The sequence below is a fragment of the Herbaspirillum sp. CF444 genome, from assembly GCF_000282135.1.
Classification (GTDB): Bacteria; Pseudomonadota; Gammaproteobacteria; order Burkholderiales; family Burkholderiaceae_D; genus Herbaspirillum.
This window is the reverse complement of the sequence record NZ_AKJW01000060.1, coordinates 1-44,161: the sequence shown is the minus strand read 5'-3', so window position 1 is coordinate 44,161 and position 44,161 is coordinate 1. Positions and strand designations below refer to the sequence as shown.

The 44,161-nt window shown below is 52.2% G+C and carries 27 protein-coding genes and 2 pseudogenes; 17 read left to right on the top strand and 12 right to left on the bottom strand.

What is annotated here, in order from left to right; translation table 11 throughout:
- Positions 1–174 precede the first annotated feature (174 nt).
- The 7 genes from PMI16_RS12885 to PMI16_RS12855 all read left to right on the top strand — a co-directional run bounded on the left by PMI16_RS12885 (position 175) and on the right by PMI16_RS12855 (position 8,558).
- Entirely contained in the window at positions 175–1,563 is a 1,389-nt protein-coding gene (locus tag PMI16_RS12885) for a phosphomannomutase/phosphoglucomutase (RefSeq protein WP_034380382.1), read from the top strand.
- A gap of 45 nt (positions 1,564–1,608) precedes the next feature.
- Positions 1,609–2,640, top strand: a complete 1,032-nt coding sequence (gene waaC / locus PMI16_RS12880) for a lipopolysaccharide heptosyltransferase I (RefSeq protein WP_007880140.1) — start codon at positions 1,609–1,611, stop codon at positions 2,638–2,640.
- Between the two features lie 21 nt (positions 2,641–2,661).
- On the top strand, positions 2,662–3,531 hold the full coding sequence (locus tag PMI16_RS12875; RefSeq protein ID WP_007880133.1) for a Kdo hydroxylase family protein: 870 nt from the start codon (positions 2,662–2,664) through the stop codon (positions 3,529–3,531).
- The gene (waaA, locus tag PMI16_RS12870) at positions 3,531–4,802 is read left to right on the top strand and encodes a lipid IV(A) 3-deoxy-D-manno-octulosonic acid transferase (RefSeq protein WP_007880132.1); all 1,272 of its coding nucleotides are present in this window, start codon (positions 3,531–3,533) and stop codon (positions 4,800–4,802) included. The genes PMI16_RS12875 and waaA overlap by 1 nt, the downstream gene beginning before the upstream one ends.
- Positions 4,803–4,887: 85 nt before the next feature.
- On the top strand, positions 4,888–5,922 hold the full coding sequence (locus PMI16_RS12865; RefSeq protein ID WP_007880131.1) for a phytanoyl-CoA dioxygenase family protein: 1,035 nt from the start codon (positions 4,888–4,890) through the stop codon (positions 5,920–5,922).
- A gap of 84 nt (positions 5,923–6,006) precedes the next feature.
- Entirely contained in the window at positions 6,007–7,485 is a 1,479-nt protein-coding gene (locus PMI16_RS12860) for an MBOAT family O-acyltransferase (RefSeq protein WP_034380361.1), read from the top strand.
- An 8-nt stretch (positions 7,486–7,493) separates the two neighbouring features.
- A complete protein-coding gene (locus PMI16_RS12855; RefSeq protein WP_007880127.1) occupies positions 7,494–8,558 on the top strand; it encodes a hypothetical protein in 1,065 nt (354 codons plus the stop codon).
- 108 nt (positions 8,559–8,666) lie between these two features.
- On the opposite strand, the gene PMI16_RS12850 is transcribed toward PMI16_RS12855, so the two are convergent.
- Entirely contained in the window at positions 8,667–9,488 is an 822-nt protein-coding gene (locus tag PMI16_RS12850; protein ID WP_007880125.1) for a 2OG-Fe(II) oxygenase, read from the bottom strand.
- A gap of 360 nt (positions 9,489–9,848) precedes the next feature.
- On the opposite strand from PMI16_RS12850, the gene PMI16_RS12845 reads away from it, so the two are divergent.
- Positions 9,849–11,063: an RHS repeat-associated core domain-containing protein gene (locus PMI16_RS12845; RefSeq protein ID WP_337469835.1), complete on the top strand. Its 1,215-nt coding sequence runs from the start codon at positions 9,849–9,851 to the stop codon at positions 11,061–11,063.
- 141 nt (positions 11,064–11,204) lie between these two features.
- On the opposite strand, the gene PMI16_RS25325 is transcribed toward PMI16_RS12845, so the two are convergent.
- The 6 genes and pseudogenes from PMI16_RS25325 to PMI16_RS26790 form a co-directional block, all read right to left on the bottom strand.
- Positions 11,205–12,125, bottom strand: coding sequence for a putative adhesin (locus PMI16_RS25325; RefSeq protein WP_443134890.1), 921 nt, complete (start codon positions 12,123–12,125; stop codon positions 11,205–11,207).
- A 12-nt stretch (positions 12,126–12,137) separates the two neighbouring features.
- Positions 12,138–12,332 (bottom strand): annotated as a pseudogene (locus PMI16_RS26795) (RHS repeat-associated core domain-containing protein); the annotation flags it as partial.
- A gap of 833 nt (positions 12,333–13,165) precedes the next feature.
- The gene (locus tag PMI16_RS12835) at positions 13,166–13,774 is read right to left on the bottom strand and encodes a trimeric intracellular cation channel family protein (RefSeq protein WP_034380380.1); all 609 of its coding nucleotides are present in this window, start codon (positions 13,772–13,774) and stop codon (positions 13,166–13,168) included.
- A gap of 458 nt (positions 13,775–14,232) precedes the next feature.
- Entirely contained in the window at positions 14,233–15,930 is a 1,698-nt protein-coding gene (locus tag PMI16_RS25320) for a peptidoglycan D,D-transpeptidase FtsI family protein (RefSeq protein WP_081493414.1), read from the bottom strand.
- A gap of 330 nt (positions 15,931–16,260) precedes the next feature.
- A complete protein-coding gene (locus tag PMI16_RS12825; RefSeq protein WP_051994647.1) occupies positions 16,261–18,525 on the bottom strand; it encodes a penicillin-binding protein 1A in 2,265 nt (754 codons plus the stop codon).
- Positions 18,526–18,633: 108 nt separating this feature from the next.
- The gene (locus tag PMI16_RS26790) at positions 18,634–19,104 is read right to left on the bottom strand and encodes a DUF3757 domain-containing protein (protein WP_081493413.1); all 471 of its coding nucleotides are present in this window, start codon (positions 19,102–19,104) and stop codon (positions 18,634–18,636) included.
- A gap of 225 nt (positions 19,105–19,329) precedes the next feature.
- On the opposite strand from PMI16_RS26790, the gene PMI16_RS12820 reads away from it, so the two are divergent.
- The 8 genes and pseudogenes from PMI16_RS12820 to PMI16_RS25310 form a co-directional block, all read left to right on the top strand.
- Positions 19,330–20,976, top strand: coding sequence for a hypothetical protein (locus PMI16_RS12820; protein ID WP_007880109.1), 1,647 nt, complete (start codon positions 19,330–19,332; stop codon positions 20,974–20,976).
- A gap of 135 nt (positions 20,977–21,111) precedes the next feature.
- Positions 21,112–23,217 (top strand): hypothetical protein, encoded by a 2,106-nt coding sequence (locus PMI16_RS12815; RefSeq protein WP_007880106.1) that lies wholly within the window; start codon positions 21,112–21,114, stop codon positions 23,215–23,217.
- A 14-nt stretch (positions 23,218–23,231) separates the two neighbouring features.
- Entirely contained in the window at positions 23,232–24,377 is a 1,146-nt protein-coding gene (locus PMI16_RS12810) for a hypothetical protein (protein ID WP_157212632.1), read from the top strand.
- Positions 24,378–24,489: 112 nt separating this feature from the next.
- Positions 24,490–26,670, top strand: a complete 2,181-nt coding sequence (locus PMI16_RS12805) for a hypothetical protein (protein ID WP_007880103.1) — start codon at positions 24,490–24,492, stop codon at positions 26,668–26,670.
- A gap of 971 nt (positions 26,671–27,641) precedes the next feature.
- Positions 27,642–30,197, top strand: a complete 2,556-nt coding sequence (locus PMI16_RS12790) for an autotransporter outer membrane beta-barrel domain-containing protein (RefSeq protein ID WP_081493412.1) — start codon at positions 27,642–27,644, stop codon at positions 30,195–30,197.
- A 768-nt stretch (positions 30,198–30,965) separates the two neighbouring features.
- Complete coding sequence (locus PMI16_RS25030) at positions 30,966–32,084, top strand: RHS repeat-associated core domain-containing protein (protein ID WP_007880100.1); 1,119 nt, start codon at positions 30,966–30,968, stop codon at positions 32,082–32,084.
- Between the two features lie 476 nt (positions 32,085–32,560).
- Complete coding sequence (locus tag PMI16_RS12780) at positions 32,561–34,402, top strand: S53 family peptidase (RefSeq protein ID WP_162131123.1); 1,842 nt, start codon at positions 32,561–32,563, stop codon at positions 34,400–34,402.
- 22 nt (positions 34,403–34,424) lie between these two features.
- Positions 34,425–34,655 (top strand): annotated as a pseudogene (locus PMI16_RS25310) (IS5/IS1182 family transposase); the annotation flags it as partial.
- Between the two features lie 156 nt (positions 34,656–34,811).
- Here PMI16_RS25310 and PMI16_RS12775 read toward each other — a convergent pair.
- The 5 genes from PMI16_RS12775 to pheA form a co-directional block, all read right to left on the bottom strand.
- A complete protein-coding gene (locus PMI16_RS12775; RefSeq protein ID WP_007880098.1) occupies positions 34,812–37,196 on the bottom strand; it encodes an ATP-binding protein in 2,385 nt (794 codons plus the stop codon).
- Positions 37,193–37,858, bottom strand: a complete 666-nt coding sequence (locus PMI16_RS12765; RefSeq protein WP_007880093.1) for a response regulator transcription factor — start codon at positions 37,856–37,858, stop codon at positions 37,193–37,195. Before PMI16_RS12765 ends, PMI16_RS12775 begins: the two co-directional genes overlap by 4 nt.
- Before the next feature lie 1,784 nt (positions 37,859–39,642).
- On the bottom strand, positions 39,643–40,683 hold the full coding sequence (locus tag PMI16_RS12760; protein ID WP_007880090.1) for an ABC transporter substrate-binding protein: 1,041 nt from the start codon (positions 40,681–40,683) through the stop codon (positions 39,643–39,645).
- On the bottom strand, positions 40,680–40,952 hold the full coding sequence (locus tag PMI16_RS12755) for a hypothetical protein (RefSeq protein ID WP_034380341.1): 273 nt from the start codon (positions 40,950–40,952) through the stop codon (positions 40,680–40,682). The genes PMI16_RS12760 and PMI16_RS12755 overlap by 4 nt, the downstream gene beginning before the upstream one ends.
- Before the next feature lie 4 nt (positions 40,953–40,956).
- Positions 40,957–42,024: a chorismate mutase gene (gene pheA, locus PMI16_RS12750; RefSeq protein ID WP_007880088.1), complete on the bottom strand. Its 1,068-nt coding sequence runs from the start codon at positions 42,022–42,024 to the stop codon at positions 40,957–40,959.
- Between the two features lie 1,079 nt (positions 42,025–43,103).
- On the opposite strand from pheA, the gene PMI16_RS12745 reads away from it, so the two are divergent.
- A partial coding sequence (locus PMI16_RS12745) for a hypothetical protein (protein ID WP_007880086.1) occupies positions 43,104–44,161 on the top strand: 1,058 nt, incomplete at its 3' end.

Here is a 44,161-nt window from a genome sequence, read left to right as displayed (position 1 = left end):
AGCGGCCTGTTTGGGCGAATTGTCGCGTTACGAATCGGGGTCAAGACGCCCAGTCTTGACCCCGATTCGCGCCTTGCACTTCATCCCAAACAGGGCAAGCTCGCACTCACGCCCATTTATGAAATGAGTTCTAGTTCCATCCTGCGTTTGCGTCAACAACAAGAGAATCAATTCATGACCGTCATTGCGTCTTCCATCGCATCTTCCATTTTCAAGGCTTACGACATCCGCGGCATCGTCGGCCAGACGCTCAATGCCGATGTCGCGCGTCAAATCGGCCGGGCCTTCGGCAGCGCTGCGCTGGCCAAGGGGCAGACAGCGGTCGTGATCGGCCGCGACGGTCGCTTGTCCGGCCCCGAATTGACGGCGGCACTGGCCGAAGGCCTGCAATCCGTTGGCATTGACGTGGTCGACCTGGGTGTGGTCGCAACGCCGATGGTGTATTTCGGCACGCATGTTCTGGGCACGCAATCCGGCGTCATGGTCACCGGCAGCCACAATCCGCCTGACTACAACGGTTTCAAGATGGTGCTGGACGGCGAAGCGATTTACGGTGATGCGATCCAGGCGCTGTACCAGGCTATTGTGAAAAATCAATTCATCAGCGGCGCCGGCAGCTATCGTACTCATGACATCCGCAAGGAATACATCGCCCGCATCGTCGGCGACATCAAGCTGGCGCGGCCGATGAAGATCGCGGTCGACTGCGGCAACGGCGTGGCCGGGGCCTTTGCCGGCGAGTTGTATCGCGCGCTCGGCTGCGAAGTGACTGAATTGTTTTGCGAAGTCGACGGCACGTTTCCCAATCATCATCCCGATCCGGCGCATCCGGAAAACCTGCAGGATCTGATCGCCAGCCTGCGACAGAGCGACGACGAAATCGGCCTGGCATTCGACGGCGACGGCGATCGCCTCGGCGTGGTCACCAAGGACGGCCAGATCATCTATCCGGACCGCCAGTTGATGCTGTTCGCCGCCGACGTGCTGACGCGCCATCCGGGGCGCGAAATCCTGTACGACGTCAAATGCACGCGTCATCTGGCGCCGTGGATCGGCGCACGCGGCGGTCTGCCGCTGATGTGGAAGACCGGTCACTCGCTGGTCAAGGCCAAGATGCGTGAAACCGGCGCCCCGCTGGGCGGCGAGATGAGCGGCCACGTGTTCTTCAAGGATCGCTGGTATGGTTTCGACGACGGCTTGTATGCCGGCGCCCGCCTGCTCGAACTGATGAGCCGCGAAGCCGATCCGTCGGCCGTGCTGAACGCCTTGCCGCAATCGACCAGCACGCCCGAGTTGCAACTGAAGCTGCAAGAGGGCGAGAACTTCGCGCTGATCGATCAATTGCAAAAGGATGCAAAGTTTCCGGGCGCCGAGCAGATCATCACCATCGACGGCCTGCGTATCGAATATGCCGACGGTTTCGGCCTGATGCGCTCTTCCAATACCACGCCGGTGGTGGTGTTGCGCTTCGAGGCGGAAACGCCGCAAGCGCTGGCGCGCATCCAGGAAGAATTCAGGCGCGTCATCCTGGCGGCCAGGCCGGCGGTAGCCTTGCCGTTTTGAAAGAGGTAAGATGCTGGCCCACAGACAAAGAATAGTGGGTTAGCCTTGAATATCCTGATCGTCCGCGTTTCATCCTTGGGTGACGTGGTGCACAACATGCCGATGGTCGCCGATATCCGGCGGCATTATCCGGATGCCAACATCGATTGGGTGGTGGAAGAGGCCTATACCAGCCTGGTGCGGCTCAATCCGCTGGTGCGCGACATCATCCCGATCGCGTTGCGACGCTGGCGCAAAAGCCTGGGCAACGCGGCCACGCGTGCTGAAATTGCGGTTTTTTACCGGCAACTGCGGCACGAAGCCTACGACGTCGTGTTCGACACCCAGGGCTTGCTGAAAACCAGCGTGGTCATGCGCCTGGCGCGCCTGGCGCCGGGCGGCAAACGGGTCGGACTGGCCAATGCCACCGAAGGATCGGGCTACGAACCGATCTCCAGAATATTCCATACGCAAAGCGTCGCCGTCGGCTTGCATACCCATGCGGTCATGCGCGCGCGCGACGTTGCCGCGGCGGCGCTGGCTTACCAGCCCGATACGGCGGCTGATTTCGGTTTGCAGGCACCGGTTTTTGCGGCGCCGCCGGCCTGGTTGCCGCCACAGCCTTACGCCGTGTTCTTTCACGGCACCGCGCGCGCCGCCAAGCAGTGGCCGGCCGAACATTGGGTCGCCGTCGCTCAGGCCTTGAGCGACAAGGGTTTGCCGGTGTTGTTGCCGTGGGGCAGCGCCAAAGAAAAAGCGGCTGCGGAAAGCCTGGCTGCGCGCATGCCGCGCGCCACCGTCTTGCCGGCGCTGCCGTTGATGGAGGCCGTGCTGCTGGTGCAGAATGCGGCGCTGGTGGTCGGGCTCGACACCGGCCTGACGCACATCGCCGCGGCCTACTGCCGCCCGACGGTGGAGATTTATTGCGATTCGCCGCGCTGGAAGACCGAGGGCAACTGGTCGCCGCGCGTGGCCAATGTGGGCGATACCGGCGCTGCTCCTGACGTAGCGCAAGTACTGGCTGCGATTGATGCGGTATTGTCTGTCCAGGCTGCGGCGCCGGATGATGGCAGCGTCAGTAGCGGCGTCGTCGCCTGAACAACGAGGCATAATATCGAGATGGAATCGCAAATCATAGAAATCGACATCGCCGACTGGCATGTCGCCGCGCCGAACCAGGACTGGATCGCCGGCCTGGAAGCAGGCAAGGTGCTGTATTTTCCGCACCTGCCGTTTGTCTTGTTGCCGGAAGAGCAAACGCTGCTCACGCCGACCATACGCGACCCCAAGGTGCGCAACATCAGCCTGGCCGCCAGCGGCCATCTGAAGGGCGCGCTCGGCGACACCGCCACGCAACTGGCGCTGGCGCTGATGATAGGGCGCTTTCGCGAGCAGGCGCAGTCCTTGGTCTATTCGCTGTTGCCAAAGTATCAAGGCGCCCTGCGGCTGGCGCCCACCAGCTATCGTCCGGCCAAGGTTGAAACACGGGCGCAATCCTGGCGCGCCGACGACCGTCGCCTGCATGTCGACGCTTTCCCCTCGCGCCCCAATTACGGAGAGCGCATCCTGCGCGTGTTCTGCAACGTCAATCCCGATGGAGTGCCGCGCGTCTGGCGCGTCGGCGAACCGTTCGAAACCGTGGCCAGGAAGTTCCTGCCGCGCGCCAAACCCTATGTACCCTGGCAAGCCAGCGTGATGAAGGCCTTGCACATCACCAAATCCTATCGCAGCGAATACGACCACCTGATGCTGCAACTGCATGACGGCATGAAAGGCGACATGGCTTATCAGGAAAGCGCCGGCCAGGTCACCATGCCGTTTGCCGCAGGTTCCGTGTGGGTGTGCTTCTCGGACCAGGCTTCGCACGCCGTCATGTCTGGCCAGTACATGCTGGAACAGACGCTGCATCTGCCGGCCGACAGACAATACGACCCCTCGGCAAGTCCGCTCGCGATCCTGAGCAAACTGACCGGACGCCGGCTGGTTTGATGCGACTGCTCTATTCCGCGTTGTGGTGGGTGGGTTTGCCCTTTGTGCTGTTGCGCCTGTGGCGTCGCGGCCGCAAGGAGCCGGGCTATCGCCGGCATATCGGCGAGCGTCTGGGCTTTTATGGCCAGTTCCGCGATCGCACTGTGCCGCCAATATTATGGGTCCACGCGGTGTCGGTCGGCGAGACGCGCGCTGCGCAACCTCTGATCGAAGCACTGCTGCACGCCTATCCTCGCCACACGGTCTTGCTGACGCACATGACCGCCACCGGCCGCGTCACCGGCCGGCAACTGTTCGCGCATCATGGCGAGCGCGTGGTGCAAAGTTTCTTTCCTTACGACACCGGCTGGATGTGCGCGCGTTTCTTGCGCCATTTCAAACCGCGGATCAGCATCCTGATGGAAACCGAAGTCTGGCCGAACATGGTGCGTCAGTGCCGTCTTCACCAGGTGCCGGTGGTACTGGCCAACGCCCGTTTGTCGGCGCGCTCGCTGCGACGCGGCCAACGCTTCGGCGCGATTTTGCTGGAAGCCGCAGCGAACATCGATTGCGTCGCTGCGCAGTCGGAAGCCGACGCCGAGCGCCTGCGCCTGTTCGGCGCGCGCAGTGTGCATGTGACCGGCAGCATCAAGTTCGACGTCGAGGCGCCGGCCGAGGCAGTCGCCCTGGGCGAACAATGGCGCGCCGGTTTTGGCGCGCGCCCGGTGTTGCTGTGCGCGAGCACGCGCGAGGGCGAAGAGGAATTGATCCTGGATGCGCTTGCGGCCATCGATCATCGCGCATTCCTGACGATCATCGTGCCGCGCCATCCGCAACGCTTCGACGCAGTCGAGTCGCTGATCCGCGCGCGCGGCTTTGCCGTGCAGCGGCGCTCGGCATTCGCGGCGACGCCGCCTGCCGGCGATGTGCAGATCGTATTGGGCGACTCCATGGGCGAGATGTTTGCTTACTACGCTGCATGCGACCTGGCGTTCATCGGCGGCAGCCTGCTGCCGCTGGGAGGACAGAATCTGATCGAAGCCTGCGCGCTCGGCAAACCGGTCCTGATCGGCATGCACACCTTCAACTTCCAGACCGTCAGCGAGGATGCGACGGCAAGCGGCGCTGCCATGCGTGTTCAATCGGCGGGAGAGATGCTCGCGTGTGCCGCAGCGCTGCTGCAAAACGAGGATGCACGCCGTGCGATGGGCACAAGCGCGATTGCTTTCGCCAGGAAATATCAAGGCGCGACGGTACGCACGATGGCATTGCTCGCGCCTTTGATTCGCTGAACGTTCCCCGGCGACAGCCGCTTTGTGCAAGACGGCATCGTCGGATGCTTATAATGATGAGAAATCAATGGAGGACAGGCATAGCATGCTCAAGAAAATCAAACGGACCATCCGTCAACTGAAAAATGCGTTGCTGCTGCTTGTGGCATTTTGCCGGTACGGCCTTTCCGGAAAAATGCCGGCGTGGACGGGAAATGTCCACATCGCTTCTTTTTGTGCGACCTCCGGACGGAGCAATGACTGGATGAGCCGAGTGTTGTCGCTGTTTTTCCCGCCCAGGAAAATCGAATTCGAATCGACGGTGCTGTCCCCGTTGCCGGAGGCGCAGCTGAAAGCGTTGACGGCGGAGCTGGACCAGAACGGTTACGTCATTTTGGATCAGCGTTTGCCCGCGGAACTGTGCGACCGGCTGATGCATTTTGCCTTGACGCAGGAAGCCGTTTTGCGTCAAACGGATGGTCAACGGCATGTGCATCAGACTGCACTCTATGACGCCGCGAATCCGCGTGCAGTCATCTATGATTTTGAAAAGGAAGCGATACTGGGCAACCCGGAAGTGCAGGCGCTGCTCATTGATCCGACGCTGATCTCCATTGCGCAATCCTATTTCCGCAGCCAGCCGATTGCCGACATGCTCTCGATGTGGTGGAGCACGGCTTATACGGACAAGCCCGACGGCGAGGCGGCGCAGATGTATCACTTCGATATGGATCGCATCAAGTGGCTGAAGGTGTTCATTTATCTGACCGATGTCGGCAAAAACAACGGGCCGCACTATTTTGTATCCGGCTCCCATCGCAGCGGCGGCATTCCGGATGCGCTGCTGGAGAGAGGCTACGTCCGTCTTCAGGATGAAGACATCGAGCGCAATTATCCGGCACGGAACATTCGTGAATTTACCGCGCCCCAGGGCACCATCCTGATAGAAGACACACGCGGCCTGCATAAAGGGCAGCATATCAGGGAGGGGCATCGCCTGATACTGCAATTCCAGTTCAGTAACAGTTGCTTTGGTGCGGAAACGTCCAAGCCGGTCATCAAGGCCGGAGCCGATACTGCATTGGCGCGCATGATTCGCCGCTATCCTCGCATGTTTTCCGGCTACAAACTGCATAGCTGATTCGGGCTGCCGCCCAACTCATTCATAACGATATCCGGTGCGGTCGTATCGCACTGCCGGAGCCCAGAGGGAAGCAATACCGCCGTGCTGTTCAATTCCTACGAATTCCTGTTTCTTTTTTTACCGATAACATTCATCGGTTTTTTTACCCTTGCAAAAATCGGTCGTGGGGTTGCCGCCGGATGGCTTGTCCTCGCGTCGCTGTTTTTTTACGGATGGTGGAACCCCAAATTCACTTTTCTTCTTCTGGCATCGATCAGTTTCAATTACGCCATGGGCTATGCAATTTCCCGCCAGCGCCAGCGCGGGAAAGTATTGCTGACCATTGCCGTTGCCGCCAATCTGCTGCTGCTGGGCGTCTTTAAATACAGCAACTTCTTCATTGCGACCGCCAACTCCCTGGCCGGAGAATCACTGGCGCTGACGGACATCGTTCTGCCGCTCGGGATTTCATTCTATACATTCACGCAGATTGCCTTCCTGGTCGATACTTCGCGCGGTATCGCACGCGAGTACAACTTCGTTCACTATCTCTTGTTTGTGACCTATTTCCCGCATCTGATCGCCGGGCCGGTTCTGCATCACAAGCAAATGATGCCGCAGTTCGCGTCACCGGCGATCTACAAAATCAATGCGCATGACGTCGCCGCCGGATTGACTATCTTCACGATCGGCCTGGCCAAGAAGGTGCTTCTTGCCGATAGCTTCTCTGCCTATGCCAGCCCCGTGTTTGCCGGTGCAGAGCATGGCGTGCATTTGCACTTCTTCGCTGCCTGGATTGGCGCGCTGGCCTATACCATACAGCTGTATTTCGACTTTTCCGGCTACTCCGACATGGCAATCGGTCTGTCGCTGTTGTTCGGCGTACGCTTGCCGATCAACTTCAATTCGCCTTACAAGGCCGACAGCATCATCGATTTTTGGCGCCGCTGGCATATGACGTTGTCGCAGTTTCTGAAGGACTATCTCTATATTCCTTTGGGCGGAAACCGGCACGGAAAACTCCGCATGTACGTCAATTTGATGGCGACCATGGTCCTCGGCGGATTGTGGCACGGCGCGAATTGGACATTCGTGCTCTGGGGCACGTTGCATGGATTTTATTTGCTGGTCAATCATGCCTGGCGTGCGCTCGCGAAAAAGATGGGCTTTGCCGCAGGCGATGGTCGCAGCATGATGGGCGGCATCGTCACATTTCTTGCCGTGGTCGTGGCCTGGGTCATATTCCGCTCAAGCAGCATTCATGCGGCTTTCAGCATGTTGGGCGACATGCTGCATTGGCCGGGGGGATATCATGTCGATCCGGCGGCAATCAAGCTGGCTGCCGTGCAGTCGCGAGAATTCTTTGCACCCTTCGACCTGGGCGTGAAGCGCTTTGCCATGCTGATGGCGTCCGCTGCATGCATATTGTGGCTACTGCCCAATACACAGGAATATATGAATGGCGGCCATCGTCTGCGCTGGACTCCCACCAGGATCAATGCGCTGCTGTGGGGTTTGGTGTTCGCACTCTGCGTAACAAAAATGGCCAGTGTTTCGGAATTTCTGTACTTCCAATTTTAAGGTGCGCCGTGTTCGTCTCGTATCTACGCATTTTCTTTCTCGTCGGGCTGTTGCCGGTGGCATTGCTGTCTGCCGCCAATTTTTTTCTGGATCCGTATGAGATATTTCAGACGCATTTGTTTCCCGACGTAGGCGCGACGCAAGAGCGTTATCTCAAGATCGAATTGCTGAAGAAAAACAAGACGTTCGACACCTTTCTGTTTGGCGGTTCGAGAATGGGGACCACCGTTCCGGCAGACATCGAAGCCGTCCTCCCCGGAACGCACATTTACAACTTCTATGTATCGTCGGGAAATCAGACGGACAATCTGGTGCATGGCCGGTGGCTGCTGAAGACGCAGCCTCAGTTAAAGACGTTCTACGTCCAGGTCGATTGGCCGGATAGTGTCGGCCTGACCAAAGCCAATTATCAATACTGGACCCATCCGGAAGTGTTGGGCGACAGCACCGCGGGATTCCTTGCGCAGTACCTGTTTCTCTTGCCGTATCAGGCGATGGAATTCAAGCTCGACAACAATGGCAAGAGAAAAGGGGAGTTGAAGATGCCGCTGTCGGGAGGAAACTACTACTATCCCAAGCGTGATCAGGAGCTGGCCACGAATTGTGCTGCCTACACGCAAAAAAACGCATCGTTTTTTGCGCCTGTCGTGGCAGAAGAACCGTCGGCAGAGAAAAGGCAAATGATTGATCAGAGCCTGGCGGATCTGGCGCTGCTTGTGCAAGATGCTGACCGGCGCGGCGTCCGGGTCAAGCTCTACGTCACCCCGTATCATCACAAGTTCCTGGATCGTCTTAGCGTGGACGACTATGGCTATTTTCTTCAGAGACTCGCGGCGATTGGTCCCTACTGGAATTTTGGCGTCTATTCAGACATCACGCGCAATAATTGCAATTACTACGAGACGTCGCACTACATCGGCAGTGTCGCCCCGCACCTGTATCGCATCATGTCAAAGCAACTGAGCGAGCCGGGCATTGCGCACTATGTGACGCGGGAAACCGTCGCGGACGAGCTTGCCTATGTCCGCGCCAATTTCCTGAAAAACAGAAATGCCGCATCGGTACAGCCTTGATGGCGCCATGTTCCGGTCGCGCCTGGGGATGGCGTAAACGATTGCGATCAGCGAAAGCCTGATCGCAATCGATCAGTGGCGATCGGCCGGCGTCACCATGAGGAAGATTCAGTCTTTTTTCTTGTTGACCAGATGCTTGCCGCGGCCGATCTTCAGCGTCTTCGACACGAAATTGCGCAAGCGGTTGTCAAATACGCCGATCAGTCGTTTCAGCTTTTCTTCCGGACGGCCGGAAAATGACGTGACGTGGAAATAGTCCGACTCGTCGGGCGAGATGGCAGAGAAATAATAATTGGACACGCAGCAGCGCGGGCGGTTGGCTTTGACCGGGCTGACCGAGTGCCAGCTGAGCTTGTTCGTTTCCATCACGACCAGACGATTGAAGTGCGATGTCAAGGTCTTGGGGACGGTTCTGTCTTCATTCCACAGCTCGAAATTCCCGCCATTTTCCAGCGCCCAGTCAGGCGACACGTAATAGAGCAGGTTCAGGCGGCGATATCGCTCCCGATTGGCGTCATGACTATTGTCAAGATGCGGATTCAGATAGTCGCCTTCGAACATCATCGATAAGCCGCCGGCGTACAACTTTGGATCGGGTTCGATTTTCGTCAGGCCGACGATGTCGGAGACCAGATCAACGATCTGCGAATCCTGAAAAGCGTAAGTAATGTCCGCCAGGATCTGTTCGTGCGTATCCAGATTGGCGGACGTTCTTTTCCTCTCGCGAAATGATTCGCGACTGAAGAAGCCGTCGCCATTTTTCGGGAAGGCCTGATAGATGCTGTTGCACAAATCCGGCGGCAACAGATTGTCGATGATGAAGTGTTTGGTCGTCGTGCCTTGAGGGTGCTGCCATTGCTGCTGAATACTGTCCCGATTCTCGTTGAGTTTATTGACAAGCAACGTGACGAAGGTGTTTTTATCCGACATGAATTCTCTTCTCAGTTCCTATTTCGATCTCGAATGGATACCTTTCATACAGAGCTGACTGTATAGGGCGTGAAAGATATGCGATATTCCGTAGGAGCCTGCCCCTAGTAAGAATGTAATCGGAATGACAGCCTTCTCAAATAAGACTTGGCGCAAATTTCAGGCCGGCTACGTGAGTGCGCAAATGAGCTGGACCCGACACTACCACTAGGACGAAACTAGCGTTTCATCCAATGTAGATGGGGAGGTTTGTCATGGATATCAACATTCTCGGAATTGATTTAAGTCGCGATGTCACTGGCGGAAATGAATTAACCTATCTACTATATAAAACGACAATGGGATGAAGCGAGCTCGGCATTGGACGCTAACGTTGGATTGCGACGCGCTGCAGCGACTCACCTATATGGCCGGGGAAATAGAAGTTCAACTTCAGAAAGCGAGAGTCAAGCAATGCTGAGCAGTCTGTTGGACTATAACGGCGAGCGGCTGGATCCGGTAAGCGGCGCCTATCACCTGGGCAATGGTTATCGGGCCTACAACCCGGTGTTGATGCGCTTCAACTGCCCGGACGATTGGAGTCCGTTCGGGGCGGGCGGTATTAATCCGTATACCTACTGTGCCGGCGACCCGGTTAATCACACGGATCCTTCCGGACATTTAAGCTGGCAAGCATGGCTGGGGATAGGCCTTGGCGCGTTCAGTCTGGCACTGTCCGTCTTCACGGCAGGGGCTTCGATCGCGGCTGCCGGCGGCGTGATGGTAGCCATCGATTCGGCTTCGATGACATCACTCGCCGTGGGCGGGGCGGGTATGGTGTCGGATGTTACGGCCATCGCCAGTGGGGCGGTAGAGGACTCCCCGCCTAGCGCTTTGGCAGCGTTGGGCTGGTTCTCGATGGCGACCGGGATGGTCGGACTCGCCCATGGGCTATTCCCGCTGGTAAAGAGGGGGTATGGCATGATGCACGGCACGTATGCAGAAACGAGTCGGGCGCTTAGTGATGGTTTCAGTTCTGAAGTGTCCTTCCGTGGCGAAGTATATGTACCTGCGCGCTTCGAACATTATGAGAGTGGTAATGACGCGGGCGGTCATCCCGGTGGATTCACTTATCTAGATGCGGCAGGTAGCAATAAAGAATATGTAAACGACCGGTCCGTTTTGAGTTCGCGCACTGTTAAGGTGACGGATACACCGTTTGAACCGGAGCTTTATCAGCATCTGGTCGGCAACCTTAATCCCCGCACCGCCCGTGTGGTCGAAACTACCTCGGCGGTGATGGTGCTGATGCGGGGGGCGAATGGCAACTTCTACCGCGTCCGAAGCGATTTTGTCTGGTATCAGGGCCCTCGAAATCAGATCACAGTGATGCCAAACGGAGAGGTAGATATGTCCGCAGGTCAACAGATGCGGCGAAACATGCTGCCGGGCATGAGTACGACGGGGGACATGGCCTATCAGATTCCACCCGCTAACATGACGCAGACGCGGGCTGGGACATTTTCGTCCTATTTTTTGGTGGGACGTGACGAATTAAGGCAACTGGGGCTGGCAATCCCACCCACGCAACCATGATAAGAAGGTCACTCCTCACGGTTTAAGTGAGTGTGTCGATAATAAGAAGAGGCCCGGCCGAACCGGGTCTCTTTTTTAATTAGGACCCGCTAGAAGTCCTATATTTGATGTCAAAGCTTTGATAGCGCATATTCTTTCCAGCTATGTCCCTTCATATCGACCACGGCAAAAATAACCATCTATGGATGAATAGTTGTATCCATGTGCCTGTAACTGACGCAATACTTCACTTAATCTGATGCTTTTTTTATTAAATCGATTTCTGATTGTTAAAACATCTCTGTTTTCATTTGCATACCTTGGATGTTCTCTTGCTTCGTTCAAATCACGCATAATACTGGCATACGTTTCAAAATATGGTTGGTCCTCATGTTGTCCGGCTCCCAAACCTTGCGGACCAACAATTCTGTGCTCAGTCATAAATAGCTGATGATTTCCCTGAGCTTTTGATAGCGTGTAGTCTTCTATAACGTCGCCTGAACTGTAAGTTTCTATAACTCTTTTATCCCCTTTTAAAACGGTTAATAATCGAGAAGAGCCGTAACTAGCATTGTCACCTGTGTATGAAAGAAGATTGTCCCCATGTCGGGAGTAAAAGTGTAAAGCTGTGGTTTGCAGTTCAAATTTATCGCGAGGAAGATAAGCTCCGTGAGCGCGTATAACTAGCCTTGTAGCATTGGAATCAGTATTTCTGAAGAGGTATAAATTCTTTCCGACGGCTATCCGTTGCGCTGAGGAAGCGGTTCCAGCTTCCATCATCAGCCCACCAAATGGCCGATTACTCATTCCCTTAAGCGCACTGAAGCCTCTGCCAGCAATTTCCCCGCCTACGACAGCCAGCACAGACCCAGTAACAAGTGCCGCCCAGCTTTCCCCGCTCATGTCACTTATACTCTGATGGTCAATGGCCATGGCTCCTGCTGTAATCGTGATATCCGTTACAACTGTAAGAGGGGTGAGCACAGCAATTGTTGCGGGTAGGGATAAGCCACCAGTAGCAACCCCGAGGGCGACCCCGACGATGGCGCCAGCAATCAGGCCAAAGAGGGCGCCATCGCTCATATGGCCGGATGGGTCAGCTCTGTTAACCGGGTCTCCTACACAATATACATAGGGATTAATCCCTCCGTTACCAAATGGACTCAGGTCGTCTGGGCAATGAAACCGCATCAATACCGGATTGTAGGCACGATAACCGTTTCCCAGATGAGACATACTACTGATGGGGTCTAATCGTTCGCCGTTAAACCCCAGGACACAATCATTCATAGCAGCTTATTTTGAGAATAAATATTTATGGAGATACCCCATGGACATCGCAGGGGGGTAGGCCAGTGAAGTTGAATAATTCACAATAAGGACGACAAGTATATGATGTGCACTTCACCGTTCTTCTGCGGACTCACGACAAAGCGCTGCTTGCCCGCCCCGGGGTAGCCTACAACGGCCAACGAGTAGTCATGGTTATCAAACAACTCCAGACGTAGGGGCGCTAGCAAGGAGGAGCTCGTGTGCAACTGTTCGGCGACCTCTGGGTTGATGCGAGCGGTGCGATCGTATGACAGGGCGTTTGGTGTCTCGTCTTCCATGACCTGCGGGGGCCATTCGAAAGCGATAGTGAGACAGCATTTTCTTGAAGTATGTTTGGCATGGGGTACTTCCTTGATGTGTGCTGTTTTGTGAGCGCAGACCTATTTCACAGGCATTTGCGATGCTTCGAGCAGTAGATGGTTTTGTTATTGATGCAGGAATATTTATAGTGCAAATACTATCTCGTCATCTATCTCAAATTATTGCTGTGCATGGCTCTGGTTCTAATCGTATGTGCGCTTTACCATATAGAGCGAGAGATCGCGATCCCAGTTGCTAAGAAGCCGCGCTGAAAATGCTTGGACTTCAAAAGTCCGGCGGTGTTCGCTTCATGGCGCCGTTTGCTGCTGCAGTCACATCATCAGCGCGCTGATGATCTCGTTCAAGCATTGACTGGCTTTACCCTTCGCCCGGGTTCACGTTCCTACTGGTATTGAAAGCAATAGATGGCTATCGTACGCGACAGCCTGTCCGTGGGGAGAATTCATGGCGGCAAGTTGTCTTATGAGGTGTCAGAACCTCTGAAATTTTGGAAGTTCCCAATGCAAATATATTGCAAGTATTCGAAGTAAGAAACCGATGGAAATGGATGCGAGAACAGATATAGATATATCCACATTGGTCTGTAACAGGCCAAGATATATGCAGCCAGTAATTAATGAAATACTTGCATAGAGCTCACGCCTTAGTACAAGAGGTATTTCGTTGCAAAGAATGTCCCGCAAGAGCCCGCCAAATATCCCCGTGATCATGCCGAACGCAATGACGATACTGGGGTGCATGTGTTCGTATGTTCTGGCAATGTCGCAGCCAATGATCGTGAAAGTGACCAAGCCCAGGGCGTCAACGATTAAAAAGACCATGTTGAAACGATGCACAGTTTGTGCGGCTAGCGAGGAAATGATTGCTGCACCGATAGTAAATATCAAGTACTGGGGATGAGCAACCCAACCTAATGGATAGTGGCCCAAGAGAATATCCCGGACAGTTCCGCCTCCCAGAGCAGTAATGGATCCGACGAGGCAAAGGCCGAATAAATCCATCTCTCGGCGCATGCCTGCGATAGCACCGGATGAAGCTTCAGCCGTAATGGCCACCAGATAAATATAGTGTAGCAACATTGTCGACCTTTCTTCCATTGGGGCGGATGTCCTGCATCTCTTGACTCCAAATGCATCAGCTAGCGTAGAACAAGATGATCAGAGAAATGGTTTTCGTATGCTTGAAAAATACTGTCGCATCCAACGAAAGTATTTGCTAGAAAAATACAAAAAAGCTGTGGCGATATTTCTTCGACGCCATATTAAAAACTGGGAAATAGCGTCCAAGACTTTTCTGCCGGTCATGCATCGCAAATATACTGAAGGGTAACGGCGCAGTAAATAAGACTTGCCGTAAATATGGATATTGGAATCAACGACAAAGTACTTAGGCGTATCTGCGAGTGCGTAGTGGTGCCCCAGTAGTCATGATGATCACTTATATAAGATGCGGCTTAATTTTTTGAGTGAAATAAAAGCTTGCAATCAGAATGTGCCTGAAGCTTTTTTTATAAATGTATGGGGGAATAGTCGAGGCATTAGTTCGATTGCGCAGATTCGATTGTCGAATCAGGGGCAACTCCCAGCGCGTGCAATGTGTAGGCTGTTATTTTTGAGAATAGGGGGGCTGCGACAGATCCTCCAAAGTGACTGCCGGTAGTGGGTTCGTCAATCATGATTGCCGTTACGATCCGAGGGTGGGATATGGGCGCAATGCCAACAAATGAGCTGATGTACTTTTTCACATATTTCCCTTTTTCGATTTTGTACGAAGTTCCAGTTTTCCCTCCTGCTCTGTAATTCAGTAGTTGAGCTTTCGTTGCAGTTCCATGTGAGCTAACTACTGCTTCCAACATCTGTCTCATTTGCGCCGCTGTTTTTGGGGAAACTATTTGTTGGCGTGGCGGCGGCTGTCGTATTTTTCGAAATGAAATGGGAATTTGATCGCCATTGCGCGCGAAAACCATATAGGCGTGTGCAAGCTGCAATAATGAAACAGAAACCCCGTGGCCATAGCTGATCGTTGCTTGTTCTATTGGCGTCCAAGACTCATATGGACGTACGCGTCCCGCCGCAACACCGGGAAACTCAATGTCAGGTCTTTGTCCAAATCCAAATTTAACCAGCTCTTCCCATATCTGTTGGGCAGGCATTTTTAAGGCAATTTTGGCAGTACCAATATTCGATGACTTTTGAATGACTTCGGCGACGGTCAAATTGCCATGGACGCTTGAGTCATGTATTACCCATTTGCCAATGGCCATTTTCCCGGGCGAAGTAGAAACCACTGTTTCAGGCGTGACGAGTTCTGTGTCTAGTGCCAGGGAAAGAGTAAATGGCTTGAATGTCGATCCTGGCTCGAATGTATCAATAATCGCCCGGTTTCGTAGTGCATTTCCGGCTAGTGCACCGCGGTTATTCGGATCATAGGAAGGATAATTGGCCAGTGCAAGTATCTCTCCTGTTTCGGAATCTAGGACAATCGCAGATCCAGCCTTAGCTTCAAATTTTTCTATGGTGGCTTGTAATTCAGAAAAAACCACGTGTTGAATATTCCTGTCCAAGGATAAAACCAGATCCTCTCCGTCTTTTGGTCGAACCATTGGCTCGACGTCTTCGGCCAACTGCCCTAAGCGGTCCCTGATAATGTGATGAATGCCGGGCTTTCCGACGAGAGAGCTCTGGTAGGCCAATTCAAGACCATCTTGCCCTGCATCTTGTGCATTGGTAAAGCCGATGACGTGCGCAATGGCTTCGCCTTCTGGGTAAAATCGTTTGAACTCATCACTAGTAAAGAGCCCAGTGATATGCAGATGCTGAATTTCTTTGCTTCTGTCTGGTGTCACTTGGTGCTTCAAATAGACGAAGTTGCGATCTGAACTCAGTTTCCTCCGCATTTCCTCCTCAGTGAGGTCGAGTAGTTGCGCGAGTCGTTTTAATTTCCACGCAGGAGAGCTTCGAGTGTCGCCAGGTATCGCCCATACTGATTTTACGGGAATTGATGCGGCCAGGATCTCACCATTCCGATCGACAATTTTTCCTCTGGTGGACGGAAAATCTATCGTTCTCTCATAGTGAATGGCGCCTTGCTCTTGCAGAAAATGACTTGCGATGCTTTGCAGCCATAGTCCCCGTAATGCCAAAAGTACAAATGCAGAGAAAAACAAAAACAGGACCAATTTTGATCGCCATTCCGGCAACTGTCTGGATAGCAGTGGGGACGCCGAAAAAGGCATACCTTTGGCGCCGGCGACGCGAAGACGCTTTTTCGCTCTGAGCCTGTGCAGTGGGGATCTCAAGTCAAATACACCTACAAAATGGCGCGGCTCGCAGTGACGGGAAAATTTGCTGATGTCTGTGCTTCTGCAAAGTCAGGGGCTGGGCCGAAAAGTTGTCGTGGTAACTGTTGGCTTGGCGCGGATTCCGCATATCTGTTTCTTGCGGCAATGGCTGGTGCATTCTTGTCATGAATACACAAGATATTTTTTTGAGGCGGATCAATCAGGAATTTCTCTAGAGCGACTGCGCAGACACGCATTGAAACATCTGTCTGGAGCACATGTTTCTCATGGGGGTGAAGTGTCGTACTGCAGATGCGGCTCACCATTCAACAGATACTCTTGATACATCCAGTCACCGTTAGCGATTAGCAAACCATCTGGCGTTGGTGGGAGCGATATCGGGCGATCCAGTAACGCGGTTTTCATGTAGTCAATCCATATTGGCAGTGCGACACTGGCACCATACTCATGTTGTCCTAGGGTGCGGGGGGTGTCATATCCCATCCAAGCTACGCCGACCAAGCCACCGCCATAACCGGCATACCAGCCATCGAAAGCATTGCTTGTGGTGCCCGTTTTGCCGGCCAGATCATTTCGCTTCAATTGCAAACTAGCGCGTGTTGCAGTCCCTGATTGAGTGACATCTCTCAGAATGCTGTCGATGATGAATGCATTTCGTGGATCAAGGACGCGAGGGAGGGGGGTATCCTTCCTTTCGAAAAAAACTTTTCCCGACATGTCTGTAATCCGCGAAATCATAAACGGTTGAATTTGCAGGCCACCATTGGCGAATGTTGCGAATCCACTCGCGATTTGCAACGGTGTAACCTGCCCGGTTCCCAGTGCAATTGTCAGGTTGTTAGGCTGCTTGGAAGAATCGAAACTAAAACGTTCCAGATAGGTACGTGCATAGGGGATCGTCATGGATTTCAATAGGCGCACCGAGGCTACATTTCTCGATCGAGCTAATGCTCGGCGCATGGAAATTGGTCCCTCAAATTTCCCGTCGTGATTTTGTGGTGACCAAGCTTTGTAATTTGTCTCGGATGCCTGTATGGTCAGCGGGGTATCGTCAATGATCGTTGATGGAGAAAAGCCTGCTTCGAGTGCTGCAGAATAAAAAAATGGTTTGATAACGGAGCCGGGCTGGCGCCATGCCTGAGTAACGTGATTCATCTTCTGAACCGAGAAATCGAAACCGCCAATCATCGACTGTATCGCTCCGGTATTGGCCTCCAAGGACACGAACGCAGATGCAACGAGAGGGAGCTGCGTAATCTCCCATTGCTCGGAATCGCGTTTGGCAATACGTACTATTGAGCCTCGATGAATCCTTAGTTTGGCAGAGGCTGAGGGGCGGAGCGCGGCAGCAACGAATTTCAAGCCGGAGTTGCCGATGATGATGTCCTCACCATGAGCATTTCGTAGTTGCACGCGATTCTCGGATGCCGCCAATACGACTGCCGGTATAAAGTCATCGCAATCAGGACGATCATCAAGCGCGTCTTGAATAGTGTCATCGGCTTCGACCGCGTCGGGCGGTATCTCCACGAAAGATTCCGGGCCGCGATAACCACGGCGATGATCGTAAATCAACGTGTTTCGCCTGATCGCATTGTAAGCCGCATCCTGGCTAGATTTATGTACCGTCGTGATGACGATAAACCCCTGAGTGTAAGCATGATCCTTGTATTGGGCATACAACATTTGGCGCACAAATTCGGCAACATATGCCGAATGCATGTCGATTCTCTGATTCGGATGTTCTTTGATTAAATCTGCCTCTTTGATAGCGTCCTGGTATTGCTTCTCGGTTATATGGCCAAGCTCATACATTCTTCTCAGTACGACTTTCTGCCTTAGTTTGGCACGCTTAAAATTTGCGATGGGATTATGGCTTCCGGGACTTTGCGGAAGGCCCGCCAGCATTGCAGTTTGCGCTATCGAAAGATCTTTTAGCGATTTGCCAAAATAAGTCTCGGCGGCAGCTTCAAATCCAAATGAGCGCTCCCCAAGATAAATTTGATTCATATAGACTTCGAGAATCTTGTCCTTACTGAAAGTGGATTCAATCTTATATGCCAGCAGCGCCTCGCCAATTTTGCGAGATATTGACTGCTCACTTTTCAAAAAGAAATTCCTGGCCAACTGCATGGTGATGGTGGAGCCGCCCTGGTGTCTACCATGAAGATGAGAGAGTGCCGCACCAGCGACGCGAAACCAATCAATTCCGCTGTGCTCATAGAAGCGCGAATCCTCAATTGCCAACAGAGCGTTTTTCATCATTACGGGTATCTCCGTCAGAGACATATAACGTCGGTGTTCTTCGCCGAACTCGCCGATCAATACTTTATCGGCGGTATAGACCCTTAATGGGATTTGAGGCGCGTAATTGTCAATGACATCCAGCGAAGGAAGGTTGGGGATAACGCAGTAATACAAATACATTCCTGCCGAAACCGAGCAGACCACAACGGTAGTCAGAAGCGCGACCAAGGCGGTCTTGAATACGCTTGGAGAAGAATTTTGCTTAATTGGTTTTTTGTTCATAGTGTTTGCCGCGCCGCGCAGAACCAGTTACCTGACTGATCTGGCGAGTGACATAGTGAAAAGCGATATTGCAAAAATAATAATTGCCAAAGAGAGCCGGCAAGCTGTTTATTGCACAGACAAAGAAGAGCCGGCATCGGTGGTGAAGAATTTGCAGGCATCAACCGAAGGACCGTTGCAAATGAAAGCGGCCCCCTTGTTCGCAGATCGTTTGATCCATCGAGCATCATTATTTCGGAGTATGACTTTTGTTTCAGGAGATGTTTTTTCGTATAAGAGAAAACTTCCATATTCCGATTTATATCGGCAAGAAACCGGGCCAACAGAAGAATGTCCATTCGCGTAAGGCGAGGATCCCGGTATGTACGTGGCATCAACAAATGTCCGAGCATGCTCATCATTACCATCGTCGTCATTAACCCATCCGAACCACGAAAGTTCGGGAGACGATAGGGAGACGATCCGGGTTCTGGATAAATGAAGATCCTCCACCAAGGGGCAGCGGTGTTCTATCAGTGGCGACGAAGAATGAGCTACCACGACGACGCCCACGGCAAGCAATTTTGCACGAGATAACATGAATAAATATCACAATCGGAAATGACGTATTTTCTTGATTTTCGTAATGAGGTTTCCATAATAAGGAGTAGTGCCTGCTTTTCTATATAAGACTCGGCCCAAATCTCCGGTGATCATGTGTGTCACGCTTGACGGCAGCAAGCTCAGCGGGTTTTACTCTTTTCATGGAAGGATGTCGGTGCTGGTTTCCGATCTGACGTGTGACAGGAGAGAGGAGAGATAACCATGAATTCGCTTTTTTCTATAAGGCAGGATCTTGGTCGCCGTGGGTTCAGAGTGGTGGCGATGATTGTTGTTGCGTTGCTGAGTTCGATGTTGGTAGGGAGGGGATGGGCTGCGACGGGAGCGGAGGTGGCTAAGTCACTGAATGCGGCGTATCAGCAGTCCACCGTCACCGCTTGTGGCAAGGATCCATCCGCCGCCCTATGGTGTTCGGGTGTACTGGCCCGGATCGTCGATAACGAAACGGTGATCAGCAAGGACGCGGCCTTTTTACGCAAGGACACGACCATGACAGTGGCTTCGCCGCTGAGTCACACTGCACTGGCGTTCACACTTCCTGCCGGACCGCAACTCCAGGGGCGCCCTGTTATACAGGCTTGGTGTGTTTTGCCGGAAGGGCCTAATGCATGGGCAGTCCGCTCCTCGCATGGATGTTGGTCCGATGAGCGTGACAGCCATGCCGGTGATGCCGATCCGTCATCATGCGTGTTGAGTGTGTCGGGAGACTTAACGTATGAGAGCTGGAAGAAGTGGCGCGATGCCGGCAATGTGTGTTCTTTCAGCGCACAAAATAGTGAATTCAGCATTGCGCTCCAAGCCAGCAAATCGTTGCAGGCCATACCCGGAATTCCGATGCCCGAATGGCAGGTTGCCGATCTAAAAGCAAACGTGCCTGCAAATATGGCGCTGATTTATCCAAAGGGGAATGGGGGGGAGCAGTTGCAGGCCCGTAAACTGCGTGCTGATTGGAAAAATTCGGGCGTGGTATTGCCTGTGCTGGCTTTTAGCCAAACGGACGGATTCACTGAGTTATTGGAGGACAATCCTGGGGAGATGGCTGATCAGCTGAATGCGCGTTTGCATGACCGTTCCCCTTGCATCCAAGGTGGCAAAGCGATACCGGCATACTATTGCTCAGGTTTGATTGTGCGGGTGTTCAGCGGGCCATATCCCTATACGGTATCTCCGGCTGCCCGTGAGCGCGGAGCCGTCTCTTTTAGTTATTTGCGATCAGACACCGGGTCTCGGGCTCTTTATGGGTGGGATAACGCCTTCGGCATCATCCTCAAGCCCTCTGCGGACGTCTTGAAAAAGCGAGTTCAATGTTTGTACTCATTAGACGCCGATACTGGAACTGCACACGACTGGCGTGATGTATTGCATTCCCAGTGCAGTAATAGTCAGACTGCGAGCAGCCTCGCTGACCCGGGATCTTGCAAGCATGAGCTCAAGCTTGATGACGAGGCAACTTCAATTCAATGGTTGATCGCTTATCAGTTGAAGCACTATACAGATCGAACGAAAACATGTTCCTTTAGTGTTCGCGACACAGCGCAGTTCGATGCCGCCATTGGTGCCTCGGCTTGGGAAGCTGCCAATGTCGTAGATGTGAACGCCGGGGGGAATAAGTATCTAATTTATAACGAAATGGTTTTGTCCCCTTGGGATGACACTGATATTCCGGACATTGAGGCATTTTTCTATGTATCGCAGAAGGCTCATGCAGACTTGCAGCAGGCATTGAAGGACGTGACTGAGGGGAAGGGAAATGGAACTAACGAGGCATTGAAAAACCGACCGCTTGTGCCTATTGTGCACCTGATTTTCGACCAGGCTTCTCCAGGAGGGATGCGCATCGATTCCGACTGATGCGTCTCTTTCATCCTAAGGTCTGTTCATGGCGTTCCACCACTGCGTTGTCGGGTTCGGTTGTGCTTGATCGAAAAAAACGGCTGACAATTGTTGATGTACTTGATGAATATTTTCTAATGAAAGGAGTCGGGAATGGCTCTCTTGACTGCGAATTTTGGCAATCTGATTCCTAAGGACGATGATCTGACTGACTTTAGTTATCTAAATCAATCACTCTTTAAGGACGGCGCTTACACGGTGCCGGTGCTTGGACCTCTTACCGAAAAAACAAAATGGGCGCAGGGCAATTATGATAATAGTCCATACGGGAGCAGGATTCTTACGGACGCCGATATCGGGCTGAAAAACGCCAACAATTCGATCGCCAATTCATATTCTGCTGGGTATTGTATTTGGGTCGTGGACCGGAGTACGGATGCGAATAAGAATGCCCCAGCCAACATGTATTATCCCGTCGATTTAGTCGCTGGCAGAAAATATACGCTGACCTGGAAGGATGCCGCAGACAGCTTCCCGGAGAAAGATAAACCCAATATCACGATTGGTGGGCCAGAGGCGTATTCGATCTTAATTTGGACTACTGATAAATTTGTTTCGCCAGCAGTTCCTGTGCAAACCTTCGTCCAAACGAGCCAGCTCGGATGGGCGGAAAAAACACTAACCTTTTCTGTGGATAAAGGCGGCAAGTATTTCCTGATGTTCTTCGGGCCAAACACGGCCTTTAAAGCATCTGATAGTAGTTTGCACAGTCGTGGCGTATTGATTACGGCAGTGAGCCTTCTCACTGAACCAGACAATATTGAAATTAGCGGTCCCGCGGTATTGACGCTGCCTCAGGGCGGTAAGAATAAGCAATGGGTGTTTGATGTCACGATCAGGAACCTTCCTGATGGGACGGATAATTTTTCGCTTCCTGGTCATGCCAAACTTGACGCCGGTAGCACCGGGGCAACGCTGTCGTCAGATTTGCACGCGATGGTGGACATCACTGTAGACCAAACGAAAAAGATTGGTACGGGTAAGTTCATTGTCCGTGCAGACACCATTACTGCTGGCAGCGTCATTGGTGAGGGAACACTGACAATCTTCGTGGCCTCGTCGGCGCACAAAGACTTTATATTGAAAGTCACCTCGGCCTCGACAAACGAGGCCGAGGTGTATGCATCCAAAGATCAGGTCTCCTTGTATAGAGGAGAAATTGATAGCGACGGACTTAAGGTCTGGCTGGCACCGAACGGAGACGGCGTTCCTGATGCCATCTCTTTCGAATTTAACCCGGCACAGGCGGCGGATGGCATTGCCTTGGAGGTGAATAACACGTGGACAAGTGGGCCGGGCAGCATTCCACTCAACGCTACAAAGCACGGTGCGATCACCGGGATCAAGGCCGGCAACGGGGCGTTAACTGCCACATTGATCCTGCGCCCGGAGGGAGATTTAGAAGATGCGCACAAATTGGAGGTGAAGCTCAGCGTCAACGCAATCAAGTGGGCCATCAGTCCAAGCGGCTCCTCCGCCAGAACAGCGTTGTCATTGGCGGAAGCGGTCGAGTCAGAGGAAACATACGATGCACAACTCCTGCCCGATTACTATGTAACGGGGCAGACCAGTGATAGCAAGATACCGCATGGCGCCAAGATTCAATTTGATATCGATGACGACAGCAATGACATTGCGAGATTCGTTACCCCGAGCAATGCGTCGATGCCTACTCAGACAAGCGTAAGCGTTCAAGAGAGCGGTTCCGGGTGGGTGAAAGTACCGCTTCCGGCATTTCAGATCAAAAAGGGCAAGTTGGGCCCGTTCACGATAACGGCGACCCCGGAAGGAATGACGAGTCCATTGCCTCCACTCTATTTCAACGTGAGGGAGTACCGCCCTATCGAAGCAATGGAATTTACGCATCCGGAATGGTGGGGGAGTCCGCCAGCAGGTAAGCGAACCTACTCGGTCTCAGAACCGTTAATTGCTTATGCCGATACGACAAAGTCTGTTGTTGCGCAGCCGGGGGTAAATCGGGTGACCTTCACTCTTCAGGAGGGGGGGAAGGTTGCAACCCACGTTACATTCGGGAACGGTAAGGCGACTATCGATGCGGATGTCAAGACGAACGGGCAGGTCAGCATTCCCACGATGACCTTGTCGACAGATCTGCAGAAGGAGGACAAATTCCAGATTACCGCAACACCAACGGATACCCAGAGGATTCATGAATCACAGGAGATCACCGTAGCATGAGCCCGGACCGAATCATGGATGCGGATGATGATCTGAAGCGGTTTTCGCTTGGCAGTAATGGTCCCCCGCTTCTTGGTGCTTTCGATGCTGATTTGAGTGGCACGAGTGGACGCGCGTTTACCTGTTATGTGCAGGACAAAGCTTTCCCTACATTGCCTTCCAAACCGGTTCTCGTAAGTTTCGCGTTGTTTTTTTCTGCTGGGAAGCATTTTTCCGATGATGGAACGTTTCCTGCGATGAGTGTTGATGGCAAGACTGGCTGGGCGAGAACGCTTGATGTGACGACGGTTGCCGACGACGACACGGTCAGGGATCGCCCCGTCATGGTTTATTTGCGAGACGTGTCGTCTAATGCGGCACCAGTTCAGACAAGAATGACTGTGTCCATCATGGATGCAGTGGCGCCTGACCACTGGCTTGAGTTTGGGAATTTGCATTCGGTGGTGACTGGGATCGTGTTCAGGCCGAATTCGTCGCAAATCACTTGGCAGAACAGGTACTTTCCGGACGCGGCCAAGGTGATTGTCCAGACTATCCCGCCGTCTACACAAGATGTTGTTGTGCACTTGGCGGGGCCTGGCTCGGGCGCAGATCCCTCGGATTACAGCGCACGTTTTGTGCAAGGCAACCCGCAGACAGCGACGTTCACCGCCGGCGAAACATTGCCGGCGATCCAGGCCGGCAAGGAAATCGGGGAGGTGTCCCTGCAACCATCGTCCGGCACTGTCTTTGGTGCGTCCATGGTCTGGCACGTGTTACCTGTGCCGGATCGTATGACGATACCGGAAGACACGAAAAAGCAGTCCTTTCATAAGCAGCGTTTCAGCGAGCAGTTTGTCACCATCAATCACGCGCTGACAGGGCATCGGATTCTGGGGAGTTCTGATCCTGCTCAGGTCGTACCAGTCGCCGACTGGTACGTCAAATGGACCTTTGTCGACAGCAACGGGGCAACGTTTGGGGATCACCTTGATTCCTTCCTGGTTCAGGTAACAGATGGTCAGGGGAATGCAACGCTTCAGGCAAAACAACTGGCGGTTCCTGAGGGCTGTAAGGGCTTCACTATCAAGGTATTTTGGAACGAGGAGCCGGACGGTACTGGCAGTTGGATTGAAATATCTAAGAACGCATGTGATATCGAGGTAGGGATTGGTAACTAGTTTGAAATTTTTCAAAATTCAATCACGGTGTTGATATACGGCCGACGACAGGAACTCATTCGATAGGTGCCTGCATGCCGAATTGACACTCTATTTTAGTAAAGGAATCGTAATGACTACCGAAGTTACTCTTGATGATACACAGCAGCACGACCTGAAAATCACCGCAAATTCAAAAGCAGGCCTTGGACCGATGTTCATTGATATTTCTTCCAAATCGGCTTGGGTTGGCGAGGTCGCTGTCAATAAAGGCAAGGATGCCCATGCCTTCCTGTTTAACTTAGAGAAGAATCCCCCTGAGCTGGTGTCGACTGTCACATTGCCATATGGCAATGCTACGCCTAAAACTCCTACCACGGCAGCACCATGGATCGATGACCTTCTTCTTCATCAGAAGGTGTTGTGGATGTCCGATAACGAGCACGGGGTGCTGTATCGCTATGATGCGACGACACTCAACGCCAATGCGGCGGCAACTATTTATTATGAGAGCGATAAGAACCCGAGTATTGGAAAGATTGAATTTGGTGCGCTGGCTTTTCAGCCGGGCGGTGCAGGAACCGGACCCAAGGACCTGTTGTGGGTGCTTGACATGAATCTGCCTTATTTGTGGGCTTTCGATGCGACCCAAGACAAGGTAATGAAACACACCTACCAGGTCCAACTGAGTGGGATGGGAAATTCGATCCAGTCATTGGCGTACCACGCCAAGACTCAAACACTGTGGATGGTCGTTCAGAAGTCTGCTGATGGCGAGTTCCAGTTGGGGGCTTTGAGAGCTACGGATCCTTTGCCTGGCGTCAAGTACTTCTCGTTGGACGGTGCGCAATCGCTGGCAATACATGACGACCTGCTCTACGTCGCGGGGTCAGCAGGTCAGATATGGCAGATAAAAATCGATTCAATGCCGACGAAGATGCCAGATCCGATGGTCACCCTGCCTAGGGGGGCGGAAAACGTGGTTGGCTTGACCGTAGATAATTCAGGTTATGTCTGGGCCAGCAACATGGACGGTAAGGGGCGAGTCTACGGCATTATGCCGCCGAAAGCTGGGGAGGCAGCCGGGAAAATCGAGGTAAGCTATGGACTACTCGACGCAACTGCTCCTGTCTATCCCACGGCGCTGGCGTGGTGGTCTGATGACTCGCTCTTTGTTACCGATGAAGCGGAAAATGGTCGCCTCATCAGGATCAATCCGTTGCCCAAGGTTCCGCCCATTGATCCTGCCGGTAGGGCAAGCTATACGTTGGAAGTGACGCCGGACAAGAGCGATGATCCTGTTATTCCAGGCGCAACCTTTGAAGCCACTAAGGGGATCACCTTTCGGGCTAAAAGTACGAAGACCGGTAACCCCGCTATTGATGCGCTGGTAACCCTCTCCGTTATTTCTGTGGACAACGGCGTCAAGGCAAGCCTCACCGAGGGGAGCGAAAGGAGCGATGTAATCACGGCGTCTGCCGGTTTGGTCGTCAAAGATTTTGTGTCAGCTTCGGATTCGGGCAACGGTAAGATTAATCTCGTCGCCACCGGGCGGGGAAATCCCCCTCCGGCGACTTACACCGGCGAGGTGTCTGTGGCAGTGACAGATATCAAATTTGTTCCGAACACGTCACGCAGCACGCCGCAAAAGGAGGTGTTTGATATACCTAACGCCTCCTTTGCGGTCGAACTTACTCCGGCTTCCTCTCCTAAACGCATCACGGTTACTCTTGAGGGGCCAGATTCGCAGAACGGGGCGGGCAATAACGCACATTTTGGCGACGCGTCAAGCACCAGCACAGAGGTGAATTCTAAAGAAAAAATTGATTCCATCAAGGCGGGAAATATGGCGGGTGACGTGATCGTTAAGGCGGAGGTTGGTGGGGTTGGTGGGAAAAGTACTTCCATGACGTGGCATGTCGTTCCGGTGCCAACCCAACTTGATGTGCTTCCGAATAATGGAAGCGTGCATAAGACTGATTGGCAGGAGCAGTTTCAAGATCAGCCATATACCCTGAAGGGCTACAAAATCTGGAAGGATCCTAGTAGTGGGGCCGTCGGTGTGCCGGGCTGGCCGCTTCGGTTGGAGCTCGATACAATAAACGTTCTGGAGTTTACGCCTGGCGGGAGGATTCTCGATGTGAAAACGTTCGATAATGGAGAGTATACTCTCACCGTCAGCAACGACGACAGCAGTCAAGTTAAGTTTCACGATGTTGGCACAGTTTCCATCACGGCAAAATGGAATGACAAATTGGATGGCTCGGGAGCTTGGATTGACGGTGGGGTCACGAAGATAAAAATAGGAAACTAATACAGCGCTCCCGTCTATGCAATAGACGGGAGCGCTGACATGTTGATGCCGGAAGCGTGGTGGATCGGTGGTAAGCGATCATGCAGCGCCATAGCGGAGATCGTTGACGACAGAGATGAGTAATGCCACCGGATGAGTGGCAGTGCTGGTGCGGCGCTTCACGGCAGAAGGTGGGGGGGGGGCGTGATGTGTCGTGATCGAGTCATCATGGACACCGTGTTAAATTTTACTTCGGTCATGGCGGGGGAGCGATCCGTCCTCGAGCTGATGTGGCCGTATTCAGTTATTCCGGTGTATCAAGCATTCTTCTGACCGCATCAAGAACATGTCTGTAAATTCGGGGCAGGCCATTTGTTTTTTTTAAATGGCTTTCTCGACCTCAAGCTATTGCATGCGCCGGGTGCGCCATGGCCTCGCTCTGCAGCATTGTATGCTGACTAAGCCACTACTTGCCACCACGCAGGCGATAACGGCACCGGCGGAGAAAATCAGCCATGTCTCATATCGCTCGCTCTTCTGCGGATAGATAATCAAACGTGTTGAATTGCTCGTGAGATTGATCTTTTCCCCTCTTCTTCTCCACATTCAGCCAATCAATGCTCGTGACGCCAAATGGTGTTGTGGCGTGGGCATATTCGGCTGTTTGGTTGCATCAAAATTTCCAGCGCATTCCATCCGGGTAAAGCATTAAAAAGTCCGGACCTCTATGGCTGCAATTTCTGTTTGGCATCATCGATTGAGCGCTTGGTAAAGCCGAGGCGACACATCTATGTGTTCTAAGGGCGGGGCAATTCTCGGTGCAAATTCATCTGGTGGGTTCTGCGTCTGATCTGTCGGCGTGGGTGAGCTTGGGCGCTACGTTTTGTTCGCTGTCTTGGGTGGCCCAAGTGTGGGCAACTTTGCGCCAATTTTGTCACTCCAAGTTGATGGATTGATTTTTTATGCAATCTGGTAATTGGTAGGGAGGTGTTATGACTAACGTTCGTTCTAAAATTCGGCGATCCATGATGGCGATCGCAGTTGCGGCAGCGCTGGGAGGAGGGGCTGCTGTGGCTGGCGAAGTGTTTACGCATGATGCGGATAGCTATTCTGGAGACAACAGTTCTAATTATTTTTTGCAAAGCGGAGGAGGGGTGTCATACCAAAACGGTACATTCGGTATTAGCCCTGGTGGTGTTTCTCTGTGGGTGGGGGCTGCGACGGCCAATATTGGATCGGGCGCTACTTTTTTGGGGGATGTTTATGTGGGGGATGATAGTCATGGCAACACCGTGAATGGTGCGATCCTCAATGCTGGGGTGGGCGCGGCAACCCGTGCAACACTCAAGAGAGTGTTTGTGCAAGGCAATGCGGAAGTTCATCTGGATAATGTGTCGCTTGAGGCGACAGCCTCGTCGAATCTTGCTACTGCCGCATTCTCTCTTTTGGGAACATCGACGGGAACATCGACGGCAAATACCTTGTTTACGGGGCGAGGGCAGCACGACGCAGTTGATCTGTTTGATGATGCGTTGATGCGCTTTGAAGGCTCAGTGATAGTTGCCGACAGGGCGGGGGTCGTGAGCAATAATGACTCAGTTGTGTTTGCGCATAATCTCCAGGCTACGGGCGGGATGGTGGCGCTGTATGTGACCGACAATTCCTCCGCGATGGTGCGGGGCGGGACATTCATTGGCACGGGAGCAACAGATCCAGCAATTGACAGGCTTGGCCAGATCAATGGGGCGGGGATAGCATTGCTCAACGACACGAATCGCGTTGGGCAGGCAACGAGCCTGACGGTGGATGGGGCGACCATGGTGGGGCAGGACGCCGGGTTGGTTAGTGAGGCAATCAGTGGTGATATCAACGTTGATGTAAGCAATTCGCGCATTTCGGGTGGGCGGGGTGGTGTCGTTTTTAATCAGGGTTCAGCTTCGGGTGGCGGCTCCGCTGGGCTGACTACGATGACGTTGACCAACAGTCAGATTGACAGTGGATCAGGCGCGGCGATCTGGGTTGATGCAGGTGCCAGAGCATCCATCGCGTTGCGGGATGGAACGACATTGCGTGGCGCCAACGGTGTGGTGTTGTTGACTGACGCACTTAGCCAGACGGATGTGACGGTCGCTAATACGACAATTGCTGGTGATGTCGTCAATCAGGGCGGTACCACTAACATTGTGCTTGATCAAGGAGCCAAATGGATCGGCAGGATGCAGGCGGTGAACCAGCTGGCCGTGGGCTTGTCGGGTCAATGGACGCTGACCGGTTCATCGACGCTGATCGATCTCAATAATCGCGGGTGGATTGATCTCAATGGCGCGCCAGGAGCATTGCATACGCTGACCGTGAACTCACTGGCTGGGGACGGGGTATTCGGGATGAGTACAGACTTCTCCACCAGCAGTTCCGACAAGTTGGTCGTTACCGGGGCGAATCAGGCCAACGGGAATTTTGCCTTGAATATCAAGGGACAGGGAGTGGATCCCAAAAAATCCGGGAGTATCACGGTGGTCGAAACACAGGGTGGTTCGGCCAATTTTGAACTGGCCTATGGTGCTGCGGATTTGGGTACATACCAATATGTCTTGAAGCAGGATGGGAATAATTGGGTGCTGGTGCCCACGACCAAGACAACTCCATTCGCCGACTCAGTACTGGCGATCACCGGGGTAGCGCCGACAATCTGGTACAGCCAGTTGATTCCCTTGCGTACCCGGCTGGGTGAACTGCGGTTTCAGCAGGATAACGGAGGGGGATGGGCACGGGCCTACGGTAGCAAGTTGAATATATCGAGTAGTGCAGGGACGCCGTACAGCCAGCGCCAGAGTGGTCTGGCCGTTGGGGCGGACAAGGCTTTTCAGACACTGGACGGCAAGGTGTTCATCGGCGGCGTGTTTAATGCCAGCCGTTCGGATCTGGATGATCATGCCGGCGCTAATGGCTCCGTGGATGCCTATTCCATTGGAGTCTATGGTGCTTGGCTGAATCAGCATGGTTACTATCTGTCGGGGCTGTTGAACTACAACCACTACAGCAGCAAGGCGCAGGCCGTGGGGAGCGGGGGCAGCAGTGCTCATGGTTCCTTTGCCACCAACGGTGTTGGTTTTTCGGTGGAAGGCGGCAGGAAATTCGAACTGAATAATGGCTTCTTCCTGGAGCCTTATGCACAAGTGGCAGGCCTGCGCATGCAATCGGTGGACGTTACCATGAGCAATGGCATGATGGCGCATGGCGACCATACCAGTTCTTTGCAGGGAGCCTTGGGGGCAACGTTGGGGAATACATTCCGTAGCATTGCGGGGAATGTTGTCGAGCCCTATGTCCGGCTTGCCGAGGTGAATGAATTTGCCAAGGGGGCCGATATCTCGATCAATGGCAATACGTTTCACAATAACCTGTCGGGCAGTCGTACTGAATTGGGCTTGGGCGTCGCAGCACAGATTGGCAAGTCACTGTCGGCCAATGTTGACTACACCTATGCCAAGGGGGGCAGACTCTCGCAGCCGTTCATGCTTAATGCGGGATTGCGCTACGAATGGTAAGAGCCTGATGCTAGGGGGCGATGTGCGTAAAATGCACATCTGTTTTGAGCGATGGACTTAAAAACAGGGTGTGCTGTACGGTGCGGGCGATCATGCTTGATCGCCCGTCTGAAACTCTGAGAAACGAACAATATCAATGCAGTATTGGCAGCTATCTTTCTTGGGTTGCGCTGGGCTTAGCCAGTTAGAGCACAATGCGTTCTTTACGAAAGAACGACGCGGCATTCCCGCGCGTCGGATGCTGCTCAAAGAACACCGCCCTGAATATGTCAGGCTTTTTCGTATGTCCGTTATCTGCGTGTTGGAGCCTGTAAGCGTTTCTGTGTAAATACCACGGCGCCTATCAAGGAGCGTATTGTTGAATACGTTCCTTGAATTCGATCATGAAGCGATTGAGCGCTATGCGCCAATTTCGGATGTTGCACCCTGAGCCTTTTAACTTGTAATGAATGATTTGCGCCAAGTTTTATTTCAAATGGTGAGAATGCGATTATCGTTACTAACTGTGGGCAGGCCTGTACGGAATTTGTGTCAACCCGTCCCCCCACCCCACCGGCCATTGGCAGGCACCAGTGGCACAGGTCGGTAACTGCTCAATGGTTGTCGATCGGACCGAAGGCCGGACCTACCATTTTTATGGTTATTGTGATAACGACGATATCAGGAATGCCGACTGACGGAATAAACAAGGGCGTCAGATGTTGGTGTCGAACACAAAAGGATGCCGGTACGAACACAGGATTTCACACCAGAAAGTGGAGGATGGAAATGAACGAGCTATTGGGCTATAACGGCCAGCGCCGGGATCCGGTGAGCGGCACGTATCACCTGGGTAATGGCTATCGGGCATATAACCCGGTGCTGATGCGATTCAACAGTCCGGATGCGTGGAGTCCGTTTGGGGCCGGAGGCATCAATGCGTATGCGTACTGCGCAGGCGACCCAGTCAATTATGCGGACCCATCGGGGCACCTGAGCTGGCAGGCGTGGCTGGGTATCAGTATGGGCATTGCCGGACTGGCGCTGACGATTGTGACGGCGGGAGCCTCGATGGCGGCCGCTGGTGGCGTCATGGCCGCCATCGAGTCGACCTCGGCGGTCTCACTGGCGGTAGGAATAACGGGTGCGCTTGCGGATGTGAGCGCCATTGCCAGTGGGGCAAGCGAGGATGTGGATCCGCAAGCATCAGCGATCCTGGGGTGGGTGTCGATGGGAACCGGAGCGGTAGGCCTGGTCCAAGGTGGGATAGTGCTGGCCAGGCGGGCAAATTCGCTTTACGAGACCGGCGTGGGAATTGCTCTGGGTAAGACCCGCGGACTTTCAAGGCGGCTGGGGCGCCTTCTTGACCCTAAATCAGGGGGGCTGTCTGGTAGAGGTCGAGGATTTCGAAGTGAAAACCATCCGGAGCTGACCCTGAATAGCAAGGGACTGCACGAGGAAACCTTTTCGGGTCCACTGTATCGTGTGGAAGCGTCGACAGTAGATGTGGATCTCATTCTAGAGAATGGCTTTAATCGCTCTTCTCAGTTTGGGGGAGTAAGAAAAATGATCCCTGATGAACATGATGCTCTGATCGTATCGGAGTCCAAGGAGGGAGCGGAAATTTTTAACCAGCGACAGCATCGCGGAGAAGGACATATATTCGAGATTGGCAGAAATGCAGAAGAAGATACTCCGTTGCAGATAAGGGGTGTTTCGCTACGGAAGAATTTTCATCTGAACAGAAATAATCTAATGCATCATCTTTCCACCCCGGAAATGCACGTTACAAGATTGGCTGATGAGGGGGACCTTCAACTATATAGTGCTAATGCAAACATGTATGCAGAGGCGCATATTTACCTTCGCGACATACGTAGAGAGAATATTTTTTTCTTGGTTGAGTAGTGTGGCCCTGCATGATCATTTCTCAATCAATGAATTGCTAGCGGTTTCCTCTAACTGACCAATTGACACACGACAGGAAACTATATTAAGGCGTTATAAAAAAGTCTCGCACAGGGATTGGGACAAGTCTTATATAAAGTCAGGTAAATAATCGCCATCATGAATACGTATCTTTTATCTCTCGTCGAGATGTTGCCGAGTCGGTTCCTTCAATCTATGTCAGCCGGGTCTTTCTATATCACGATGCGCAGAAAATATTTTCAACCGAGGCGACCTTAATGCAAAAGCACAATATAAATACTTCATTACTACTTCCATCATCGTCTCAAGTCATCGACACTGCAATACTTGCCTTTCTCATGCTAACCATTCCGGCAACTGCGATCGCCACTTTATATCTGAACTTTTTACCGCTAGGTATTCGTGATTGACTTTATCTTGTAGCGTGAATGTATCGCCTGGCGATATTTCGTGTGATGTCTAAACGTCTGGCGTTCTTTGCTAGCGTTATTATTATGGGACGTCGCAGAGTTGCAGGAGGACTTGAGATGATGAATCGCGCAATAATCGCCATCAACTTTATAGTACGCGTGATATTCACGTGTTTGTTGCTAAGCACTTCGGCAACTGCAGATGCTGACAATCGCTGGGCAGATACGAAAACCTTGGCATTCTTGCCTCCGTATGGCGATCCGGCATCTTCCTATATGCTTTATCGAGAACATCCGGTTCATATCCAGGTAGCGCTGAAGGTTCGGAATCAGGAGCGGCTTGATGAAATGGCCCGGGATGTAAATGATCCTGAGAGTTCTGAATATGGAAATTTTCTGACGCGCGAGCAATTTCAACGCGATTTTGCGCCCGTCGAGGAACAGGTCGATGCTATCAAGGCCTACTTGCAGGTCACCGGATTTACACAGGTCGAGGCAACGCCGAATCGGCTGTTTGTTTCGGCGGTGGGTTCTGTCAGGACAATCGAGGCCGCATTCAACACAAAGCTGGCTGTATTCAAAGAGGCTGGTCGCGTAAGGTACGCAAACACCAGTATCGTTCAGGTGCCAATGAGCCTCGCGGGAATAGTGTTGGCAGTTCAGGGCTTGCAGAATATCGATGGGCCTCATCCATTTTTTCATCATGCCGATGCCGTGCGCCAGCCATTTGTCTCTCCTTTGGCATCACCCCATTGGCCCGCTGAATTCTCAACTATTTACGATGGTGACAGCCTTGGTGCTGCACATGAAACGTCGCTTGGTATTATTACCCTCGGAGAGGCGCCGGAGACTCTGAAGCAGATGAAGGTGGACTATCCACAGCTAATAATCAAGACGATCAGGACGGGCGACCAAAAAGGCAACTATGATGGGCTGGATAGCGATATCTATATCAGTGAGGCGTCTTTAGATGCTCATGCTGCAATAGGTACGGCAGGCGGAGCGTTAAAGCAGATGATTTTTTATGCCGCCGAAATGAAATTTGGTGAAGATGCATTGGAGGCTAGTATTACTCGTGCATTTAATCGAGCAGTTTCGGACAATGAGGCGCGTGTCATTAGTGTATCGCTTGGTGAATGCGAGGAGAGTGCATATAAGAGCGGAACATTGGTAGCGGATAGTCAGATATTTTCGATCGCAGTTGCTCAGGGGCAGACATTCGTTGTGGCGACTGGTGATCACGGGGCCTACGACTGCCAAGGTGGCGAACTCGACGGGGGCAACTATTCGGTTGACTGGCCGGCGGCATCTGCAAACGTAGTCGCAGTGGGAGGAACCCGACTCTACACCTATGGGCAGACAGTGCATGCCATGGAAGAGGTTTGGAATCATGGTCTTTATTATGAAAGTGAAACATCTAAAGGCACTCTGATAGCCACAGGAGGGGGGTACAGTAAATATATATCGCGCCCGGCATGGCAATCAGCATTGACGGCTCAACCCATGAACAAACGTGCACTTCCAGACATCGCATTTGATGCGGATCGTGATTCTGGCATTCTGATAAAGATCGATGGAAAGGCGCAGCAAGGAGATGGTACTAGCCTGTCGGCGCCGTTGTTTGCGGGGTTTTATGCGCGGATTCAGACGACATTCGGCAACAAACTTGGCTTCCCTTGCCCATTGATCTATGAGGCAGGTCGGACCGATCCGGAAGTATTTCACGATGTTATTTCTGGTAATAATGGATGGGAAGGCTTTGGCTACAGCGCGGGTAGAGGTTGGGATTATGCTAGTGGTTGGGGAAGTGTGGATATTGCCAAATTGGCTGCGTTCATCCGTAAAATGGGATCGCCGCAGCGTAAGAATACCCGGGCGATTCGTTAGCGGCCAACGACGACAGTCGGGTCAAAACGACGTGCGAGCTGGCGGCAGTACAATCGATGGTCGTACCTCGGCGGCACAAGGGATACCGAGTGAGCCAGGTCATCCGCAAACGCATCGAAGAGCACTTTGGCAGGGGAAAGACGGTCGGCTTCGACAAACTGTATATCGTGGCCTCGAGCGCGTGGACCAACACTTCAAGCTGACCCGAATTGCACGAATACTACTGGGCGCTGTGCTGCGAGGAGCGGTGCAGTGGCATGGTATGAATTCAGCCGCACTTTCATGTCGAGTCGTGTTTAACTGTGCTGCGCCCTTTGCGACGGAGTGCTTTTCAACAGCCCGCTAGACAAGTACCAAATCCTTTTTGGCGGCTTGCGGAAGGGGAATCAAATCACTGACACAAGGATTTTCAATGCGCCTCTCCAGCACCATAGAAGTCCTCGGTCATCAGGATGTAGCTCTTAATGCTTCGCTCCACAGCACTAAGGGCTACTGAACTGAAATTTGTTGAAAATGGAGTTCTCGGGATAGTGTCCTCAAAAATACGAATCGCATCTATGATTTCTGTTTGGTCAAGCATAAGAGCAACTCCTTTGATTCTATGAGAGTAATGCCTACTAGCCAAAACATCACACTCAACTACCGCTTTTTCCAACAGAGCGTAGTCTTCTTTCAGACTATTTGCGGGTGTCAGCGTTGAGAGTCGAACATCTCCGCTATTCGACGTTACAGCATCAGGTTGTCGGAGCCACAATGCCAAGGTTTCTCGGAGGCGTTCAAGCCGAATTGGCTTCGAGAGTACGCCGTCAATTCCAGATGAAAAACATTTCTGAGTGTGCGCATCTCCGCTCTCTGCGGAAATGGCAATGATGGGGATATAAGGGAATCCTTCTCGCTCTTCGATCTCTCGAATCTTTATTGCTACGTCGTAGCCACTCATTATCGGTAAGTGGCAATCAAGCAAGATTGCAGAAAATCTTTCTGCACTATATTGCTTGATTCCAGTAGCCCCATCGGCTGCCGTGGCACAGGAGTAGCCAAGCAATAGAAGCTGCTCGCTAATAAGCTCTCGATTAACATTTACATCGTCAATCACAAGAATTTTATCTTGTCGAGATGAAGAGGGGCATGGAGAATTACTCTGAATCGAATCCGGGGTAGCTTTGAATGTACAGATTTCTGTTGGAACAATGATCTTTACAATGGTCCCAGATCTTGGCGCACTCGTAATACTTATGCGACCTTTCATTTCCTTTATAAGCTCGGCACATATAGCAAGTCCCAGCCCGCTACCACCAAATTCTCGGGTGATGGATGACGTGGCTTGCTTGAACGGGGCGAACAAAAATGGTTGTGCGGCAGCGGGGATTCCAATGCCGGTATCCGTGACTTCAATCATCAAAAGCGGAGCTAAATTTTCACCATATTTTTCTAACCGTGCAAATACACTAATTGATCCGGCATTAGTAAACTTGGCCGCATTTGATAGAATATTCGTCAAAATTTGACGCATGCGGGTTGGGTCCAGGCGTAGAGGTGGGAATTTTTCCGCAAATGACACGTGAAGTTTTACGTTCTTTTCTCTGACGCACACATCGATACATGCAAGCGCCTCTTCAATGACTTTTTCTATATCAGTCGGAATATATTCAAGATTGATAGCGCCTGCTTCTAGTTTCGAATAGTCCAATACATCGTTCACAAGATTAGATAGCGTCTCAGCATTGGAAATTGCTGTATGTAGCAATTTGTTTTGATGAGCGTCCAGCGTGGTGTTTTGCAGTAAATCAATAGAGGCTAGCACTGCATGTATTGGCGTGCGTATTTCGTGGCTCATGACCGCCAAAAACATCCCCTTCTGCCGCTCGTTATCCTCTGCTATTTTTTTTGCCCTACGCATGTAGTAAATATTGACGAGCAAGAAAACGATAGTCAACGCTCCTAGCGCAGTCTCTTTTCCATAATAGTGAATAATGGCCTTCCATGATGGTTGGCCATAATCCGCCGTTTCTATCCATTCTTGATAGATAAGATCCGTTTTTTCGGATGGCAATCCGACCAGAACTTTGTTAATAATGGAGATCAACAGCGGAGAATCTGCTCGCGCAGCCATTCTCAGCATAATGGGAAGCGATGGTATGCTGCCCGCGATATGCAGTTGATCGGGATAACGTTGGCGAAGCAAGGTGTGAAGTATGAGTTCTGGACCAATAGCAACTTGCGCCTTCCCCGAGACAACAGCGTCCAAAACGTCATCGATATTTTCAAATGTTAAAAGGGCCGCCTTGGGCTGTGCTCGCCGAATCCACGATTCAAACATGCCCCCACCCGCCACAGCCACTGTCATCCCATTAAAAGCTGAGCTATCGAAAATATTGGTGACATTCGCACGACTAATGATGGTTGTCGATCCAACGTAATATGGTCTTGAGTAAATCAACTGTCCATTGGCTCCCTCTGGTTCATGCACATCGGGGCTTGTTGCGGGCAGCAGTTCTGCCTCGCCACGATAAACGAGGCCGAGGGAATCTCGCCATTGCGATGTTTCCACCAATTGGAATTTCAGTCCCGTTTCTTTTTCAATTTCTTTGAGGTAGGCAACACTAAGTCCTTTGGGGATACCTTTGTCAGAAAACTCCACTGGTTTCCAGTGAGGATCTATGGCAATGCGTACTACCGGATGTTCTTTCAACCACGTTTTCTCCGCGGTACTCAACTCAATAGCATAAGCACCAAGGGGAATGAGAAGCCCAAAAAGAACAATACTTGAGAATGAACGAGAAAACCTCCTCATTGTTTGTTTGATCCTATTAATAGGCCATTGATTTTAAAAAGTTCAATGTCTGTTTTAATTCCTAACTTCCTGTAGGCGGATAACTTTTGAGTACTCACGGTTTTTCTACTACGAGAATACTTCTTCGCAATCTGGATGATAGACATGCCTTCAAGGCAGCAGAGTATCACTTCGTGCTCTCGGGCAGAGAGACACACTTGAGAAGCAATCAGATTATCAGTACCGCTAGCCTCAGACATCTTATCGGTACTGTTAGCGAGCGCTGGAGGTGTGTAAGCCTCTCCACGCATGAGGCGACGGATAACCCCAGCCAGCAAAGTTATATCCTCTGTCTTTCCTAAAAAACCATGCGCACCCGCCGCAATTGAGAGGGAAACCGTGAGTGGGTTGTCATGAGACGATAGTACGAGTATTTTTATATCTGGATATCGCCTTCGCATCATTCTGACAAGACTCAATCCGTCAGCATCATCGGCTCCTAGTGAGTAGTCAATCACGACTAAATCAACCTCATTGCTATTTAGTGCGGCCATGAAATCTCGACTGGTAGAGAAGCTTCCGACAATAGCAAAACCGCTGTCCGAAGCCAGGGCTGCAGCGATTCCTTTCCCAACCACCGAATGATCGTCCAATAGCAGAATTCTGATTACAGGTATTTGCATATACGGAATCCAATCCAACTGAAGAATTAATTTACGCCCAAAAATAACCAAATTTAGCCAAAAAGAGAATTTAAATTATTTCCTTGTTGCAATGATTTGGCTGGAATGCTCACCATGCCAGCAACTATTGTCGTACTCATGATGGCAAATTTCTGAAAAAATTTCTATTTATCGATTTCTATGTTCTCTTTCTTTTTTGGATCGGAGAATCCACGACTTAAATCAATTTTTACTGATGAGCGCTCTCCCTAACTTGCTCATTGTATTTGGTAGTGCTACGCCATTTGTTCACTTGATTTTTGAAGCCTCAGTGTTGGTTGTTGCGCTAAATTCTTTCGCTAAATGGATGATCTGTTTGCCGGCATCGCTTGAGTTACTCTCCATCCACTGAGCAAAACACTTCATTCTTTACTACCTCGAAACGGAGCGCTTCCTGGCCACCGGGAGTCACACATCTACCGGTGGAGGAAATGATCAGCATAGTGCGTAATTGGAAGAAAGGCATCATCGTTACCTCCCAGGTTCTAGTAGCCGTTGCCTAGATGGTCAAACCTGTTTGGCTATCCGTCCAGCTCGGCACACTACCAGCGTAGTGTAGTGGCGCGCTACGGCTGTCGGTGCAATCAGCTCTGTGCGACTGGTTTTGGCCTGCAGCGTAGTTTGCGCCGCACCCGATATGCTGGATTAGCGTATCGGTATTTTTGTCTTGGATTTGTCCCTGCTGGCTGATCCAGATCGGGCTCAGCCGGTCGCCCAGAGATAGTGGGCAGACGATACGGCTTTCTGTCCGTCGATCGCGTACAAGAACACCGTTCGATACAGATTATGCAACGCAACGTTCTTCCTTATCGACTAGCTTGATATTGGGTTGGACCGGCACATAGTGTCGCTGGTTTCCGAAAACCTTTGAATACGTCCGGAGGTCTCAGGAAACTCGACCACGGACGGTATCTACTGTGATGCCGTCATCCAGATCATCAAGAGGCCTGGCGCTCATCGGCCAGTCGGATAGAAAAAAGGGGGGGGCATTGATGTAGTGCTCATATGATCTCCTTCACAAGAAACTGATCTGAAAATCGCCTTCGTCATCGCACGAAATGCAAAGCGGAAGCGGCTTCTTGCCTGACCTTTGTCGCCTGATTTGCATGAAGGTGATGGCGCTCAGTCAATAGTCATACACATCCCGCAGAGGTCTGCTCCAGTAGGATAGTCGCAATCGTCGCCATTTCGAATAAGACTTGGCGCAAATCACTAACGGCCTGCTGAAATCTGCCTGATGGAGCCGGGCCGTATCTGGGCGAGGAAGGTAGCAGTATGCCCAACCGGTTGATCCAGTGATGCGTTCCGCACGCAAACCAATGCGATGGGCGGAGATCTGATTGATTTATTTAATACCAGACAGGCATATTGAGGTGTGACAAGAGAAAAATGGAGGGCAATGATGAAAAGAAGAAATATACGCTGGTGATCTTTTGGCCTGATTTCTACCGTACTTGGAAGCTGTTGCATTGACGACCGTGGATGGAACGACGGTTCTGGGACCTTTCAGTAACACAGGCCAGGTTTTTTCCTGGAAGGTAGTGACCCGCACATTCCAGGTCAAGAACGTTCCGGCCACGATGTCGATAGAATTGCCTGTGGTCAACTACGGGCATGAAAGGCCCTTGATTCGGGCTGCTATTCCCAACGAGTCGCATCAAGGTATAGCGTTAGTTACATACCCGACTCATTCTCATTTTCCCAGATCGCAGCCGCGCTGTGCGAAACCCCATAGCTGACGTTATCTATTTGTACTTTGTGTTGGCCTTCCTGGCAAACTCGTTGGAGTACGTGTGAGGCAGGTCGATATTTTTACCCGCCAAACCTGGCTCGAATGCTTGCAAGGTTTTTAGTATCGTCTCGGGGCCCGCCTCGGGGAAAAGGCCGTCCGGTGACATTGCTTCGCGTACTTTCAGGAAGGCCGAGATGTACAGCTGTGCAGAGTCATCTAGCAGATAGTTTTGGGGAACCACCTTGATGATGTCCGAGGGGGTTGCCTTCTGAAGCCACTTGAGTGCACGTACCATAGCATTGGTCAATGCCTGCGTGGTGTTCGGATATTTCTCGATGAAGATTTCGGGCGCATACAGCGTGCCTGCCGGCATCGGACCACCGAAGACATCAAGTGTGTCTTTTAGTGTGCGGGTATCGACGATGGTTTTGATCTCGTTGTTTTGTTCCAGTATCGAAATCACAGGATCAACATTGGCGATGGCATCGATTTGGCCCGAGCGCACCGCAGAGATCGCACCAGCGGCCGTGCCTACGCCGATGAAGGAGACATCAGAGGGTTTCAGGCCGGCCTTGGCCAATACGTAGCTGACCATGATGCTGGTCGACGAGCCGGGCGCAGTGACGCCGATCTTTTTTCCCTTGAGGTCGGCGACGGTCTTGTAGTTGGGCATGGTCTTGTTGTTGGCGGCCAGCACGATTTGCGGTGCGCGACCCTGCAGTACGAAGGCTACGATGGGCCGGTTCTTCGCCTGCATGTCGATGGTGTGCTCGTAGGCGCCCGACACCACATCGGCGCTGCCGCCCACCATGGCCTGCAGCGCCTTGGCACCGCCAGCGAAGTCGGATATCTCGACCTGCAGGCCTTCATTCTTAAAATAGCCAAGCTGCTCGGCGATGGTCAGGGGCAGGTGGTAGATCAGATTCTTGCCGCCAACGGCGATCGAGATCTTGGGCTTTTCCAAGGCTTGGGCAGCCGCGCTGGCATTGAGCGAAAAGTAACTGGCTACAAGCAAGGCCAAGACTGTCGCAAATTGTTTCAGGTTAAGTCTCATACGCGCTCTCCTATTAGTAATACGGGAATCTTTAATAAGTTTGCCTCGTCGCAATTGCGCAATTTGCGCGTCACCATATCAGAAGCAGAGGCAATAAAAATTTTACTTTTACGCATTTTGAATAAGCGTTTTGCTTGGTCATATCCGTTGAGCAATGAGGTCGGTGATGCTTCAAGCGCAGTCAGGAGTTGGCTGAACTGGAGCGAATTGTGGACATTACGGTTTTCTCGGAAATGGTGGCACTCCTTGAGCGATGCGATGATCAGCATATGTTTACAGGCTCTTCGGATACGAACCCAGCAGTTTGAAGAAGGACGCGTTCTGCCTCAGATCTTCCAGCAGGACCTTCTGGTCTTGTTCGTGTCCTTCGAGGTCAACGTGGAAATAATATTTCCAGGCGCCCGTGCATTCTGGACGCGACTCGAAGCGCGCCATCGAAACGCCGTGCTTCGCCAGCAACTCCAGCAGGTTGTATACCGCATCGGCCTCGTCGGGAACAGACAGTACGATGGACGTCAAGTCTTGTCCCGAAGGGGCGGTGCGCAAGTGACCGATTACGGCGAAGCGGGCGCGACTGTTCAGACCGTCCTGGATGTGGGTATTGACGGTCTGCAGGTTGCACTTCTGCCCTACGATCTCGCCAGCTATCGCCGCCACCGTCGCATCTTTGCTTGCCATGCGCACAGCCTCGGCGCTGGAGGTCACGGCCCGGCGCTCGATGCCGGGATAGTTCAGGTTGAGCCAAGTGGTGCACTGTGACAGCGCCTGCGAGTGAGCGCAGATGCAGATCGCATCATCCATGTTGCCGCTCTTGGTCATCAGCTTGTAGCGTATGGGAATCCTCACTTCGCCACTGATGGTGAGCGTAGTGTGCAGTAGCAGATCCCGCGTGTAGCTATTCACGCCTTCAGAAGAATTCTCCATCGGCACTACGCCGAAATCGGCAGTGCCGGCTTCGACATCGTGGAACACTTCGTTAATCGATGTGCACGGAAAACTCTCGACCGCGTGGCCGAATTGCTGATATACGGCTTGCTCGCTGAAGCTACCTTCCGGTCCAAGGTAGGCCACCACCACACGCTTTTCCAGCGCACGGCAAGCCGACATGACTTCGCGGAAAATGGTTTGAACATCGGTTCCCAACAGCGGACCTGGATTGCGCTCGGCCGCCTTGCGCAACACCTGCGCCTCACGCTCGGGACGGAGCACCGGAGCATTGGTCTTGGCCTTAACATGGCCGACTTCCTGCGCGAAACGGGCTCGCTGGTTCAGAAAATCGAGAATTTGCGCGTCAATGGCGTCGATCTTCTGGCGCAGCGGCATCAACTTGTCGTCACTCATCTTGTTCCTTCACTTTTAGTTGGCCGCAGCCGGGTCCTCTTTCGGATTGGTGACGCTATGGCATTCATTGCACGGTGTGACACGATGCTTCCATCCGCTTGCGCGTGGCGCGAAGCTTTCGCTGTTGGCCGACGGAAATTTGAGACTCGCTTCCAGCGGCAAATTGGCTCAATTCATTGCCATCAGTTTCAAGACTTGAGCGCGGGCCTGAATATTTATCTCACGTTGGGCTTTTCTCATTCCGCATGAGGAAAGTAAAAAAACATGCTCGCAAACAAACTGCGTATGTTTGAAAATTATGAATCGCCCATGCCAATGCCCGCTTTTAAATAGAATTTCAGCACTAATTACATAACCGCGAAATCGCTCAACTCGCACACAACTCCTCACTCTCCATAAAATACATAAGACAACCGATATTGCCTCCTCATTTCACAACTGCACCCTCTCTCCTCGTGAAGAAAATGTTTTCGTAACGGTACCCGGTTATGAAATGCGTTCCTGCCATACCAATGCAATACCGCCGCACGAAGCTGGGCGGTGAGATAGGTTTTATTGACATGATTGTCATACTCCAACGTCAGCTAAGTTGCACGAAGATTCGGGCAAGATGAAAGTTCTCTCTCAATAGCTGGGTTGATTTGCATAAGGCCTGTTCACAACCAGAACAATAATCGCGATCACAAACCTTTCGAATAAGACCTGGCGCAAATCGCTGGCGGATCGTTGCAATTTTCGGGATGAGAATGACGTTCTGTCGTTCAATCTTGAATACTTTTCTGCTGGTTTGTCTATGGCATTGCGGCGTATCGTCACAAACGTCACGAACTATCGATATCTGTAAGAACATGCCAGCAAAGCTGGATGACGGGATGTTGAAGCAGGCTGTTAGTGCTTTACGCCAAGTCTTATTCGAGATGGCGATGATTGCGACTATCTTTAAAAAAATCGTGGTTATTCGGGGGGGCGTCACTGGTCGAGATTGCCTCGACCAGTTGGAAAGGCAGGCTTGCTAGGCTAGGCGTATTGCTCTTGGCATTGCCGTCTGATTGTTGTTGTGGATAACGAGGGGGGTAAAAATGGATCAAACAGCAACGTGGAATAAGGTCATGAACCTTACTGCACTCGAGGTTCGATCGGGACAGGATGGCGCACCGTTCATCTATCGTAACGGGAGGCATCAGGCATACGTCGACGTGTTTGTCACAGCCGTCGACGCGAATCGCACGGTGGTGGATCTGAGCAGGAGCGATTTGCTTCGCGTAGTGCAACTGGTTGAGTTCAATACGTCGGAGAGGCTGACCGGGAACTGCTACAAAGAGTGGATGGTTGACTACGATGACTGGAGTTATGTAACAGAAAATGTACCCAATGTGGTCGTGCCTACGACGGGAAGCGGTCACAACCGCATCAGGTTTTACGTGAGGTGTGATGCTGATACGACGCAGCCCACCATGCAGGTAGCAGCGCAGGTGAGCTGGAGCCCAGAAGGAAAAAGGGCGAACCTAAAGACCTTTAGTACGGCACGCGGTGGTGCGAATGGCTTGGAATCGTCCGTCACGATCACGACGAACCCAGCTATCGACTATGGCAAGCCCGAGCACTGGGAGGTTATTGCTGACGGTGACTGGTGCAAGGTAATTAGTGACGTTGAGATACGGTCCATTGATCGTTCCGCAGGTGAGGCACAAGGTTGGGTTGATACCCACATTGGTACTAGCGAGTGGAAGAAATTTCTGATTCGTAGTGTACAGGCGAAGAATGGCGGAATGAAGCTCAGAAAAACAGATGTCTCGGATGGGACGGTTGGAACCATCAAATCACGACTGGACTCTGCTACTCGTTTCTGGCACGACACTCGTTTTGATCTTTATATCTTTGCGCACGCTGTAGCAGGTTTTACTAGCGAAGATAATGAAAACGTACTGGCGTGGTTTGTGAAGCCGAAATTGTCTTTTGGTGTCCGGAGCGATTCGTCGTTGCCCTACAAGACTGCCTTGCACTGGGCTGAGTTATACATCGGGCCTAATGACCATCGTCATATTACGGAGTCGGATCCTGTCAGGGACGATTCCATTGCTGTCTATGCGTGGCAGCTGAGTTTTCCGTGGACTGGTATGACCCGATATTGGCAGGG

Coding starts and splice junctions, on each gene's coding strand:
- PMI16_RS12780 (WP_162131123.1), top strand. CDS start 32,561: ATGTCTAAACGTCTGGCGTTCTTTGCTAGCGTTATTATTATGGGACGT.
- PMI16_RS12810 (WP_157212632.1), top strand. CDS start 23,232: ATGGATGCGGATGATGATCTGAAGCGGTTTTCGCTTGGCAGTAATGGT.
- PMI16_RS25325 (WP_443134890.1), bottom strand. CDS start 12,125: ATGAGCGATGGCGCCCTCTTTGGCCTGATTGCTGGCGCCATCGTCGGG.
- PMI16_RS12815 (WP_007880106.1), top strand. CDS start 21,112: ATGGCTCTCTTGACTGCGAATTTTGGCAATCTGATTCCTAAGGACGAT.
- PMI16_RS12850 (WP_007880125.1), bottom strand. CDS start 9,488: ATGTCGGATAAAAACACCTTCGTCACGTTGCTTGTCAATAAACTCAAC.
- PMI16_RS12885 (WP_034380382.1), top strand. CDS start 175: ATGACCGTCATTGCGTCTTCCATCGCATCTTCCATTTTCAAGGCTTAC.
- PMI16_RS12865 (WP_007880131.1), top strand. CDS start 4,888: ATGCTCAAGAAAATCAAACGGACCATCCGTCAACTGAAAAATGCGTTG.
- PMI16_RS12820 (WP_007880109.1), top strand. CDS start 19,330: ATGAATTCGCTTTTTTCTATAAGGCAGGATCTTGGTCGCCGTGGGTTC.
- waaA (WP_007880132.1), top strand. CDS start 3,531: ATGCGACTGCTCTATTCCGCGTTGTGGTGGGTGGGTTTGCCCTTTGTG.
- PMI16_RS12875 (WP_007880133.1), top strand. CDS start 2,662: ATGGAATCGCAAATCATAGAAATCGACATCGCCGACTGGCATGTCGCC.
- PMI16_RS12835 (WP_034380380.1), bottom strand. CDS start 13,774: ATGTTGCTACACTATATTTATCTGGTGGCCATTACGGCTGAAGCTTCA.
- PMI16_RS12755 (WP_034380341.1), bottom strand. CDS start 40,952: ATGCTGATCATCGCATCGCTCAAGGAGTGCCACCATTTCCGAGAAAAC.
- PMI16_RS25320 (WP_081493414.1), bottom strand. CDS start 15,930: ATGCCTTTTTCGGCGTCCCCACTGCTATCCAGACAGTTGCCGGAATGG.
- PMI16_RS12790 (WP_081493412.1), top strand. CDS start 27,642: ATGACTAACGTTCGTTCTAAAATTCGGCGATCCATGATGGCGATCGCA.
- PMI16_RS12805 (WP_007880103.1), top strand. CDS start 24,490: ATGACTACCGAAGTTACTCTTGATGATACACAGCAGCACGACCTGAAA.
- PMI16_RS12760 (WP_007880090.1), bottom strand. CDS start 40,683: ATGAGACTTAACCTGAAACAATTTGCGACAGTCTTGGCCTTGCTTGTA.
- PMI16_RS12775 (WP_007880098.1), bottom strand. CDS start 37,196: ATGAGGAGGTTTTCTCGTTCATTCTCAAGTATTGTTCTTTTTGGGCTT.
- PMI16_RS26790 (WP_081493413.1), bottom strand. CDS start 19,104: ATGTTATCTCGTGCAAAATTGCTTGCCGTGGGCGTCGTCGTGGTAGCT.
- PMI16_RS25030 (WP_007880100.1), top strand. CDS start 30,966: ATGAACGAGCTATTGGGCTATAACGGCCAGCGCCGGGATCCGGTGAGC.
- PMI16_RS12825 (WP_051994647.1), bottom strand. CDS start 18,525: ATGAACAAAAAACCAATTAAGCAAAATTCTTCTCCAAGCGTATTCAAG.
- PMI16_RS12765 (WP_007880093.1), bottom strand. CDS start 37,858: ATGCAAATACCTGTAATCAGAATTCTGCTATTGGACGATCATTCGGTG.
- pheA (WP_007880088.1), bottom strand. CDS start 42,024: ATGAGTGACGACAAGTTGATGCCGCTGCGCCAGAAGATCGACGCCATT.